Source organism: Pseudomonas fluorescens, from assembly GCF_902497625.1.
GTDB lineage: Bacteria > Pseudomonadota > Gammaproteobacteria > Pseudomonadales > Pseudomonadaceae > Aquipseudomonas > Aquipseudomonas fluorescens_BQ.
In genome coordinates this window covers 56,899-114,416 of sequence record NZ_CABVGX010000010.1, presented here as the reverse complement: position 1 = coordinate 114,416, position 57,518 = coordinate 56,899, and the positions used below count along the sequence as shown (strand labels likewise).

51 protein-coding genes and 1 pseudogene (2 of these 52 only partly in view) are annotated in these 57,518 nt (G+C 59.3%); 26 read left to right on the top strand and 26 right to left on the bottom strand.

Annotation, left to right across the window (positions count from 1 at the left end):
• The 6 genes from F8N12_RS08980 to F8N12_RS08950 form a co-directional block, all read right to left on the bottom strand.
• Positions 1-152, bottom strand: partial view of an ABC transporter permease gene (locus F8N12_RS08980; RefSeq protein ID WP_150580143.1) — the start only. Its footprint begins 658 nt before the window's first position; 152 of the gene's 810 nt are visible here — the first part of the coding sequence; it begins with the start codon at positions 150-152; the stop codon falls past the left edge of the window.
• On the bottom strand, positions 142-1,089 hold the full coding sequence (locus F8N12_RS08975) for an ABC transporter permease (RefSeq protein ID WP_150580142.1): 948 nt from the start codon (positions 1,087-1,089) through the stop codon (positions 142-144). Before F8N12_RS08975 ends, F8N12_RS08980 begins: the two co-directional genes overlap by 11 nt.
• A 1-nt stretch (position 1,090) precedes the next feature.
• Positions 1,091-2,128, bottom strand: a complete 1,038-nt coding sequence (locus tag F8N12_RS08970) for an ABC transporter ATP-binding protein (RefSeq protein ID WP_150580141.1) — start codon at positions 2,126-2,128, stop codon at positions 1,091-1,093.
• A 714-nt stretch (positions 2,129-2,842) separates the two neighbouring features.
• Positions 2,843-3,994 (bottom strand): putative ABC transporter substrate-binding protein YdcS, encoded by a 1,152-nt coding sequence (ydcS, locus tag F8N12_RS08960; RefSeq protein ID WP_150580139.1) that lies wholly within the window; start codon positions 3,992-3,994, stop codon positions 2,843-2,845.
• A 116-nt stretch (positions 3,995-4,110) separates the two neighbouring features.
• Complete coding sequence (locus F8N12_RS08955; RefSeq protein WP_150580174.1) at positions 4,111-5,568, bottom strand: gamma-aminobutyraldehyde dehydrogenase; 1,458 nt, start codon at positions 5,566-5,568, stop codon at positions 4,111-4,113.
• A gap of 132 nt (positions 5,569-5,700) precedes the next feature.
• A complete protein-coding gene (locus F8N12_RS08950; RefSeq protein ID WP_150580138.1) occupies positions 5,701-6,615 on the bottom strand; it encodes a LysR family transcriptional regulator in 915 nt (304 codons plus the stop codon).
• A gap of 192 nt (positions 6,616-6,807) precedes the next feature.
• On the opposite strand from F8N12_RS08950, the gene F8N12_RS08945 reads away from it, so the two are divergent.
• Positions 6,808-7,530 (top strand): tellurite resistance TerB family protein, encoded by a 723-nt coding sequence (locus F8N12_RS08945; protein WP_150580137.1) that lies wholly within the window; start codon positions 6,808-6,810, stop codon positions 7,528-7,530.
• A gap of 68 nt (positions 7,531-7,598) precedes the next feature.
• On the opposite strand, the gene F8N12_RS27585 is transcribed toward F8N12_RS08945, so the two are convergent.
• Positions 7,599-7,769, bottom strand: coding sequence for a hypothetical protein (locus F8N12_RS27585; RefSeq protein WP_191623134.1), 171 nt, complete (start codon positions 7,767-7,769; stop codon positions 7,599-7,601).
• Positions 7,770-7,879: 110 nt separating this feature from the next.
• Between F8N12_RS27585 and F8N12_RS27800 the strand changes: the two are divergent.
• From F8N12_RS27800 to F8N12_RS08900, 9 genes and pseudogenes are all read left to right on the top strand, one after another.
• Positions 7,880-8,223: pseudogene (locus tag F8N12_RS27800) on the top strand (hybrid sensor histidine kinase/response regulator); the annotation flags it as partial.
• A gap of 136 nt (positions 8,224-8,359) precedes the next feature.
• Positions 8,360-9,361 (top strand): diguanylate cyclase, encoded by a 1,002-nt coding sequence (locus tag F8N12_RS08935; protein WP_150580135.1) that lies wholly within the window; start codon positions 8,360-8,362, stop codon positions 9,359-9,361.
• A gap of 466 nt (positions 9,362-9,827) precedes the next feature.
• Positions 9,828-10,923, top strand: a protein-coding gene (gene prfB, locus F8N12_RS08930; RefSeq protein ID WP_150580134.1) for a peptide chain release factor 2 whose coding sequence is annotated in 2 segments (ribosomal slippage) — positions 9,828-9,899 and positions 9,901-10,923 — 1,095 coding nt in all. Because the reading frame shifts where the segments join, the coding sequence is not laid out codon by codon here.
• Positions 10,924-11,022: 99 nt separating this feature from the next.
• Positions 11,023-12,525 carry a lysine--tRNA ligase gene (gene lysS / locus F8N12_RS08925; protein WP_150580133.1) on the top strand — a complete coding sequence of 501 codons (1,503 nt, stop codon included), beginning with the start codon at positions 11,023-11,025 and terminating at the stop codon, positions 12,523-12,525.
• Between the two features lie 107 nt (positions 12,526-12,632).
• Positions 12,633-13,334 (top strand): TetR/AcrR family transcriptional regulator, encoded by a 702-nt coding sequence (locus F8N12_RS08920; protein WP_191623133.1) that lies wholly within the window; start codon positions 12,633-12,635, stop codon positions 13,332-13,334.
• 181 nt (positions 13,335-13,515) lie between these two features.
• Positions 13,516-14,070: a hypothetical protein gene (locus tag F8N12_RS08915; protein ID WP_150580132.1), complete on the top strand. Its 555-nt coding sequence runs from the start codon at positions 13,516-13,518 to the stop codon at positions 14,068-14,070.
• A 23-nt stretch (positions 14,071-14,093) separates the two neighbouring features.
• Positions 14,094-15,371 (top strand): flavohemoglobin expression-modulating QEGLA motif protein, encoded by a 1,278-nt coding sequence (locus F8N12_RS08910; protein WP_150580131.1) that lies wholly within the window; start codon positions 14,094-14,096, stop codon positions 15,369-15,371.
• Between the two features lie 146 nt (positions 15,372-15,517).
• Entirely contained in the window at positions 15,518-16,432 is a 915-nt protein-coding gene (locus F8N12_RS08905) for an alpha/beta hydrolase (RefSeq protein ID WP_150580130.1), read from the top strand.
• Complete coding sequence (locus F8N12_RS08900) at positions 16,429-16,758, top strand: hypothetical protein (protein ID WP_150580129.1); 330 nt, start codon at positions 16,429-16,431, stop codon at positions 16,756-16,758. Before F8N12_RS08905 ends, F8N12_RS08900 begins: the two co-directional genes overlap by 4 nt.
• 75 nt (positions 16,759-16,833) lie before the next feature.
• Here F8N12_RS08900 and F8N12_RS08895 read toward each other — a convergent pair whose 3' ends face one another.
• From F8N12_RS08895 to F8N12_RS08880, 4 genes are all read right to left on the bottom strand, one after another.
• Entirely contained in the window at positions 16,834-18,255 is a 1,422-nt protein-coding gene (locus F8N12_RS08895; RefSeq protein ID WP_150580128.1) for a transposase, read from the bottom strand.
• Positions 18,256-18,399: 144 nt separating this feature from the next.
• Entirely contained in the window at positions 18,400-19,188 is a 789-nt protein-coding gene (locus F8N12_RS08890; RefSeq protein ID WP_150580127.1) for an OmpA family protein, read from the bottom strand.
• A gap of 48 nt (positions 19,189-19,236) precedes the next feature.
• Positions 19,237-19,650, bottom strand: coding sequence for a DUF4398 domain-containing protein (locus F8N12_RS08885; protein WP_150580126.1), 414 nt, complete (start codon positions 19,648-19,650; stop codon positions 19,237-19,239).
• Between the two features lie 372 nt (positions 19,651-20,022).
• The gene (locus F8N12_RS08880) at positions 20,023-20,367 is read right to left on the bottom strand and encodes a pilin assembly protein (RefSeq protein ID WP_150580125.1); all 345 of its coding nucleotides are present in this window, start codon (positions 20,365-20,367) and stop codon (positions 20,023-20,025) included.
• A 202-nt stretch (positions 20,368-20,569) separates the two neighbouring features.
• On the opposite strand from F8N12_RS08880, the gene ppc reads away from it, so the two are divergent.
• From ppc to F8N12_RS08845, 7 genes are all read left to right on the top strand, one after another.
• Positions 20,570-23,200 (top strand): phosphoenolpyruvate carboxylase, encoded by a 2,631-nt coding sequence (gene ppc / locus F8N12_RS08875; RefSeq protein WP_150580124.1) that lies wholly within the window; start codon positions 20,570-20,572, stop codon positions 23,198-23,200.
• A gap of 290 nt (positions 23,201-23,490) precedes the next feature.
• Positions 23,491-24,141, top strand: a complete 651-nt coding sequence (gene adk, locus F8N12_RS08870; RefSeq protein ID WP_150580123.1) for an adenylate kinase — start codon at positions 23,491-23,493, stop codon at positions 24,139-24,141.
• 87 nt (positions 24,142-24,228) lie between these two features.
• Positions 24,229-24,903 carry a tRNA (adenosine(37)-N6)-threonylcarbamoyltransferase complex dimerization subunit type 1 TsaB gene (gene tsaB / locus F8N12_RS08865; protein ID WP_150580122.1) on the top strand — a complete coding sequence of 225 codons (675 nt, stop codon included), beginning with the start codon at positions 24,229-24,231 and terminating at the stop codon, positions 24,901-24,903.
• Positions 24,904-25,215: 312 nt separating this feature from the next.
• Complete coding sequence (locus F8N12_RS08860; protein ID WP_028622582.1) at positions 25,216-25,521, top strand: hypothetical protein; 306 nt, start codon at positions 25,216-25,218, stop codon at positions 25,519-25,521.
• 2 nt (positions 25,522-25,523) lie between these two features.
• Positions 25,524-26,381, top strand: a complete 858-nt coding sequence (locus F8N12_RS08855; protein ID WP_150580121.1) for a DUF72 domain-containing protein — start codon at positions 25,524-25,526, stop codon at positions 26,379-26,381.
• 32 nt (positions 26,382-26,413) lie between these two features.
• Complete coding sequence (locus F8N12_RS08850; RefSeq protein WP_150580120.1) at positions 26,414-27,235, top strand: isocitrate lyase/PEP mutase family protein; 822 nt, start codon at positions 26,414-26,416, stop codon at positions 27,233-27,235.
• A gap of 2 nt (positions 27,236-27,237) precedes the next feature.
• Positions 27,238-27,933 carry an extensin family protein gene (locus F8N12_RS08845; protein WP_150580119.1) on the top strand — a complete coding sequence of 232 codons (696 nt, stop codon included), beginning with the start codon at positions 27,238-27,240 and terminating at the stop codon, positions 27,931-27,933.
• A 3-nt stretch (positions 27,934-27,936) separates the two neighbouring features.
• On the opposite strand, the gene F8N12_RS08840 is transcribed toward F8N12_RS08845, so the two are convergent.
• Positions 27,937-28,557, bottom strand: a complete 621-nt coding sequence (locus F8N12_RS08840) for an energy transducer TonB (protein WP_150580118.1) — start codon at positions 28,555-28,557, stop codon at positions 27,937-27,939.
• A 93-nt stretch (positions 28,558-28,650) separates the two neighbouring features.
• On the opposite strand from F8N12_RS08840, the gene F8N12_RS08835 reads away from it, so the two are divergent.
• Complete coding sequence (locus tag F8N12_RS08835) at positions 28,651-29,433, top strand: class I SAM-dependent methyltransferase (protein WP_150580117.1); 783 nt, start codon at positions 28,651-28,653, stop codon at positions 29,431-29,433.
• 130 nt (positions 29,434-29,563) lie between these two features.
• Here F8N12_RS08835 and F8N12_RS08830 read toward each other — a convergent pair whose 3' ends face one another.
• Complete coding sequence (locus F8N12_RS08830) at positions 29,564-30,208, bottom strand: TetR/AcrR family transcriptional regulator (protein WP_150580116.1); 645 nt, start codon at positions 30,206-30,208, stop codon at positions 29,564-29,566.
• 94 nt (positions 30,209-30,302) lie between these two features.
• Between F8N12_RS08830 and F8N12_RS08825 the strand changes: the two genes are divergently transcribed.
• On the top strand, positions 30,303-31,403 hold the full coding sequence (locus F8N12_RS08825; protein WP_150580115.1) for an efflux RND transporter periplasmic adaptor subunit: 1,101 nt from the start codon (positions 30,303-30,305) through the stop codon (positions 31,401-31,403).
• A 5-nt stretch (positions 31,404-31,408) separates the two neighbouring features.
• The gene (locus F8N12_RS08820; RefSeq protein ID WP_150580114.1) at positions 31,409-34,480 is read left to right on the top strand and encodes an efflux RND transporter permease subunit; all 3,072 of its coding nucleotides are present in this window, start codon (positions 31,409-31,411) and stop codon (positions 34,478-34,480) included.
• A gap of 139 nt (positions 34,481-34,619) precedes the next feature.
• On the opposite strand, the gene F8N12_RS08815 is transcribed toward F8N12_RS08820, so the two are convergent.
• Positions 34,620-35,309 (bottom strand): DUF4197 domain-containing protein, encoded by a 690-nt coding sequence (locus F8N12_RS08815; protein ID WP_150580113.1) that lies wholly within the window; start codon positions 35,307-35,309, stop codon positions 34,620-34,622.
• A gap of 60 nt (positions 35,310-35,369) precedes the next feature.
• Positions 35,370-37,871, bottom strand: a complete 2,502-nt coding sequence (gene plsB, locus F8N12_RS08810; RefSeq protein WP_150580112.1) for a glycerol-3-phosphate 1-O-acyltransferase PlsB — start codon at positions 37,869-37,871, stop codon at positions 35,370-35,372.
• Positions 37,872-38,037: 166 nt separating this feature from the next.
• Here plsB and F8N12_RS08805 point away from each other — a divergent pair, with 166 nt between their 5' ends.
• Entirely contained in the window at positions 38,038-38,247 is a 210-nt protein-coding gene (locus F8N12_RS08805) for a cold-shock protein (protein WP_150580111.1), read from the top strand.
• Positions 38,248-38,374: 127 nt separating this feature from the next.
• Here F8N12_RS08805 and F8N12_RS08800 read toward each other — a convergent pair whose 3' ends face one another.
• The 4 genes from F8N12_RS08800 to F8N12_RS08785 all read right to left on the bottom strand — a co-directional run bounded on the left by F8N12_RS08800 (position 38,375) and on the right by F8N12_RS08785 (position 43,612).
• Positions 38,375-38,752, bottom strand: coding sequence for a hypothetical protein (locus tag F8N12_RS08800; RefSeq protein WP_150580110.1), 378 nt, complete (start codon positions 38,750-38,752; stop codon positions 38,375-38,377).
• A 75-nt stretch (positions 38,753-38,827) separates the two neighbouring features.
• Positions 38,828-39,637, bottom strand: a complete 810-nt coding sequence (locus F8N12_RS08795) for a putative RNA methyltransferase (RefSeq protein ID WP_150580109.1) — start codon at positions 39,635-39,637, stop codon at positions 38,828-38,830.
• Positions 39,637-40,788, bottom strand: coding sequence for a succinyl-diaminopimelate desuccinylase (gene dapE / locus F8N12_RS08790; RefSeq protein ID WP_150580108.1), 1,152 nt, complete (start codon positions 40,786-40,788; stop codon positions 39,637-39,639). Before dapE ends, F8N12_RS08795 begins: the two co-directional genes overlap by 1 nt.
• A gap of 232 nt (positions 40,789-41,020) precedes the next feature.
• Positions 41,021-43,612 (bottom strand): glycosyltransferase, encoded by a 2,592-nt coding sequence (locus F8N12_RS08785; RefSeq protein ID WP_150580107.1) that lies wholly within the window; start codon positions 43,610-43,612, stop codon positions 41,021-41,023.
• A gap of 270 nt (positions 43,613-43,882) precedes the next feature.
• On the opposite strand from F8N12_RS08785, the gene tcdA reads away from it, so the two are divergent.
• The gene (gene tcdA, locus F8N12_RS08780) at positions 43,883-44,701 is read left to right on the top strand and encodes a tRNA cyclic N6-threonylcarbamoyladenosine(37) synthase TcdA (RefSeq protein WP_150580106.1); all 819 of its coding nucleotides are present in this window, start codon (positions 43,883-43,885) and stop codon (positions 44,699-44,701) included.
• Positions 44,702-44,807: 106 nt separating this feature from the next.
• On the opposite strand, the gene F8N12_RS08775 is transcribed toward tcdA, so the two are convergent.
• The 4 genes from F8N12_RS08775 to F8N12_RS08760 form a co-directional block, all read right to left on the bottom strand.
• Positions 44,808-45,212 carry a SufE family protein gene (locus F8N12_RS08775; protein WP_150580105.1) on the bottom strand — a complete coding sequence of 135 codons (405 nt, stop codon included), beginning with the start codon at positions 45,210-45,212 and terminating at the stop codon, positions 44,808-44,810.
• Entirely contained in the window at positions 45,209-46,414 is a 1,206-nt protein-coding gene (locus F8N12_RS08770; protein WP_150580104.1) for an aminotransferase class V-fold PLP-dependent enzyme, read from the bottom strand. Before F8N12_RS08770 ends, F8N12_RS08775 begins: the two co-directional genes overlap by 4 nt.
• Before the next feature lie 143 nt (positions 46,415-46,557).
• Complete coding sequence (dapD, locus tag F8N12_RS08765) at positions 46,558-47,592, bottom strand: 2,3,4,5-tetrahydropyridine-2,6-dicarboxylate N-succinyltransferase (protein ID WP_150580103.1); 1,035 nt, start codon at positions 47,590-47,592, stop codon at positions 46,558-46,560.
• A 31-nt stretch (positions 47,593-47,623) separates the two neighbouring features.
• Positions 47,624-47,932 carry an arsenate reductase gene (locus F8N12_RS08760; RefSeq protein WP_412072137.1) on the bottom strand — a complete coding sequence of 103 codons (309 nt, stop codon included), beginning with the start codon at positions 47,930-47,932 and terminating at the stop codon, positions 47,624-47,626.
• Between the two features lie 317 nt (positions 47,933-48,249).
• Here F8N12_RS08760 and F8N12_RS08755 point away from each other — a divergent pair, with 317 nt between their 5' ends.
• Positions 48,250-49,881: a Na+/H+ antiporter gene (locus tag F8N12_RS08755; protein ID WP_150580101.1), complete on the top strand. Its 1,632-nt coding sequence runs from the start codon at positions 48,250-48,252 to the stop codon at positions 49,879-49,881.
• A gap of 21 nt (positions 49,882-49,902) precedes the next feature.
• On the opposite strand, the gene dapC is transcribed toward F8N12_RS08755, so the two are convergent.
• From dapC to map, 3 genes are all read right to left on the bottom strand, one after another.
• The gene (dapC, locus tag F8N12_RS08750) at positions 49,903-51,102 is read right to left on the bottom strand and encodes a succinyldiaminopimelate transaminase (protein WP_150580100.1); all 1,200 of its coding nucleotides are present in this window, start codon (positions 51,100-51,102) and stop codon (positions 49,903-49,905) included.
• Between the two features lie 229 nt (positions 51,103-51,331).
• Entirely contained in the window at positions 51,332-54,034 is a 2,703-nt protein-coding gene (locus F8N12_RS08740; RefSeq protein WP_150580099.1) for a [protein-PII] uridylyltransferase, read from the bottom strand.
• A 44-nt stretch (positions 54,035-54,078) separates the two neighbouring features.
• Positions 54,079-54,861: a type I methionyl aminopeptidase gene (gene map / locus F8N12_RS08735; RefSeq protein WP_150580098.1), complete on the bottom strand. Its 783-nt coding sequence runs from the start codon at positions 54,859-54,861 to the stop codon at positions 54,079-54,081.
• Between the two features lie 373 nt (positions 54,862-55,234).
• On the opposite strand from map, the gene rpsB reads away from it, so the two are divergent.
• The 3 genes from rpsB to pyrH form a co-directional block, all read left to right on the top strand.
• On the top strand, positions 55,235-55,972 hold the full coding sequence (rpsB, locus tag F8N12_RS08730; protein ID WP_008028964.1) for a 30S ribosomal protein S2: 738 nt from the start codon (positions 55,235-55,237) through the stop codon (positions 55,970-55,972).
• A 192-nt stretch (positions 55,973-56,164) separates the two neighbouring features.
• Entirely contained in the window at positions 56,165-57,028 is an 864-nt protein-coding gene (tsf, locus tag F8N12_RS08725; RefSeq protein WP_028622556.1) for a translation elongation factor Ts, read from the top strand.
• A gap of 208 nt (positions 57,029-57,236) precedes the next feature.
• A protein-coding gene (gene pyrH, locus F8N12_RS08720) for a UMP kinase (RefSeq protein WP_003172271.1) crosses the window boundary here: on the top strand, positions 57,237-57,518 show its beginning. The gene runs 462 nt beyond the window's last position; only the first 282 of its 744 coding nucleotides appear in the window; the start codon lies at positions 57,237-57,239; its stop codon lies off the right edge, out of view.

The window sequence follows — 57,518 nt, the reverse complement described above, 5'->3', positions numbered from 1 at the left end:
CACTTCAGGGTGAAGCCCTTCGGCGGAAAGCTGAACGCTGCGTCTTCGGTGTTGAAGGCGTACATGAAAATGATCAGGATCGGAAAGTGCAGAAACACCAGTCCGCCCCATGCTGCGATTTTCAAGCCAAAAGAAGCTTTCTCAGAGTGCATCGAAGGCCCCCAGGCGTTTGACGATGGACAGGTAAATGGCGATCAGCACAATCGGCACCAGGGTGAAGGCTGCGGCCATCGGCATGTTGCCGATCGCACCTTGCTGGGCGTAGACCATGCTGCCGACGAAGTAGCCCGGCGGACCCACCAGTTGCGGAACGATAAAATCGCCCAGGGTCAGGGAAAAGGTGAAGATCGAACCGGCCGCGATGCCCGGAATCGACAACGGCAAAATCACTTGCATGAATGTCTGGCGCGGCTTGGCGCCGAGGTCGGCAGAGGCTTGCAGCAATGACGGCGGCAAACGTTCCAGCGACGCCTGGATCGGCAGGATCATGAACGGCAGCCAGATGTAGACGAACACCATGAAACGGCCCAGGTGCGAGGTCGACAAGGTGCTGCCGCCGACGCCCGGAATGCCTAGAACAAACTGCAGCACCGGCTCCAGCCCCAGGTGCTGAACGAACCACTGCGCCACCCCGCCCTTGGCCAAAAGCAAGGTCCAGGCGTAGGCCTTGACGATGTAACTGGCCCACATCGGCATCATCACCGCGATATAGAAGAACGCCTTGGTCTTGCCGGTGGTGTAGCGCGCCATGTAGTACGCGATCGGGAACGCGACGATGGCGCTGGCGATCGACACGACAATCGCCATGCCCAAGGTGCGCAGGATGATGTCGAAATTGGACGGCTGGAACAGCGCCGCGAAGTTCGCCAGGGTCAGGTCCGGTGTGACCGCCATGGTGAAGTCATCAAAGGTGTAGAAACCTTGCCACAACAGCATCAGCAGCGAGCCAAGATAAATCGCGCCGAACCAGATCAGCGGCGGTACCAGCAGCATCGACAGGTACAGATTGGGCCGGCGATACAGCAGGTTGGAAAACCTGCGCAACGGCGAGCCACCGGATGGAGTTTGGGTAATAGCCACGGTGTTCATCTCACACCCCGCCGGCAACGGTGTCGTGCAGCGGGATCATCGCTTCCCGTGCCCAGCGCGCGCTGATGCGCTGGCCGGTCTGGTGCTGCGCGCTGACGTCCAGCCACTGGTTATTGGCCTGGCTGATGTTCAACGTCTGGCCGTTTTCCAGTTTCAGTTCATAACGCGTGGCGCTGCCCTGGTACTGAATGTCATGCAGCAGGCCGCTGACTTCAATTTCGTGGCTGGCCAGCGGCCCTTCGGCAAACCGCACGTGTTCCGGGCGAATCGAAAACGGCTGCGGCTGACCGCTGATCTGCAGTGCCAGGTCACCGCGAATCACGTTCGAGGTGCCGACAAATTCAGCGACGAAAGTGGTGGCCGGTTTCATGTACAGGTTGCGCGGCGTGTCGACCTGCTCGATACGGCCCTTGTTGAACACGGCAACGCGGTCAGACATCGACAAGGCTTCAGTCTGGTCGTGGGTAACGAAGATGAAGGTGATGCCGAGCTGGCGTTGCAGCTTCTTCAATTCGCTCTGCATTTGTTCGCGCAGCTTCAGGTCAAGTGCACCCAGTGGCTCATCGAGCAGCAGCACGCGCGGGCGATTGACCAGAGCGCGGGCGAGGGCTACGCGTTGACGCTGGCCGCCGGACAACTGCACCGGTTTGCGCTCGCCGTATCCGCCGAGGGCGACCATGTCGAGCGCTTCTTCGGCACGTTCCAAGCGTTCGGCCTTGCCGACGCCCTTGACCTTCAAACCGTAGGCGACGTTGTCGCGCACGTTCATATGCGGGAACAGCGCGTAATCCTGAAAGACGGTGTTGACGTCACGCTGGTAGGGCGGCAAACCGGCCGCTTCTTCACCGTGGATACGAATGGAGCCTGCGCTCGGTTGTTCGAAACCGGCGATCAGGCGCAGACAGGTGGTTTTGCCCGAGCCGGAAGGGCCCAGCATGGAGAAAAACTCGCCGTCCTGGATGTCGATGGAAACCCGATCTACGGCTTTCACTTCGCCGAATAGACGGGAAACGTTGGTGAATTGGACTGCAAGCGTCATGGTGCGGTGCTCCAAAAAAGGCGAAGGCCGTCGCAGCGGCCCTGCCTGGACTTCTGAAAATACTGAATCATTGATGACCTTCTGTGGCTCAAGTGCTCATCGGGGCGAGGGGGCCTGCCCTGTGGTGAGCCGGCTTGCCCTGTGGTGGGCCGGCTTGCCCGTCGTGAGCGGGCTTACCCTGTAGCGAGCGGGGCTTTCCCTGTGGCGAGCGGGCTTGCCTGTGGTGAAGGGGCTTGCCTGTGGTGAGGGGCTTGCCTGTGGCGAGGGGCTTGCCTGTGGTGAGCGGGCTTGCCTGTGGTGAGGGGGCTTGCCTGTGGTGAGGGGCTTGCCTGTGGTGAGGGGCTTGCCTGTGGTGAGGGGGCTTGCCCCCGTTGGGCGGCGAAGCCGCCCCAAAACCAGCCGACGCGGTTTAGCAGGTAAACCGGGTTCTCCCTCACAGGACTGCTACGCAGTCCAACGGGGGCAAGCCCCCTCGCCACAAAAGCCCCTTGCCACAGGCAAGCCCCTCTCCACAAAAGCCCCTTGCTACAGGCAAGCCCCTCTCCACAAAAGCCCCTTGCTACAGGCAAGCCCCTCTCCACAAAAGCCCCTTGCTACAGGCAAGCCCCTCTCCACAAAAGCCCCTCGCTACAGGCAAGCTCCCTCGCCACAAAAGCCCCTCGCTACAGGCAAGCTCCCTCGCCACAAAAGCTCCCTCGCCATAAAGCGGCGGTATTAGCGGCCGCCCATGATCGCGATGTAATCCTGGGTCCAGCGGCTGTACGGCACGAACTTGCCCCCTTCAGCTTGCGGGGTTTTCCAGAACGCGATCTTCTCGAACTGGTCGAACCCGTTGGTCTTGCAACCTTCCGCGCCCAGCAGTTCACTGCCCTGGCATGCTGCCGGTACTGCCGGCAACGAGCCGAACCAGGCGGCGACGTCACCCTGGACCTTCGGTTGCAGTGACCAGTCCATCCACTTGTACGCACAGTTCGGATGCTTGGCCTCGGTGTGCAACATGGTGGTATCGGCCCAGCCAGTGGCGCCTTCTTTCGGAATGGTAGAGGCGATCGGCTGCTTCTCGTTCATCAGCCCGTTGACCTGATACGGCCATGCGCTGGACGCCACCACGCCTTCGTTTTTGAAATCGCTCATTTGCACAGTGGTGTCGTGCCAGTAACGGTGGATCAACGGTTGCTGACTGCGGAGCAACTCAAGCACCGCCTTGTACTGAGCTTCAGTCAGCTGGTAGGGGTCGCTGATGCCCAGCTCAGGCTTGGCGGTCTTCAGATACAGCGCCGCATCAGCAATGTAGATCGGCCCGTCATAGGCCTGCACACGTCCCTTGTTGGGCTTGCCATCAGCCAGATCCTGCGCGTCGAACAACACGTTCCAGCTGTCAGGCGCGGTCTTGAACACGTTGGTGTTGTACATCAACACGTTCGGCCCCCACTGATACGGCGTACCGAAGGTCTGCTTGTTGACCACATACCAGGGCGCGTCTTTCAATCGCGGATCAATATTCTTCCAGTTCGGAATCAGATCGGTGTTGATCGGCTGCACACGCTTACCAACGATCAACCGCAACGAAGCATCGCCCGACGCGGTGACCAAATCGTAGCCACCCTTGGCCATCAAACTGACCATTTCATCTGAGGTGGCGGCGGTCTTGACATTGACCTTGCAGCCGGTTTCCTTCTCGAAACCTGTGACCCAGTCGTAAGCCTTGTCGCTTTCACCGCGCTCGATGTAGCCAGGCCAGGCGACGATATCCAGTTGACCTTCGCCGGCACCCACGGCTTTGAGCGGTTCGGCGGCCTGAATACTGGCACTGGCCAGCAGCGCGGTGGTGATTGCACTGAGCAGTGCGGTCTTGTGCGCAAACATGGGAACCTCTCTTTTGTTTATTAGTAATTGGATGAGAGTAGCTGCAAGCTTCAAGCTTCAAGCCGCAAGTGACAGCGAACCGCGCATGGCTTTGGCTTTAGCTTGTCGCTTGCCACTTAAAGCTGCTGTCCGTGGCGGGCCATGATGTGCCGCACCACGCTGTAATCCTGTAATGAATCGCTGGATAAATCCTTGCCGTAACCGGAGCGTTTCAGGCCGCCGTGAGGCATCTCGCTGACCAGCATGAAGTGGCTGTTGATCCAGGTGCAGCCATACTGCAAGCGCGCCGCAACCTGCATCGCCTTGTCCAGATTTTGCGTCCATACCGAGGAGGCCAGGCCGTATTCCGAGTCGTTGGCCCAGTCCACTGCCTGTACGAGTTCATCGAAGCGGGTCACGGTGACCACCGGCCCGAACACTTCACGCTGGACGATTTCATCGCCCTGCTTGCAGCCGGCCAACAAGGTCGGCTGGTAATAGAAGCCGGCGCCGGAATGCACGGCCGCACCGGTGACGCGTTCAATGTGCGGCTGGCCCAGGGCGCGCTCGACGAAACTGGCCACGCGATCGCGCTGACGTGTGCTGATCAGCGGCCCGATCTCGTTGTCGGCATCGCGCTTGCCGGCAAACCGCAGGCTGCTGACCGCCGCGCCGAGTTCAGCCACCAGTCGGTCATGAATGCCGGCCTGTGCGTAAATCCGGCAAGCAGCAGTGCAATCCTGACCAGCGTTGTAATAACCGTAAGTGCGCACCCCCTCGACCACAGCCTGAATGTCGGCATCGTTGCAAACGATCACCGGCGCTTTGCCGCCGAGTTCCAGGTGCGTGCGTTTCAGGGTTTTCGCTGCCGCCTGAAGAATCTTTTGCCCGGTCACGATATCGCCGGTCAGGGAAACCATGCGCACTTTCGGGTGGCTGACCAAGTGGCTGCCGACGCCTTCACCGCCGCCACAAATAATGTTGATCACGCCGGGCGGGAGGATTTCTGCCAGCGCCGGCGCCAGCGCCAGAATTGACAGCGGGGTGTGTTCGGAGGGTTTGAACACCAGCGTGTTGCCTGCCGCCAGCGCCGGGGCAATTTTCCACGCGGCCATCATGATCGGGTAGTTCCACGGCGCGATCGACGCCACCACGCCAATCGGATCGCGGCGCACCATGCTGGTGTAGCCCGGCAGATACTCGCCGCTGAGCTGCCCGGTCTGGCACCGTACTGCGCCGGCGAAGAAGCGGAACACGTCGACGGTCGCGCTCAGGTCGTCCTGGCGAGCCAGATGCAAGGGTTTGCCGCAGTTCATTGACTCGAGGCGGGCGAGCAGGTCGGCATTTTTTTCAATGGCGCTAGCGATGTCCAGCAACAGGTTCGAGCGCTGCTGCGGCGTGGTTCGTGACCAACCGGCGAAGGCGCGGTGGGCGGCAAGAATAGCGGCCTCGACTTGCTCGGTGCTGGCCTCGGCAATGTGCGTCAGCACTTCGCCCGTGGCGGGGTTGAGGATCGGCTCGACGAAGCCTTGACCCGCGACCAGTTCGCCATCGATCAGCAACGCGGTGAATAGCGGGGTCTGCGCGCCAGCCATTTTTCGGGTTCTCTTTTCTTGTGTGGCCATGGTGCTCCCAGTGACTGAGGCCCGGCCGTCTTATATAGATGTAACAAGACTAGTCTGAGGGCCCGAGGTCTACAAATACTAAATACTGAAGGTGGCGTTCGTTTAAATAGATGGCTTACGCCCACCGTGCGGCTGCTCTCGCGCTACTGTCAGGAATGGGTCGACCAGCGCCGGGCGCGCCGTACCGCGTCGCCACGCAAGCCCCACATCAAGCGTCTGGCTGAGGTCGGCGATCGACCGCGCCTCGATGATGTCTCCTTCCAGGGACCACGGCCGGTAAGTCATGTCCGGCTGAATCGACACTCCCAATCCCGCAGCAACGAGGCTCCGCACCGCTTCGGTGGACGCTGTTTTCAAGGTAATGCGCGGTTGCAGCGCTGCGGCCGACCACATGCGCTGGGCATTGCGGTCCATCTCGTCGACGTTGAGCTGGATCAGCGGCTCGCTGGCCACGTCCGCAAGGTTGATGCTGTCGCGTTCCAGCAATGGGTGCTGGGCCGGCAACCATAGGCGATGGGGTGAGTGAGTCAGCACCTCGGTCTGCAGGGCATGGCGGTCTTCGAGGTTGGACAGAATCAACACGCCGACATCAATTTCGCCGCTGACCAGCAAATGCTCGATGTAGGGGCGTTCATCCTCCATCACACGGATGTCGACGTTGGGGTACGCACGCTGAAAACGGGTGAGCAGGTCAGCCAGGTAATAACCGGCCACCAAGCTGGTCACACCGACGATCAACTGGCCGGCGACCTGATCGGTGCTCTGTTGCAGGCTGCGCTTGGCATTGTCCACCGTCGCCAGAATCACGTGCGCCTGACGCAGGAACTGATGCCCCTGATGCGTCAGGGTCATGCCTTTGGCGTGGCGGTTGAACAGGCTGACGCCGATTTCCTGCTCCAGTTGCTGAATGGCCAGGGTCAACGTTGATTGGGAGATGAATGCCGTTTGCGCGGCGGCGGAGATGGAGCCGGTCTCGGCCACCGCGATGAAGTGGCGGATCTGACGCAAGGTCATCATTGGAATATACCCGGTGGGCGGTTTTTATAGATTCCCTCAAGTGTATATCTTTTTATTCGAATGGCTGGTTCCCCCTTTATTGGCCTTAATGGGGCGAGCAACATCTGGAAGCACACTCGCCGGCAGCGTTACGGCACTTCGCACTAGGCTGGTGGCCTGATGATCCAGTTAACCTTTCGTGGAGACAGCAAAATGAATACGCGTGGCTTGCTCGATCAACTGCTTAAATCCGGCCAGGACCTGCTGCAGAACAAGGCCGGCGGCTCACACAACAAATCTTCCAGCGGCGGCCTCGGCGGCTTGCTCGGCGGCGCAGGCAAATCCGGCGGCTTGGGCGGGCTGCTTTCCGGCGCAGGTGGAGGTGCGTTGTCAGCGGGCGCTATCGGTTTGCTACTGGGCAACAAAAAGGCGCGCAAAATGGGCGGCAAGGTCGCCATCTACGGCGGCCTCGCTGCGTTGGGCGTTATCGCTTACAAGGCTTACGGAAACTGGCAGGCTCAACAAGGCAATGTGTCGAAGATCGAGCCGCAAACCGTCGACCGCCTGCCACCGGCCCAGGTTGAAGAGCACAGTCAGGCGATTCTCAAAGCGCTGGTCGCAGCGGCCAAGGCCGATGGTCACGTCGACGAGCGCGAGCGCGAATTGATTGAAGGCGAGTTCACCAAACTCGATAACGACCAGGAACTCAAGCACTGGCTGCACGCCGAACTCAACAAACCGCTCGACCCCACCGACGTCGCTCGCGCCGCCAGCACCCCGGAAATGGCCGCCGAAATGTACATCGCCAGCGTGATGCTGGTGGACGAAGAGAACTTCATGGAGAAGTCTTACCTGGACGAGCTGGCGCGCCAGTTGAAGCTCGAGCCCGGACTGAAGGCCGAGCTGGAGAAGCAGGTTCGTCAGGCTTCTATGTAGGTCTTGAGAGCGCTAACGCGAGCAACCTTTGCTTCAGTTTTGGCTCGATCAAGAATGCCGTGATCGACCTAGACCTTGCAGGCGCCGAGGTTGCTCGCGATGGCCTGATCACTCACGAGGTCTTCCTTGGCTGGGACCTGGTGGCAATAAGTGGTGATCGGAGTAACGGTGTCCTTAATCGAGCCGCCGATTGCCGCGCCGGTCGCCCCCGTCGATCCGCCGGGTAGAACCAGACGCACCTGAGTCCAGGTTGATCGCAACGTCTTCGAAAAGCCCTTAGCGCCGCTCAGGCACCTGCTGCGCAACGCAGTGGGCATCACGGCATCGAATCTTCTTTACAACGGCTGCTGGCCGGCAGCACTTGTGGTGCGAAGGCCGACATCTTTGTCATGCTGGTCTGTCAGCCGCGAGCCAGTTGCTACATCCGGCGCGCCAGCACCGCCAGCCCGGGCTCGAGGTGGTGGTGATCCGCGAGCGCGACGCGGTTACGGCATTGCGCTCGAGTCTTCATTGCGAATGCACGCGGGTGGTCTTGCCGTTGGACGAGCGTCTGGGCAAAGTGCAGCACATTTGCGCGCGTTGCTGGATGACGTCTCGGTGGTGTTCATGGTCGATGTCGAAGAACTGTTGCGTCCGGGCCAAAAGCTGCCCAAAACCGGCCGCCTGGAACGTATTGCCCGTCACAGCAGTCAAGTAAAGCGGCTGCGCCTACCACGTCGCCATGGTGATTCGTCCACTGAACAAGATCGCACCACGATTGCTGGAGATTCTCGGCCAATGACTACTCTCGACAGCAATCCCGGTCCAGGCACCACTCAGGTGATCGCACATGAATGATCTGCAATTGGATGGCATCAAGATTGACGAAAACGCCGCCGTGGTGTTGGTAGTGAACGATCAGGCCATGATCGGCGAAGCGGTGCGCCGCGGGTTGGCGAGTGAAGCCAATATAGACTTCCATTTTTGCGCTGATCCACACCAGGCGGTGGCGCAGGCCATTCGCATCAAGCCCACGGTGATTCTGCAGGACCTGAAGATGCCTGGTTTCGATGGTCTGAGCCTGATACGCGAGTATCGCAGTCACCCGGCTACCCGAGACATTCCGATCATTGTCCTGTCCACCAAGGAAGACCCGCTGATCAAGAGCGCAGCGTTCTCGGCCGGAGCGAACGATTATCTGGTCAAACTGCCGGACACCATCGAGCTGGTGGCGCGCATCCGTTATCACTCGCGTTCCTACATGACCCTGCTGCAACGGGATGCGGCTTACCGCGCGCTGCGGGTCAGCCAGCAGCAGTTGCTCGACACCAACCTGGTCGTGCAACAGCTGATGAATTCCGATGGCCTGACCGGCCTGTCGAACCGTCGGCACTTCGACGAATATCTGGAGCTGGAGTGGCGCCGCTCGTTGCGCGACCAGACGCAGTTGTCGCTGCTGATGATCGACGTCGATTATTTCAAATCCTACAACGACAGTTTTGGGCATCTGGAGGGCGACGAGGCGTTGCGTAAAGTGGCAGCGGCCATTCGCGACGCCAGCGCGCGACCGTCCGACCTGCCGGCGCGGTATGGCGGTGAAGAGTTTGCGCTGGTGTTGCCCAATACCTCCCCGGGCGGCGCGAGACTGGTCGCGGAAAAGCTGCGCCAGTCGGTGGCTGCTATGAAGATTGCGCATATTTCGCCGATTGAAGGGTCAAGTCTGAGCATCAGCATCGGCCTCTCGACCATGGTCCCTCAGCAGGGCAGCAATTGCCGAGAGCTGATCCTGGCGGCTGACAAGGGCCTTTACCTGGCCAAGCATAATGGGCGCAATCAGGTGGGCATCGCGTAAGGCACTTGTGAATGTGCCCTTGTGAGTGTCCCTCTGGTGAATGCGCACTTATGTAGCCGCTGCCGGGCTTGCGAGGCTGCGTTTGAGGACGCAGTCCTCGCCAATTCTGTGCGCGCGGTTTGCCTGGGAGATCGTAGTGTCTGGTTTTGCGACTGCTTCGCAGCCGGACGCAGCCTCGCAGGCTCGGCAGCTGCTACAGATTGAACGCAGCCTCGCAGGCTCGGCAGCTGCTACAGATTGGACGCAGCCTTGCGGGCTTGGCAGCTGCTACGGGTTGGACGCAGCCTTGCGGGCTTGGCAGCTGCCACGGGGGCGGACGCGGCCTTGCGGGCTTGGTAGCTGCTACGGGGGGAGCGTCGCTCGGTTAAATCCATTCGATGCTAAAGCCGCCGGGCGGGCTGCCGTGACAGCCTGATTACGGTATACTCGCCGGCTTTCAAAAGTTCGCCAACGAGTGCTGCCCGCCATGGAAATCAACCCGATCCTTAACAGTATCAAGGACCTGTCCGAGCGCTCCGAAACTATTCGGGGGTATCTTTGACTACGATCAAAAGCATGAGCGTCTGACCGAAGTCAATCGCGAGCTTGAAGATCCGGCTGTCTGGAACAACCCGTCGTACGCTCAGGAACTGGGCCGCGAGCGGTCACTGCTGGCACAGATCGTCGATACCCTCGACGAAATGCACAGCGGTCTGGCCGACGCCAAAGATTTGCTGCTGATGTCCGCCGAAGAAGAAGACCAGGCCGCCGTCGATGACGTCGCTGCTGAAGTCGAACGTCTGCGCGAGTCGCTGGAAAAACTTGAATTCCGGCGGATGTTCAGTGGCGAAATGGACGCCAACAACGCCTACCTGGACATCCAGGCCGGCTCTGGTGGTACCGAGGCCCAGGACTGGGCCAACATCCTGTTGCGCATGTATTTGCGCTGGGCTGACAAGCGCGGTTTCGACGCGACCATCATGGAACTGTCAGCCGGTGAAGTCGCCGGTATTAAAGGCGCCACCGTGCACATCAAAGGCGAATATGCCTTTGGCTGGTTGCGTACCGAAATCGGCGTGCACCGTCTGGTGCGCAAGAGTCCGTTCGACTCCGGCAACCGCCGTCACACCTCGTTCTCGGCGGTGTTCGTATCGCCGGAAATCGATGACAACATCGAAATCGACATCAACCCGTCGGACCTGCGCATCGACACCTACCGTTCCTCCGGTGCCGGTGGTCAGCACGTAAACACCACCGACTCGGCCGTACGTATTACCCACGTACCGACCAACACCGTGGTCAGCTGCCAGAACGAACGTTCACAGCATGCCAACAAAGATACCGCGATGAAAATGTTGCGGGCGCGCTTGTACGAGCAGGAAGTGCAGAAGCGCAACGCCGCCTCGCAGGCCCTGGAAGACACCAAGTCGGACATCGGCTGGGGTCACCAGATTCGCTCCTACGTGCTCGATGCGTCGCGGATCAAGGATCTGCGCACCAACATTGAACGCAGCGACTGCGACAAGGTGCTCGACGGCGATATCGACGAATACCTGGTAGCGAGCCTGAAACAAGGCCTGTAACACCGCCCCCCTGTAGGAGCTCGGGGGGACGCCTAGTCCTTGCTGAGCGATCCCCGGCCACAGGCCGGGGACAATGAACCTGATGGAATACTTAAAGACATGAGCGACCAAGAACTCGACCCGCAAGCCCTGCAACAGGAAGAAAACTCCCTGATCGCCCTTCGCAAGGAAAAGCTTGCTGCCGAGCGCGCCAAGGGCAATGCCTTCCCCAACGACTTCCGCCGCGACAACTACTGCGATGCGTTGCAGAAACAGTACGCGGACAAGACCAAGGAAGAGCTGGCGGAGGCTGCAGTCCCGGTCAAGGTTGCCGGTCGCATCATGCTCAACCGTGGCTCGTTCATGGTGATCCAGGACATGACCGGTCGCATTCAGGTCTACGTCAACCGCAAGACCCTGTCCGAAGAAACCCTGGCCGCGGTGAAAACCTGGGACATGGGCGACATCATTGCTGCCGAAGGCACCCTGGCCCGTTCCGGCAAAGGCGACCTGTACGTTGAAATGACCACCGTGCGTCTGCTGACCAAGTCGCTGCGCCCGCTGCCGGACAAGCACCACGGCCTGACCGACACCGAACAACGCTACCGTCAGCGCTACGTTGACCTGATCGTCAATGAAGAAGTGCGCCAGACGTTCCGCGTACGTTCGCAAGTGATTGCGCACATCCGCAGCTTCCTGATGCAGCGCGACTTCCTCGAAGTCGAAACGCCAATGCTGCAAACCATTCCCGGCGGCGCTGCGGCCAAGCCGTTCGAAACCCACCACAACGCGCTGGACATGGAAATGTTCCTGCGTATCGCGCCTGAGTTGTACCTCAAGCGTCTGGTGGTTGGCGGTTTTGAGAAGGTTTTCGAGATCAACCGCAACTTCCGTAACGAAGGTGTTTCGACGCGTCACAACCCCGAATTCACCATGTTGGAGTTCTATCAGGCTTACGCCGATTACGAAGACAACATGGACCTGACCGAAGAACTGTTCCGTGAGCTGGCGCAGCTGGTTCTGGGCAGCACCGATGTGCCGTACGGCGACAAGGTGTTCCACTTCGGTGAGCCGTTCGTGCGCTTGTCGGTGTTCGACTCGATCCTCAAGTACAACCCTGAGCTGACCGCCGATGATCTGAACGACATCGACAAGGCTCGCGCCATCGCCAAGAAGGCCGGGGCCAAAGTGCTGGGCTTCGAAGGTCTGGGCAAGTTGCAGGTGATGATTTTCGAAGAACTGGTCGAGCACAAACTCGAGCAGCCGCACTTCATCACCCAGTACCCGTTCGAAGTGTCGCCACTGGCGCGCCGCAACGACGAGAACCCGAACGTCACTGACCGTTTCGAACTGTTCATCGGCGGCCGTGAAATCGCCAACGCCTATTCCGAGTTGAACGACGCGGAAGACCAGGCCGAGCGCTTCATGGCGCAGGTGGCCGACAAGGACGCCGGCGACGACGAAGCCATGCACTACGACGCCGACTTCGTTCGTGCGCTGGAGTACGGCATGCCGCCAACCGCCGGTGAAGGGATTGGCATCGACCGACTGGTGATGCTGCTGACCAACTCCCCGTCGATCCGCGACGTGATCCTGTTCCCGCACATGCGGCCGCAAGCGTAAATGGAAGCCGCCCTTAAACAAGGCGGCTTTTTTCTGGATAGGGAGCGGCGGCAGCTGCAAGCTGCAAGCCGACTCCCCGCTTTCACTTGCAGCTTGGAGCTTATAACTTGCAGCTTCTTTCCTCTAACATCGCCGCCGCGGTCGCTGAAAGTGTTCAGTACCAGGGCCGCAAGGCCAGCCGGGAGGGCAGCGAGCAGCGGCGCCAGGATATTCTCGATGCGGCCATGCGCATCGTTGTGCGTGATGGCGTGCGCGCCGTGCGCCACCGTGCGGTAGCCGCCGAGGCCGCTGTGCCGCTGTCGGCGACGACTTACTATTTCAAGGATATCGATGATTTGCTCACCGATACCTTCGCTCAATACGTTGAGCGCAGCGCGGCTTTCATGGCCAAGTTGTGGGTGAACAACGAAGGTCTGCTGCGCGAGATGGTCGTCAGCGGCGATGGCAGCCCCGAGTCACGCTCGCGGTTGGCGGACGACATTGCGCGGCTGATGGCCGACTATGTGCATCGGCAGTTGATCAACCGGCGCGAGCACTTGATGGCCGAGCAGGCTTTTCGTCAGGAAGCGCTGCTTAACCCGCGGCTGGCGAAACTGGTGCGCTCCCATCAGCAGATTCTGCTGCAGGGAAGCTGCCAGCTTTTCCAGGTATTGGGTTCGCGTGAGCCACAACAGGATGCCAAGGTGTTGACGGCGATAATCGGTCGGATGGAATATCAGGGCCTGCTCAACGACGCCGAACCTGAGGCCGAAGCGGAAATGCTCGGCATACTCACGCGTTATATGCACCTGGTGCTGGCGTCGGTATAAATCGAGCGAGATCCATGTAGCAGCTGCCGAAGGCTGAGTTCGGCCGCGCAGCGGTCGTATTTTCTGAACAGTGGATCAACGAGCGCGGACGCAGGTTTACGACGCCTTCGTCGCCGAACGCAGCCTTCGGCAGCTGCTACAGGTTGGTGTGAATGGGCGTTGTGTTCATAGGGAGTAAAGAATGAAAACCTGGCGTGTCGCCGTGATCGCCTTGGCATTCCTGCTGCTCAGTGGCTGTCTGGTGACCTTTCGGGAGCCGCTGCCCGCCAGCGATCCCGCGCCCAAAGGTTTGCTAGGCAAATGGACCAGCACCAATGCCTGGGGCGAGCCGATGAACCTCGAACTGACGCGTACCAGCGACAATCGCTACCAGGCGGTCAGTTACTTCAAGGCCAAACCCAAAGAGCGCGAAGCCTATCCTTTCACCGTGTCGCGCCACGGCAATCGCTGGTATCTGTCGGCGAAAGTCCCGGCGCAGTTCGGCGGACATTTCACGATTGCCGGTTTCGAACTCACCGACAAGCAGGAACTGGTGGTCTACAACCTCGACCTCGAGCAGATCAAACAGGCCATGGGGCAGAAAGTCCTCAGTGGCGAAGGCTTTCAGACCGACGACGGCGACGGCGTGCTTGTCAACACCGCAATGGATCAGGTGTTTGCGTACCTCGACAACCCGGCCAATTCCGACGTGTTCGTTGAAGCCGTGCGCTATCAGCGCCAGACCAAAGCCAAATAACGGTTTTTCTACAGGAGTTTCGGGTGGACGATTACCAGCAGACGATACGCATTTTGTCCGATCGCATTGTGCTGGCACAGACGCCGATACGCGTCCTCGACGCGGTCAAATGGGATGACAGCATTCGCAAGGGTTTCCTCAAGGCCAAGGGCAAGGAAATGCCCGCCGTCGACCGTGATTACTACCTCAACCGTCCACTGGCGTTCGACTCCAGCAAGGTCAAACTGGAGTTCCAGAACATCGAACGCGACATTACCCGTCAGCTCGGCCAGTTCAATCCGGTCGGCCAGATCATGCGGCGTATGTGCAAGGAATACCGGATGGTGGTGCGCATGCTCGAAGCGCGCGGTACCGAGGATTTTGGTCTGATCTCGCAAGAGCTGTATGGCGCTGCCTCTGACGCGTTTCATGCCGGCGATCCGACGCTGTCTGATCTGGGCTTGATGCTTTCCGATTACCTCAACAACATCGACGGTCGCGGCGATCTGAAGGACGAGCCGAAAATCCTCACCGCCAAGGACGCCGTGAACATGTTGCAGACCCGCTTGAGCCGGGTGTTCGGTGAGGCTGAAGAAACTATTCGCGTGTTCGAATCCGACGGTATCGTCGCCGACGCGGCGGCCGGTGCCGACTACATCAAGATTCGCACCGACGCGATGTTCAACGAGCGCGACGTGCGCGCCCTCGAAGTGCACGAAGGGCTGGTGCATGTCGGCACGACATTGAATGGATTGAATCAGCCGATCTGCACCTTTCTGTCCAAAGGTCCACCGTCGTCGACGGTGACCCAGGAAGGCCTGGCGATCCTGATGGAAATCATCACTTTCGCCTCGTACCCGAGTCGCCTGCGCAAACTCACCAACCGCACCCGCGCCATTCACATGGTCGAGGAGGGCGCGGATTTCCTGCAGATCTTCGAATTTTTTCGCGAGCAGGGTTTCGAAATGGCGGAAAGTTATGGCAACGCCAGTCGGGTTTTCCGCGGCTCGGTGCCGACCGGCCTGCCATTCACCAAAGACTTGTCCTACCTCAAGGGCTTTATCATGGTTTACAACTACATTCAGTTGGCCGTGCGTAAGGGCAAGCTGGAGCAGGTGCCGCTGCTGTTCTGCGGCAAGACCACGCTGGAAGACATGCGCACGTTGCGTCAGTTGGTCGATGAAGGTCTGGTGGTGCCGCCCAAGTATTTGCCGGAACAATTCCGCGACATGAATGCGCTGTCGGCGTGGATGTGCTTCTCCAACTTCCTCAATCACCTGAGCCTGGACCGGATCGAAGCGGATTACTCCAATATTTTGTAAAACACTGATCCCCCTGTAGGAGCGAGCCTGCTCGCGATAGCGGACCGAAATTCAGTATTGATGTTGCCTGATACTCCGCTATCGCGAGCAGGCTCGCGCCTACAGGGAGTTGTATTTCAATCCCGCTTTTTGCGAGGTTTCACCGGATGAGAATCCTCGGCATCTTCTGCCTGCTTCTGACCTTGAACGGTTGCAGCTCCTTGCTCTTCTATCCCGAGCCCGGCCAGCTGTTCACCCCGGAAAAAGCCAAGCTCGAATACCGCGAGGTGACCGTCACCACCGCTGATGGCCTCAGGCTGAACGCTTGGTGGCTGCCGGCGAAAAAAGGTGTCGAGGTCAAAGGCACGGTGCTGCATCTGCACGGCAACGGCGGCAATCTGCCGATGCATCTGGGTGGCAGTTGGTGGTTGCCGGAGGAAGGCTATCAAGTGTTGCTGATCGACTATCGCGGATACGGTTTGTCCGAAGGTAAACCGAGTCTGCCGGCGATCTATCAAGACATCGACGCTGCGTTCAAATGGCTCGACCAGGCCCCGGAAGTCAAAGGCAAGCCGCTGATCCTGCTCGGCCAGAGCCTCGGCGGTTCGATGGCCGTGCACTACCTGGTACAGCACCCGGAACGGCAAAAGCAACTCAAGGCGTTCGTGCTCGACGGCGTCCCGGCCAGTTACCGCAGCATCGGTCGTTTCGCCTTGAGCAATTCCTGGCTGACCTGGCCGCTGCAAGTCCCGCTGTCCTGGCTGGTGCCGGACGGTGACAGCGCAATTAATTCCATGACGCAACTCAACGGGGTGCCGAAACTGATCTACCACAGCATCGACGACCCGATCGTGCCCCTTTCCAACGGCATCCGACTATATCAAGCTGCGCCGCCGCCGCGCGTGCTACAGCTGACCCGAGGCGGTCACGTACAAACGTTCGCCGACCCGGTGTGGCGAAAGGTCATGCTGCGTTATCTCGACGACCCGCAGCATTTCGACGGTTTGCGCCGACTGGGTGAAATCCCCAATTACCCGGCACCACCGAATCCTGTCAACGAATCACCAGAGAGTCCGCAATGAGTGAAGAACGCAACGCCATTCCGCTGATCATCACCGGTATCTGCAGCATCCTCGGCACTGTCGGTGCCTTGTGGTTCTACGGTTACCTGCACTTCGCCAAGCCTGAAGATGCCTTGTTGCTCAGCGACTTCACCATGCTCAAGACTGTGCCGGGCGAAGACTACAAGGTTTCCCTGGAGCCGGCGGCACAGGTGGCGCAGTGCATCGATGGCGTGCTGGTGATGTTCGATACCGAACAGAAAGGGCTGAGCGGCGTGTTGATCAACAACAAGAAAAAAGCGGTGCGCTGCATGGGCGAAGAAACTCCGCAGCAGCTCGCACCGTAAAATCGCTCCAACAGTCAAGCCTGCCTATTGACCCTGGCTTGACTGTGCGGCGCGGGCTCCAAAAGATTAATTGGCTTACTCCCAACGAACATGGAAGCTTTGAGGCTCGCTCCATTTAGTGGGCTGCCCGTTAAGCGCTTGACCTACCTGAATCCACTTTGTACCGCCTTTCAGTTCTTTTGAACGGACAGACCAGTTGCCCTTGTCGTCTGATTTGGTGGTAGCGAGTACATCGGAGGGATTACCGGCGGTAATCACCACAACGGTACTGCCAAGAAGTGCAGTGCCTCCGGAAAATATGGGCGCAGGACCGGTAACCGCGCTTTCGCGGGGGGTGCTGAGGTAGGGGACATCACAGCTGGGCGCCGACTCTCCGCTTACGCCTACGGCGATGGTCGCCTCTTTGTCGGATGCACTACATACTGCAACAGTGATTCCAGCGGGTTCATCTTTCAAAATCTTTCCCGGAAGGAGTGCTGGATCGGCCGTCGTAGCCGTTTCAGGTGTGCCATCAAGTTGAGTATTCATAATAAAATTGTTGTAGTAAACAATCGTGCTGAATCGTGCCCATACTCCGTTAACTCTATTGTCGGTTTCTTCGAAGTCGTCGAAAATTGTCGGTTTTCGGTACTCTAAAGACAAGTAGTTTACTGTTCTTGCTCCATCGCCAGGACGCTCGATCAGATACAGCTGAGGGCCTGAACCTCCGAGGACCCCAAGACGGTAAAGCCCCGTCGATTTAATGGTTGCTGCTTGTTTATCATCCAGCCAACCGGAATACCACCGATTGAAGGCAGGATACAAGGTTCCTCCGCCCGAAACGGAATCGCCTGTGTCCCCGTACCCCACCATTGAGCATCCTGTGGGTGCGTTGACGATGTCCCCCGATCTTGGGCATCGGGTGTAAGTACTGCCATGTGCATAACCCAAGTTATGCCCGAACTCATGTTTGTAGACATGTGGGCCGCCAGCCATGCCGTAAACCCCCATTGTATTTCCAGGCATCCACGCTGAGGCTCCGCCGTGACAGTCAATTACGTTGATCCAGTAATCCACGCTTTTAGGGTCAATACCATTTGCTGCGGCAGCTTTTAGTCCCTCAGCAGTTGCCAGAGATATTTGGTTCACTTGGCCTGACGGCTTACAGCCCTGCGGGCGCGGGCCGGAGGTATAGGACACGACTCGCCCGTTAAGAGTAAGCTTTCCTTTTGATGCCGCCGTAATATAACTGCGTAACGAATCAACATCCGTTGAGAGTGTATGTTTTTCAATTTTTGTTTTGTCCAGCGTGTTTTCGCCCTGCCAGTTCGTTACTGTCACCAGGACATTTTTTTCACCTAACTGCGGACGACCATTCACCGCTGGATCGGGTAAAGACATAGTGCCCGGCAGGGCGTCATGCTCGTCATACCGAAAGTTATCGACAGATTGGAGGCCCTCGGCTTGAGCACCACTCGATAGGACCAGAGCGGCCCCCATCATCACTTTTGTAAGCATTATGTAGACTCCTTTTACATTAAAATTAATGCTGGAACTACGTTAATGCCGGTGATGTGCCCTGCCTACTATCAGAACTAACAGCTATTAAAAAGCCCCGCCTGATCAACTCAGGCGGGGCTTTTGTGTTTAAGCAAGCGAAGCTTAGTTCGAGCTCACAGACGAACGTGGCATCACAGGCTGATTGTCGTTGGAAATGGTTACTTCCACACGACGATTCATCGCACGACCCGAAACGCTGCTGTTTTCTGCGACTGGGTATTCCTTGCCGTAGCCTTGAGCAACGATGCGCGCTGGGTCAACGCCCATTTTCACCAGCGCCATGCGCACGGAGTTGGCCCGACGCTCAGACAGTGACTGATTGTACGAAGCCGCGCCGGTGCTGTCGGTGTAGCCTTCGACAATCACTTTACGATCAGGGTTTTCCTGAAGGAATTGCGCCAGCTTGTTGATGTTTACCAGACCGCTGGATTTCAGGTCAGCCTTGTTGGTGGCGAACAGCACGTCGCCGAAAGTTACCAGGGTACCGCGATCGGTCTGCTTGGCGTTCAGGCTGTCCTGGAGCTGCTTGATCTGCTGATCACGAGCATCCAGACGCGCTTGGGCACGTTGTGCTGCAGCGTTCTTCAGATTGGCTTCCGCGGTGCGCAGAGCGATGGTTTGCTTAGCCACTTCCACGCGCTGATTGGTCAGATAAGCCAGTTGGTCGACTTTGTACTCGTCTTCCTTGTTCAGATAAGCCTTGTCGGCCTTGTCCAGATAATCGCTGGCTTCTTTGGTTTCCAGCGCCGCGACTTTGCTCGCCTGAGGATTGGCTTGCAGGCCGCTGTAGTTGGTGCGGGCCTGTTCCAGGTTCTGGTTAGGCGGTGTAGAGCAGGCAGCCAGTGCAACGCTTGCGGCCAGCAGGGCAGGGATCATCAATTGTTTACGCATAATGGTTTCGTCCTTTTGAGTCGAGTAAGAAATACGTCGTAGCGGCGCTTATTGCACGGTGCGCTGGCTTTCCTGACGCAGTTCCTGAACACCCTTCTGAGCGTCCTTCACGGCCTGTTCGGCTTTCATCGCCTGGGCTTTGCGCTCGGCAACACGAGCGTCCCACTCAGCCTGCTCAGCCAGAATGCGCGCTTGTTCGTAGTTCTTGTCGTGCATGGCCATCTCGGCTTGCTTGAGTTTGTCCTGAGCGGATTTCATTTCCACTGCTGCAAACTCGGTACCGCCAGCGCTGACTGCGCTGTTGACTGCCGACTGGGTGACCGCGTATTGCTCGCTCGGTGGGTTACCGGCGCAACCGGCCAATACGAACGTGCTGCCGATTGCCAAAGCTGCCAGCTTCAGGCCGCGCAGTGAAGTAAACGAGGATTTGGCAGTTGGGGTCTTCATGGTTTTCAACTCCATTGGGATAACTCCTGAAAAACAATAATTCCATCCTGGGTGTGGAGCCGCGACCGTTAATTTCCGGGGTATTTGAAACGGTCGTCCCAGGCGTGGTTAATGGGTGTGACCCGAGGCGTTTTTCAAAAGTTCAGCGGGTATGGCCAATCGCCCGAAAAAACAATGACCAAACGAACAAGGCTCTAACTCGGGAACTTTTGCGCAGCTGCGCAGGTATCCGCGGTTTTTTTCAACCACCGCAGACGCGCAATTTTGGAGGTGACATGAAAACTTTGTGGGAGTGGGATTGCCCGGCGAACGCGTCGTATCAGCCCATCGGTGGATCACTGGAAGATGGCTTTCGCGAGCAAGTCCGACCCCACAAGAGGAGATTAATCAGTGCTTTTGATCGTCATTCCCCGAAGCCAGATCATGCAAATGTCTACGCGACAACGCGAGAAAGCGCGGGGTTGGCCCAACGTCTTCGTACAACGGATCGCCTTCTTCGTCGGTCGCGACGACGGTCGAACCCTTCACGTAGGGAAAGCTTTTTTCCAGCTCTTCCAGCGCAGCGCCTATCAGTTCGCCGAGCAATTCCTCAGGGTGGCGCTTGGGATACATCTCGGTAATAGCCGCCAGCCGCGCCGCTGCTTCCATGTCCAGATGAATTTTATACCCGGTATCGGTCAGGCGACCCTTGGCGTTTTCTTCCCAATGTTGGGCAAGCTCGCGGATTTTCATAATGACCTCATGGCGCACCTGCTCGTGGCAGGCCGTGTGAATGTCCGGCGTCTGGCCGGCTAAAGCCGTTGTGTGGCTTACTCTTCAGACTAGCTTTATCGCCAAGGGTTTAAAGTCCCTTCGTCGTTTGCTTGTAAGAAGTAGTCCGGGGCGGCACTCTTCGAGGTCTTGGCTGACCGGATTTTTCGCTGGAGAACTGCTGATGACCGATATTGATGCACGCTTGCGCGAGGACGTTCACCTGCTGGGTGAGCTGTTGGGCACCACCATTCGTGAACAGTACGGGGAGGGCTTTCTCGACAAGATCGAGCAGATCCGCAAAGGCGCCAAGGCGGATCGCCGCGGGTCGATGGACGCTGAGCTGAGTGCCAGCCTCAATCAACTGAGCGAAGAGGAATTGCTGCCGGTCGCGCGCGCCTTCAACCAGTTCCTCAACCTGGCCAATATCGCCGAGCAATATCAATTGATTCACCGCCGCGAAGAATCGCAGCCGGCGCCGTTCGAAACGCGCGTGTTGCCCGAGCTGCTCGCACGTCTGCTGGCAGAGGGGCATAAACCCGAGTCACTGGCCCGGCAATTGGGGCGTCTGGAAATCGACCTGGTGCTGACGGCGCACCCGACTGAAGTGGCCCGTCGCACGCTGATCCAGAAATATGACGCCATCGCCGCGCAACTGGCCGCGCAGGATCACCGCGACCTCACCAGCGCCGAGCGCGAGCAGATCCAGACAAAGCTGCAGCGCTTGATTGCTGAAGCGTGGCACACCGAAGAAATCCGCCGCACCCGGCCGACCCCGGTCGATGAAGCCAAATGGGGCTTTGCGGTGATCGAACATTCGCTGTGGCAAGCCATCCCCAATTATCTGCGCAAGGCCGACAAGGCCTTGCACGACGCTACCGGTCTGCACCTGCCCATGGAGGCGGCGCCGATCCGCTTTGCCTCGTGGATGGGCGGCGACCGTGACGGCAACCCGAACGTAACCGCAGCGGTCACCCGCGAAGTCTTGTTGCTGGCGCGCTGGATGGCCGCCGATCTTTTCGTGCGTGATGTTGATCATCTGGCCGCCGAGTTGTCGATGCAGCAGGCCAGCGACGCCCTGAAAGCCAAAGCCCCGGACAGCGCCGAACCCTACCGTTCGGTACTTAAACAGTTGCGTGAACGACTGCGCGCGACCCGTGCCTGGGCGCACGCCTCTTTAAGCAAAGCCACGCCGGTCAGTGCCGATGTGCTGCAAGACAATCGCGACCTGCTCGATCCACTCGAGCTGTGTTACCAGTCGCTGCACGAATGCGGGATGGGCGTGATCGCCGACGGACCGCTGCTCGATTGCCTGCGTCGGGCCGTGACCTTTGGCTTGTTCCTGGTGCGCCTCGATGTGCGCCAGGATTCGACCCGGCATTGCGCCGCCATGACCGAGATCACTGACTATCTGGGTCTCGGTCGCTACGAAGACTGGAGCGAAGAGCAGCGCATCGATTTCCTCTCCCGGGAGCTGGATAACCGTCGGCCCTTGCTGCCCGCCTATTTCAAACCGTCTGCAGACACTGCTGAAGTGCTCGCCACCTGCCGGGAAATTGCAGCGGCGCCGGCAGCGTCGTTGGGTTCCTACGTGATTTCCATGGCCGGTGCCGCGTCCGATGTGCTCGCCGTGCAACTGCTGCTCAAAGAGTCCGGTGTGTTGCGGCCAATGCGCGTGGTGCCGCTGTTTGAAACCCTCGCTGACCTCGATAACGCCGGCCCGGTGATCGAGCAACTGTTGCTGCTGCCCGGTTACCGCGCACGCCTGCACGGCCCGCAGGAAGTGATGATCGGTTACTCCGATTCAGCCAAGGACGCTGGCACAACTGCGGCAGCCTGGGCCCAGTACCGTGCACAGGAACGCTTGGTCGACATCTGCCGCGAGCAGCAAGTCGAACTGTTGTTGTTCCACGGTCGCGGTGGCACTGTCGGCCGTGGCGGCGGTCCTGCACACGCAGCGATTTTGTCGCAGCCACCGGGTTCGGTCGCAGGACGTTTCCGCACCACCGAACAGGGGGAAATGATTCGTTTCAAATTCGGCCTGCCGGACATCGCCGAACAAAACCTGAATCTGTACCTGGCCGCAGTCCTCGAAGCGACGCTGTTGCCGCCGCCGCCACCTGAACCTGAATGGCGCCACCTGATGGACGAATTGGCGGCAGACGGTGTCTGCGCTTACCGTGCCGTGGTGCGTGAAAATCCGCAATTCGTCGAGTATTTCCGCCAGTCAACGCCTGAGCAGGAGTTGGGCCGCTTACCACTCGGTAGCCGCCCGGCGAAGCGCCGTGCGGGGGGCATCGAAAGCTTGCGGGCGATTCCGTGGATTTTCGGCTGGACTCAAACCCGCCTGATGCTGCCGGCCTGGCTTGGTTGGGAGGCCGCGTTGAGCAAGGCACTGGAACGTGGCGAGGGCGAACTGCTGGGGCAGATGCGCGAGCAGTGGCCGTTCTTCCGTACGCGTATCGATATGCTGGAAATGGTCCTGGCCAAGGCCGATGCCGACATCGCGCAGTCCTACGATGAGCGCCTGGTCGAGCCGCAACTGCTGCCTTTAGGTGCGCATTTACGCGACCTATTGTCGCAGGCTTGCGCCGTTGTACTCGGCCTGACCGGCCAGTCCCAGTTGCTTGCGCACAGTCCCGACACCCTGGAATTCATCCGGCTGCGTAACACTTACCTCGACCCGCTTCATCTATTGCAGGCGGAGTTGCTGGCGCGGTCGCGGCAGCAGGAAGTGGCGCAGGGCAGCCCGGTGGAACAAGCGTTGCTGGTGTCTGTAGCGGGGATTGCCGCCGGGTTGCGAAACACCGGCTAACATTTTGCGGGAGGCATCCGTCACTCGGAGTCGGCTTCGAGTGGCGGTTTTTTTTGCCGCGAAAACTATTGCCAAGCGACAGATATTGATGGGGTTGCGACTTGGCGAACCTCCTCGCAGGGGCACGCCAGTCGCGGGTTTCTCCGACTTTCGGCGGCTTGTGTGCTCAGGGCCTGCTGTGTATCTTGATCAGCCTTTGGCCGTTTGGGCGGTCACGACCCTGTTTTTTTGAGATTGGCCCCACGAGGCGAATCCGTTGTTTTCTATATAAAAATTTGAGGAGCACATCGATGCGCGTCATTCTGCTGGGAGCTCCCGGGGCCGGAAAAGGTACTCAGGCGAAGTTCATCACCGAAAAGTTCGGCATCCCGCAAATTTCCACCGGCGACATGCTGCGTGCCGCTGTGAAGGCCGGCACCGAACTGGGCATCAAGGCCAAGAGCATCATGGACGCCGGTGGCCTGGTCTCCGATGACCTGATCATCGCACTGGTCAAGGACCGTATCGCTCAGCCCGACTGTGCCAACGGTTTCCTCTTCGACGGTTTCCCGCGCACCATTCCGCAGGCCGAAGCGCTGGTTGATGCCGGTGTGGAACTGGACCATGTGGTCGAAATCGCTGTCGATGACGAAGAGATCGTTCAGCGCATCGCCGGTCGTCGTGTGCATGAAGCCAGCGGTCGCGTTTATCACACCGTTTACAATCCGCCGAAACTGGCCGGCAAGGACGACATCACGGGTGAGGCACTCGTGCAGCGCAAGGACGACACTGAAGAAACCGTGCGTCATCGCCTGTCGGTCTATCACTCGCAGACCAAGCCGTTGGTTGAGTTCTATCAGAAGCTCTCCGCTGCAACCGATGGCAAGCCAAAGTACAGCCACATTGCTGGCGTTGGTTCGGTTGAAGCCATCACCGGCAAAGTGCTTGAAGCATTGAGCTGATTACCGCTTGATCTTCTACGGCCCGCTTGCGGGCCGTAGTTGTTTATACTGGCGCACTTTTTTCTGACCTTTCTTGTGGAAACATCGATGAGCACCTTGCTGGCCCTGGACACCGCGACTGAAGCTTGCTCCGTTGCCTTGCTGCATGACGGCAAGGTTACGAGTCATTACGAGGTGATCCCGCGCCTGCATGCGCAGAAGTTGTTGCCAATGATCCAGCAACTGCTCGCCGACGCTGGCACCACGTTGCAAGCGGTGGATGCGATTGCATTCGGCCGTGGACCGGGCGCGTTTACCGGGGTGCGCATTGCCGTTGGCGTGGTGCAAGGGCTGGCGTTCGCGCTGGACCGTCCCGTACTGCCGGTATCGAACCTCGCCGTGCTGGCGCAACGGGCTTACCGCGAGCATGGCGTCAGTCAGGTCGCGGCAGCCATCGATGCGCGCATGGATGAAGTGTATTGGGGTTGCTACCGCGAAACGGCCGGGGAAATGCGTCTGGTCGGCAACGAAGCAGTGTTGCCGCCGGAAGCGGCAGGGCTACCGGCCGATGCCAGCGGCGAATGGTTCGGCGCGGGCACCGGTTGGGGATATGCCGAACGTATAGCCGTCAATCTGACCGGCCAGGATGCGGGTATGTTGCCGCATGCCGAAGACCTGCTGAGCCTTGCGCGATTTGCTTGGGAGCGCGGGGAGGCGATCGTCGCCGATGACGCTCAGCCGGTTTATCTGCGCGATAAAGTGGCCACCCCGAAAGCGCGCTAATCGACTCAATCCCCTTTGGCCCGTTTCCCTGTGGCGAGGGGACTTGTCTCCGTCCGGCTGCGTAGCAGTCGTAAGACCTGCGACCCGGTCTATCTGATGAACTCCAAAGTCGCTTCGCCACCTGGCGCGGGCAGGACGACGCCACAGCAAGCCCCCAAGCCACAAAAAAATACGTTCATTTCCAGCCAATCGTCAGTTTTTCCCCACGTTTTAAAACCTTTTCGTATTTCTGTGTTCTAGTTATCACTCGGCTGTTTGCGAAGTGTGCTGTGTGCCACTAAACTGCCATCACTGATACCGAGCCATGACGTTATGCGTATAGACGGCCTTTCCTCACAGTCCTACCCCATCAAGCGCAAGCCTGCCAGAGGCCGCGTGGTCGAGGACGACTCCATCGATATTGATGGAGAACTGGAATTCCCCTCCGAAGAGCAAATGGCCGCTCGCGCTGCCAAAGCTTCCGCGCAACGCCTGAGCAACCTGCCGGCCCGTCAGCAAGACATGCTTTACCACCGCGCCATGAGCAAAAGTGTGGCGATGGCACTGGCCAGCTACCTCAGCACCGCCGGTTTTGTCGATTGGGATGCGGATGTGCTGGGTCTCGACCTGTACATCTGACGGTGCTGCCTTACTTCCTCGGCTGCCCGTCGTGGAGTGAAAGCGCCTGGCGCGATTACCTTTATCCGCCTGATGCAAAGCCTGCAGAATTCCTCAATTTCTATTCTCGAATATTTAATGCCGTGGAAGGTAATACGACTTTCTACGCGAGCCCGGCTGCATCCACGGTACAGCGTTGGGCCGAGGTCATGCCGGAGCATTTTCGTTTCACCGCCAAGTTTCCCCGCGACATCAGCCACGGTGGTGACCTGCGCGAACAACTGACTGGCGCCGAGACGTTCCTGCAATTGCTCAGGCCGTTGGGCGTTCGCGTATCGCCGCTGTGGTTGCAGTTATCAAAAAGCTTCACGCCGCAGCGCTTGCCCGAATTGGCCGCGTTCATCGAAGCCGTCGACCGACCCTTGGCCGTCGAAGTGCGCCACGATGAGTTTTTCGCCAAGGGTGAAGCCGAGCGCGCGCTCAATCGGCTGTTGCTTGAGCGTGGCGTCGAACGCATTTGCCTGGATCCGCGCGCACTGTTCAGCTGCACATCGACCGACCCCGCCGTGCTGCACGCGCAGTCACACAAACCCCGAGTTCCGCCACGGCCGGCCGCGTTCACGCAGTCTCCGCAAGTGCGCTTCATCGGCCATCCGCAGCTGGAAGCCAATGATCCATTCCTCGAACCCTGGGTGCAGAAATTCGCCGAGTGGATTGAAGAGGGGCGCACGCCCTACATCTTCCTGCACACTTCCGACAATCTGTTCGCAGCGAAACTCGCGCAACGTTTCCACGCACAACTGATGCTGCGTTTGCCTGGCCTGCCGCCGCTGCCTGAGTTATACAGAGAGCCCGCCGCCGAACAACTTGGTTTGCTCTGAGGCGTCCTCGTCCCTTCTTCAGGAGCCTGCCAATGGATGCGCAAACCCTTCGAGCCCAAGCGTTCAAAGCCCTGCACGAGCGCGACGGGGCGTTTGTCATTCCCAACCCGTGGGACGCCGGCTCGGCAAAAATGCTCGCCAGCCTTGGCTTCGAGGCATTGGCGACGACCAGCGCTGGCTACGCTTTTTCTCAAGGCCGAGCGGATGGCGGCCTGACGCTGGACGATACGTTGGCGAATGTTCGGGCCATCGTTGACGCAACTGATCTGCCGGTCGCGGTCGATCTGGAAAACGGCTTTGCCGATGACCCGGCGCCATGCGCACAGAGTATTTTGCGCGTCGCGGCTGCGGGGGCCGTCGGCGCTTCAATCGAGGACGCCACGGGCCGCGAGCACGCACCGATTTACTGTTTCGAGCACGCCGTTGCGCGCATCGAAGCCGCCGTCTCCGCCGCGCGCAGCTTGCCTTTCCCCTTTACGCTAACGGCGCGGGCCGAGAATTTCCTGCATGGCAATCCTGACCTGGACGACACCATTCGCCGCTTGCAGGCATTTGCCGGAGCTGGCGCCGATGTGTTGTACGCGCCGGGGCTGCGCAGTGCTGAAGATGTTTTGGCGGTGGTGCGTGCCGTAGCGCCGAAGCCAGTCAATGTGCTGATGTCCGGCGGGCTCAAACTTACGGTCGAGCAACTGAGTGCAATGGGCGTCAAACGAATCAGTGTCGGGTCTGCGTTTGCGCTGGCCGCGTATGGCGAGTTCTTTCGCGCCGCACAAGAGGTCAAGACGTCAGGCACCTTCAGCTTTACCTCGCGCTCAATGCCTTACGCGCAAGCCAATCAATTGTTCAAGGGCTGACGATGCGGTTTCGTTGGGGCCTGTGGCTGATGCTGGTGATCATTGGCGGCGCAACATTGAGCGTCTGGCGCGGTTGGGTCACGCTGCCGCCGCAGTGGAATCCGTGGGCACCGCTGGACGTCAGGGCTGATCCCAATTATCTGACGCGCTACAAACTGATGCGGCTGCGCGATGACCCACAACTGTGCGATCAGGCCCTGAGCACTTCCGGGCTGCGCGTGGCCCGTCAGGCCGACAGCCCCGACGCGAAGTGCCCGTTGACCAACACGTTGCGCGTCCAAGGGGGGGAGGTGGCGCTGAGCAGCAGCTTCCTCGCCAGTTGCCGCCTGGCGGTGTCGTTTGCGCTGTTCGAACGCCACGCCCTGCAACCGGCGGCTCAGTCGGTATATGGCCAGGCCGTGAGGCGCGTCGATCATCTGGGCAGCTTCGCCTGCCGCAACGTTTACGGTCGCGAGGACGGCCGGCGCAGCCAGCATGCCAGCGCCGATGCATTGGATATCTCCGGATTTCGTCTGGCCGACGGCCGCGCCATCAACGTGCTGAAGGACTGGCCAAAGGATAATCAGGACGCACGTTTTCTACGTCAGGTTCGCGACGGCGCCTGTGACATGTTCAGTGTGGTGCTGAGCCCGGATTACAACGCCGCCCATCGAAATCACTTTCATCTCGATGTCGGGCCGTGGTCGGTCTGTCGCTGAGGGTCAGGCGGCGATGCGCAGGTTCTGCAGTACGATCGGGCGCGCCCAGCCGATGTCGAAATCGAAGTTCTTCTGCTGTTCCACCAGCTCTTCGGACGAGAACGGCGGGAAAGGTTTGTCGAGCAGGTCCAGCTCGAATTCAGCAATCGGCAGGTGCAGTGGACGGGGTTGCGGTGCTGCACCGGATATCGACATCAGCTGGCCGTGAGTCAGCACGATAGGGCGTACCCAACTGCTTTCGAAATCCTGCTGCTTCTGTTGAGCAACGAGCTCGTCGGCCGGGAACGGTGGGAAAGGCTTGTCGCCCAAGTCCATCTCGAACTCGGCAATCGGTAAAAACAGCGGCTCAGGCGGTTTGACCTGGGTGTCCGTGACATCGCATTCGCGTTGCGAAACGATGTGCGCGAGCAACTCGCTGCCGACGGTGGGCTCTTGCGGACTTTCGACATCGACAGGCGGAAAATTCAACGATTTGGGCAGCACATCCCCCGACTGCTCGGCCAGCGCCCGGGCAAAGAAATCCTGCCATAGGTGACTGACACCGCTCAGTGCCTGGGTATTTCGCAGGCTGTAATCGCCGTAGGGCGAAATGAAGCCTGTGAATGTAGGTTGAATGTCTGACATTTTTCTCGGTCGACGCTCGGCTCTGGCAAAATGCTCGTTAGTTTTGTTATCGGCCGTTTTCGCCGATCATTAATTTTTTGAGCGTGTTTTCCCATGATTGAGCAACCTGCGGCTTGCCGCATCCATGTAGAAGCCCTGAGCGCGGCATTTCAGGCCCAGGCCGAGCAGTGGGCCGAGCGGCTGGATCTGCCGCTGCAGGTCGCCGATGGCGAATTTGCCTTGCAGGTGGGTGAACACGGGTTGCAACTGCAGCAATTGGGAGCGGACGCCCCGGGGCCGGTTCGGGTGGACTTCGTCGAGGGGGGCGCGGCGCATCGCCGCTTGTTCGGTGGCGGCACGGGGCAGATGATCGCCAAAGCTGTCGGCATCGCCCAGGGCGTGCGACCGAGGGTGCTGGATGCTACGGCGGGGCTGGGCAAAGATGCGTTTGTGCTGGCCAGTCTTGGTTGCGAGATGAGCCTGATCGAGCGTCAGCCGTTGATTGGTGCGCTGCTGGAGGACGGATTAGCGCGCGGCGCGGAAGATTTCGATGTGGCGTCGATCGTGGCGCGGATGCGTTTGCTCAAGGGCAATTCGATCGAGGTGATGCGCAACTGGCAAGGGGAGCCGCCGCAGGTGATCTACCTCGACCCGATGTTCCCGCACCGTGAGAAAACCGCGCTGGTGAAGAAGGAAATGCGCCTGTTTCGGCCGCTGGTGGGCGATGACCCGGACGCGCCGGCCTTGCTCGAAGCCGCGCTGGCGCTGGCCAGCCACCGTGTGGTGGTCAAGCGACCGCGTAAGGCGCCGTGCATTGCCGGGCCAAAACCGAGCCATGCGCTGGATGGCAAGTCCAGCCGGTATGATATTTATCCCAAGAAAGCGCTGAAGCCCTGAGACCGCGTCGTGCCCATCGCGAGCAGGCTCGCTCCCACACTGGATGTGTGTCGAGTGAAGATCAAATGTGGGGGCGAGCTTGCTCCGGGCGGCGTTCCGGCGAAGGGCCAGCCCAGACGACCGAAAGTCGTCAGGCTGACGCTGGTCGATAAGCCCGCATAAACAACCCCACCACTTCCTGTACATGGCTCTCGGCCGCCGCGCCGGTCAACGGTTCGCCGCAGCCATACAACAAGCGAAAATTCGCCGCACCCTTGAGCAGGCAAAAGAAATGTTCGGCGGCGTTGCGCGGTTTATCGATGCTCAGCGCGCCAATCTGGTCAACCTTGCTCAGCAGCCGCTCCATGCCCTGCAGCATGCGCTGCGGGCCTGCCTCGAAAAAAATCTGCGACAGCTTCGGATCCTGGCTACCCAGGGCCATCATCAACCGATGCAGATTTACAGATTCGTCGCTGTTGATCAGATGGTGGAAGCCTCGTGCGATGTTGATCAGCACCGCTTCCACGCTGATCCCGTCGGGCAATTCGAAGAACAGCTTCGGCAATTGTTCTTCGCATTTGGCGACAACAGCAGCCGAGAACAAAGTTTCCTTGTCGTTGAAATGGCTATAGACGGTCAGTTTGGACACGCCCGCCTCGGCAGCTACGGCATCCATGCTGGTGCTCGCATAACCCTTGCTCAGAAAGAGAACTTTTGCCGCATCGAGGATCGCCTGGCGTTTGGCCAGATCCTTGGGGCGTCCCGGACCGTTTGAGGTTGGAGGATTGTTCGACATTATTCGCTTTTAATACTGGACTGGTAAGTTTGCTATTAATAACATACTGGCCAGTATAATTATTCCAAGCACCATTAGCGAAAGGTCCTTCACCATGTTCCGCTATGCCTCGCCCCTCGCGTTGCCAGTCGGTCTGGCTTTTTTGTTGTCTGCGTGCGGGCATGAGGAGGCGCCCCAGGTCAGCGTCCGGCCGGCGATGGTGGTGCAACCGGAGCCTTCGGCCCAGTCGATGAAAAGTTTCCCTGGTGAAGTGCGAGCGCGCTATGAGCCGGAACTGGCCTTCCGAATCGGCGGCAAAGTCAGCCGACGACTGGTGGAAGAGGGGCAACGGGTCAAGGCGGATCAGCCGTTGGCCGAACTCGATCCGCAGGATGTACGCCTGCAGCTGGAAGCGACCCGTGCGCAGGTCGCTGCTGCCGAAGCCAACCTGAGCCTGGTCCGGGCCGAGCGCGACCGTTATAAAACGCTGATGGACCGTCAGATGGTCAGTCGTTCGCTCTACGACAATTCCGAAAACCTTTACCGCTCGGGTGAAGCGCGTCTCAAGCAAATCAGAGCTGAATTCAATGTCTCGACCAACCAGGCCAGTTACGCCGTGCTACGTGCGCCTCAGGACGGCGTGGTGGCCAAACGTGCGGTTGAGGTCGGGCAGGTGGTGGCCGCCGGGCAAACGGTGTTTACCCTGGCCACTGACGGCGAGCGCGAAGTGCTGATCAGTTTGCCGGAGCAGAGTTTCGGTCGCTTCAAGGTCGGCCAGGCAGTCACCGTGGAATTGTGGACTCAACCGGATCAGCGCTTCGCCGGGCGCATCCGCGAGTTGTCGCCGGCGGCCGATCCGAAATCGCGGACTTTCGCCGCGCGTATCGCCTTCACCGCTGGCAAGGTGCCCGCCGAACTGGGTCAGAGCGCACGGGTTTTCATCCAGACCGCCGACGTCATTTCACTGTCGGTTCCGCTGTCCGCCGTCACCGCCGAAAACGGTGCCACCTATGTCTGGGTGCTCGGCGCCAACAATACGTTGAAGAAAGTGCCGGTTCGGGTCGGTGCCTTCGGCGATAAAACCGTGCCGGTGCTCGAAGGCCTGAACGCCAGTGACTGGGTGGTGGCCGCCGGGGTTCATGTGCTTCTCGAAGGACAACAGGTGCGACCGGTGGATCGCTCCAACCGAGTGGTCAATCTGGCGGACAAGGAGTAAGTCCGATGAGTTTCAATCTTTCCGAATGGGCGCTGCGCAATCGCCAGATCGTACTGTTCCTGATGATCTTGCTCGCGGTTGTCGGTGCACTTTCCTACAGCAAACTGGGGCAAAGCGAAGATCCCCCGTTCACCTTCAAAGCCATGGTCGTGCGCACGATCTGGCCGGGGGCGACGGCGCAAGAAGTCTCGCGGCAGGTTACTGAACGCATCGAAAAGAAGCTGATGGAAACCGGCGAGTACGAACGCATCGTGTCGTTCTCGCGCCCGGGTGAATCCCAGGTAACCTTTATTGCCCGCGATTCCATGCACTCGGTGGACATCCCCGAGCTCTGGTATCAGGTCCGCAAGAAGGTCAGCGACATCCGTCACACCCTGCCGCCGGGTGTTCAGGGGCCGTTTTTCAACGATGAATTCGGTACCACCTTCGGCAATATCTACGCGTTGACCGGCGACGGTTTCGACTACGCCGTGCTCAAGGACTACGCCGATCGGGTGCAGATCCAGCTGCAACGGGTCAAGGATGTCGGCAAGGTCGATCTGCTCGGGCTGCAGGACGAGAAAATCTGGGTCGAGTTGTCCAACGTCAAACTCGCCACCCTTGGTTTGCCACTGGCGGCAGTGCAGCAGGCGCTGCAGGAGCAGAATGCGGTCTCGACGGCGGGGTTTTTCGAAACCACCAGCGAACGATTGCAGCTACGGGTGTCGGGAAATTTTCAGACAGTTGAAGAGATAAAGAACTTCCCTATCCGCGTCGGTGATCGTACGTTTCGTATCTCCGATGTCGCCAACGTGCGACGTGGTTTCAACGATCCCCCTGCGCCGCGCATGCGTTTTATGGCCGAAGATGCAATAGGTCTGGCCGTGGCCATGAAGGACGGTGGTGACATTCTGGTACTGGGCAAGGCGCTGGAAGTCGAATTCGCGCGAATCCAGAGAAACCTGCCGGCGGGCATGCAATTGCGCAAGGTCTCCGACCAGCCGGCTGCGGTGAAAACCGGAGTCGGGGAATTCGTTCAGGTGCTGGTGGAAGCCTTGGCGATTGTGTTGCTGGTTAGTTTCTTCTCGCTCGGTGTGCGCACTGGCATGGTGGTGGCGCTGGCGATTCCGCTGGTGTTGGCGATGACCTTTGCCTGCATGTATTACCTTGGCATCGGCCTGCACAAGATTTCCCTCGGTGCGCTGGTACTGGCGTTGGGACTGTTGGTGGACGACGCGATCATCGCTGTGGAAATGATGGCGATAAAAATGGAGCAGGGCTTCGACCGGGTGAAGGCCGCGAGTTACGCCTGGACCAGCACGGCGTTCCCGATGCTCACCGGTACGCTGATCACCGCCGCCGGTTTCCTGCCGATCGCTACCGCCCAGTCGGGCACCGGTGAATACACCCGCTCGATCTTCCAGGTGGTGACCATCGCGCTGCTGGCATCGTGGGTGGCGGCGGTGGTTTTTGTGCCGTATCTGGGGGAAAAACTGCTGCCAGATCTGGCGAAAATTCATGCCGCCAGACATGGCACTGCGAACGGCGAGTTCGACCCTTATGGCACGCCGTTTTATCAGCGCGTCAGGCGACTGGTTGAGTGGTGCGTGCGACGCCGAAAAACCGTGATCGTGCTGACCGTTGCGTTGTTCGTGGCGTCTGTCGTGCTGTTTCGATTTGTCCCACAACAGTTCTTCCCGGCATCCGGTCGCCTGGAATTGATGGTTGACTTGAAACTGGCGGAGGGCGCGTCCCTCAGCAACACCGCCGACGAGGTCAAGCGCCTGGAAGCACTGCTCAAGGACCATGCGGGCATCGACAACTATGTGGCTTATGTCGGCACCGGTTCTCCGCGATTTTATCTGCCACTCGATCAGCAACTTCCTGCGGCAAGCTTCGCCCAGTTTGTCGTACTCGCCAAAACCATTGAAGAGCGTGAGACGCTGCGTCTGTGGCTGATCGAAACGCTCAATGAACAATTCCCGACCCTGCGCTCGCGGGTCACGCGACTGGAGAACGGCCCGCCCGTGGGGTATCCGGTGCAGTTTCGGGTGACCGGTGAGCACATCGAGGAAGTCCGTGACCTGGCAAGAAAAGTGGCGGCCAAGGTTCGCGAGAATCCGCATGTGGTCAATGTCCATCTCGATTGGGAAGAACCGAGCAAGGTCGTATACCTCAATGTCGATCAGGACCGCGCGCGGGCCCTCGGCGTGAGCACGGCGAACCTGGCGAAATTTCTGCAGAGCTCGCTGACCGGTTCCAGCGTCAGTCAATACCGCGAAGACAATGAGTTGATCGAGATTCTTCTGCGCGGCACCTTGCATGAGCGCACCGAACTGTCGTTGCTGCCGAGCCTTGCGGTGCCAACCGACAACGGTCGCAGCGTGGCCTTGTCACAGATCGCCACGCTCGAATACGGTTTCGAAGAAGGCATCATCTGGCATCGCAATCGGCTGCCTAACGTGACGGTCCGCGCCGATATTTATGGCAAGCAGCAACCGGCGACGCTGGTGCAGCAGATCATGCCGACGCTCGATCCGATTCGCGCGCAGTTGCCGGATGGTTATTTACTGGACGTGGGCGGCACGGTTGAGGATTCGGCACGCGGGCAGAACTCGGTGAAGGCCGGTGTGCCGCTGTTTATCGTGGTGGTGCTGACGTTGCTGATGCTGCAACTGCGCAGTTTCTCACGCACGGTGATGGTGTTTCTGACGGCGCCGCTGGGGCTTATCGGGGTGACGCTGTTTCTGATGGTGTTCCGTCAGCCCTTCGGCTTTGTGGCGATGCTGGGGACGATTGCGCTGTCGGGAATGATCATGCGCAATTCCGTGATTTTGGTGGATCAGATCGAGCAGGATATCGCGGCGGGTCTGAAGCCCTGGCAGGCGATTATCGAGGCGACAGTGCGACGCTTTCGGCCAATTGTGCTGACCGCACTGGCAGCGGTGCTGGCGATGATTCCGCTGTCACGCAGTGTGTTTTTCGGGCCGATGGCGGTGGCGATCATGGGCGGGTTGATCGTGGCCACGGCGTTGACGTTATTGTTTTTGCCGGCGCTGTATGCAGCCTGGTTCAGGATCAAGAACGACCCGGCCTGATCCGGGCGCTAAATGCAGCATCTGCGGCTGGTGCAAAATCTGTAGGACCCGGGCTTGCCCGCGATGGCGGTGTCATTTAACTCTGACAGTGACTGATCCACCGTCATCGCGAGCAAGCTTTGCTTCTACGGGAAAATAATCAGAGGGTCCCGAACACTTTCTTCGCCAGGCTGGTCGCCGCAGCCGCCGGGTTCTGGCGGATGGTTTCTTCCTGTTTGCCGATCATTTCAAACAGTCCATTCAACGCTTGTTCCGTCACATAACTTTCAATGTTGGCGCTCTTCGCATCAAGCACGCCCAAGGTTGCCGCCTGACCGGCAAACGAGTTGTACTGCTTGGCCAGACCTACCTGATCGGTGGCTTGCTTGACGATCGGCAGAAATTTCGTCCGGATCTGCTCGCGACTGGTTTTGCTCAGGTATTGGGTGGCCGAATCGTTGCCTCCGCTGAGGATGCCTTTGGCATCGTCCACGGTCATTTTTTTTACCGCTTCGACCAGGATTGGCCGGGCCTGAACCACGGCGGTTTCGGCGGCCTTGTTCATGCTGGTTTCCAGTTGATCGACTTGAGCGCCCATGCCGAACGCTTTCATCTTGCTGGCGACTTTGCCCAGTTTGCCCGGCAGTTCGATTTTCACTTCAGGATTGTTGCTGAAGCCGCCCGGTGCGCCGAGTTGTTTTACGGCCAACTGTGCACCTTGGGTCAGTGCATCTTTCAAGCCGCCGGTGGCGTCCTTTTGCGACAGGTCATTGAGCGACAGCGCAAGCGCGCTGGCAGAAATCATCAGGCCTGCGCACAGGCCGGCAAAGCGTAGGGTAGGGCGGAGCATGCTGGCTTCCTCTCAACAAAAAACGCGTGGAGCAGCGATTGTGCACCGCTGCTTTGTGAGTCATGCCTCAGGCTGTACCGCGACCAGGTCCGCGGCATCTTCACTGCGATGCAGCGCAACCTGACGGATCGACAACCGGATCTCCGCCGGCAATACCCGTTTGGCCGCGCCTTCAGCGAGCTCGCCGAGCAAGGGGTGGTAGCTGAGCTTGCCCGCTTCGTCGCGCCGCAGCACGTCGAGGTCAAGCATTGTCTGGATGAAGTGGCGGAACAGGCTCTTGTCGAAAAATTCCGGCGCGTTCAGACCATGCAGAATCGACAGGCGCTGAGCCATGACCGTGCACAAGTCCTCCAGCTCTTCGGCGCTGAGACTGTTCTGCCCGCTGTTGAGCAGCAGCGAGACGGTCATGTAAAACCGCTGCAAGGTTTGCGCGATGCTCTTCGACAGCAGCGTCAGCAGCACGAAATGCCGCGAGCTTGGCGCTGGACGCAAGTACACATCGTTCTCGAAACGCAGCAGGCCTTGTTCGACGAATGCTTCAAGCCACTGATCGACCACCGCATCCAGCTCGTCCAGTGACCAGCGAATGAACAGTTCCGATTGCAGGTAGGGATACAGCGCCCGGGTGTAGCGCAGAATCTGCTCGCGGCTCATGCGCGACGTGCTCTGGAAGAAGCTCGCCAGCAACGACGGCAAGGCAAAAATATGCAGGACGTTGTTGCGGTAGTACGTCATCAGCACCGCATTCTGCTCATTGAGATACAGAATCTTGCCCAGGGCATCGTTCTGCTCGGACAACAGATCCATGTCCTTCACGTGCTCGATCAACGCTCGGCCGTCGCCCGCCGGCAACGTGGTGTGCGGCGAGTACGGAACCTTGCGCAGCAGCGCCAGATAAAGATCGAGCACCCGCGCCATGGCGCGATCATCCAGGGCCAGACGCGTGGTGGACAACAGCGCCAGCGCGACCAGATTGACCGGGTTGATCGCCGCCGCTTCGTTCAGATGCTGCGCGACTTTTTCGCCCAGGCGGTTGGTAGTTTCGTTGAGCCAGGCCGGTTTGAACTGCGGGCCGTGTTCCTGCTGGCGCCAGTCGGGCTGTTCGCTGTCGAGGAATTCCGCCAGCTTGATCGGCTCGCCGAAGTTCACTGCGACTTGACCAAAACGCTGCTTCAGCGCACCGATGACTTTGAAGATGTCGAAGATCGATTCTTTCTTCTTGGTTGCGCCGCGCAGTTCGCCCAGATAAGTCCGGCCTTCGAGCACGCGTTCATAGCCGATATACACAGGGATGAACACTATCGGCATGCGCGAGGAGCGCAAGAAACTGCGCAGGGTGATCGCCAGCATTCCGGTCTTCGGTTGCAGCATGCGTCCGGTGCGCGAACGGCCACCCTCGACGAAATATTCGACCGGAAAACCTTTGGTGAACAGGGTATGCAGGTATTCGTTGAACACCGAGGTGTACAGCGGATTGCCCTTGAAGGTGCGACGCATGAAGAACGCACCGCCGCGCCGCAGCAGGCTGCCGATCACCGGCATGTTGAGGTTGATCCCGGCGGCGATGTGCGGCGGCGTCAGGCCGTTGCGGAACAACAGATACGAGAGCAGCAGGTAATCGATGTGACTGCGGTGACACGGCACATAGATGACTTCGTGGCCCTGGGCGACCTTCTGCACGCCTTCAATGTGGTTGACCTTGATCCCGTCGTAAATCTTGTTCCAGAACCAACTCAGCACCACTTCCAGAAAGCGGATCGCGGTGTAGGTGTAGTCCGAAGCGATCTCGTTGCCATAGCGCAGCGCCTGGACCTTGGCTTTTTCGGGGGAAATGTTCTCCCGCTCGGCCTCATCAAGGATCGCTTGCTTGACCAGCGGTTGATTGAGCAGACCTTTGACCAGGTTGCGACGGTGAGAAATGTCGGGGCCGATCACGGCGGCTTTGAGGTTGCGGAAGTGTACGCGCAGGATGCGCTGGGCCATGCGCACGGTGCGCTCGTGGCCCTTGTTATGATCGATCAGTTCGCGCAGGTGTATCGGCGCGGAGAACTGCACGCGGGTCTTGCGCCCCAGCACGATGATGCTGAGCAATCGGCGCAACCGGCCGGTGACCGCCCAGCTGTCGGCGAAGAGCAGTTTCCACGGGCTCGATTCGCTGTCCGGCGACTGCCCCCAGAACACGCTGACCGGAATGATCTGCGCGTCTTCGGCAGCGTTCTGGCTCAGGGCGCTGACCAGACGTGTCAGGGTCGGCGGTGCACCGCGTTTGTCCTGACGGCCGAGCCAGTCGGGCTCTGGTGTCAGGTAGAAAAACGCAGCGGGTTCGATCAACGTCCCTACCGACACCGGCAATACCGGCCTGGGCAGGCCGGCCTTGCTGCATTCGGTATCGACCACGGCGAGGTCGGTCAGCGAAGGATTTTGCAGGACGTAGAACACCGGGCGGCTGCGGTCGAGGTTGAGGGTGAACGACGACTGATTGATCGTCTCCGAGCGAACCCAGAGGTACAACAGCCGGCGCAGGGTGCCAAACACAAGACGACGGAACGGGGAGCGGGTCATACGGCTTCTGCGTGAGTGAATAAAACCGAGCCTTTGCCCGGGGCTCGACAGTGTGCCGTATTAGCCGAAAATCGGCAAAAAAGCGCGGGAAGTAAAGTTGAGTTGAGAGATCGCGCGGCTGACCTATACTCGCCCGCTCAACAATAAAAACAAGGGGCAGCAACTTATCGCTACGCGCGTAACCGGCAATGTGAAGTGGTTCAACGATGCCAAGGGCTACGGCTTCATTCAGCGCGAGGACGGGGTGGATGTGTTCGTTCATTACCGCGCGATTCGCGGTGAGGGCCACCGTTCTCTGGCTGAAGGTCAGCAGGTTGAATATGCCGTGGTGACCGGCGACAAGGGTTTGCAAGCTGAGGATGTGGTGGGGCTGTAATCCGTATCGTACGCATCACCCAAAATCACTGTGGGAGCGAGCCTGCTCGCGATGAGGCCCTTCCAGCCAACATCAATGTTGACTGTCAGTCCGCTATCGCGAGCAGGCTCGCTCCCACAGGTTTTGCTTAAGCGGTTTTCCAGGTGATCTCTTCTTCACCATCGGCGCTGATGCGCATCCAGCGATCCGCCGTTTCCTCACCTTCTTCTTCAACCCAGCTACCCGGCGCGCAACGCACTTCCACATTCAGCGCGGCAAATGCGGCACGGGCGCAGGCGATGTCGTCTTCCCACGGCGTCTGGTCGCTTTCCAGGTACAGGCTGTTCCATTTTCCTACCGCTTTGGGCAGCCAGGTCACCGGCACGTTACCGGCCTTGCACTTGTACGTCTGACCTTTCTGCACCCAGTCGGTGCACGGGCCCAACGCGGTGCCGAGCCAGGCTGCGACGGCTTTGTAGTCGGCGTCGGCGTCTTTCAGGTAAATCTCGATATCGGGTTGGCGCATGGATGTCCTCACTGCGGGTCTGAAAAATCCATTCGCGGATTTAGCCGGCTTCGAGCTGTCGCTCAAGGCCAAAAATTATTGAAGTACGAAGTAATCGTAACGCATCGACACGGTGACCTCGAACGGATCCGCCTGATCGACGACTTCCGCCCGTCGTTCAGCACTGGCGCGCCAGCCGTGAGGCGTCATCGCCAGCAGGTTGGCGCGATCCTGGCCGCTTGCAAGGGTCAGTTTGAATTCGAGGTTTTCGCTGTGCTGCAGCGCCATGCCCTCCGGTACCAGCGCCAAATGCTTGTCGTCCGTGTACTCACGCACTTCGTCGTAAAGACGCTCACGCAATTCCATCAGATGGCCGCTGGTGGGACCGACTTTCATCAGGCCGCCCCCGGGGCTGAGCAGACGTTTGGCTTCTGCCCAGTCCAGTGGACTGAAGACGCTGGCGAGAAACTGGCAACTGCCGGACGCCAGCGGCACGCGCGCCATGCTGGCGATCAACCAGGTCAGCTGCGGATCACGTTTGCAGGCGCGTTTGACCGCTTCCCGCGAGATGTCCAGCGCGTAGCCATCGGCATCGGGCAAGGCTTGGGCGATTTGCGCCGTGTAGTAACCCTCGCCACAACCGATGTCCAGCCAGCGTTGCGGTGCGTATCCGCCAGCCAGTTCGGCGAGACGTTTGGCCACCGGTGCGTAATGCCCGGCGTTCAAAAAGTCGCGACGGGCTTCGACCATCGCCAGGTTATCCCCTGGGTCGCGGCTGTTTTTATGCTGCACCGGCAGCAGGTTCAGATAACCCTGACGCGCACGGTCGAAACGATGCCCGGCGGGGCAGGCCACGCCGTTGTCCACCGGGTTGAGCGGCTCACTGCAGATCGGGCAGGCGAGCATCAGGCGAGCAACTTGATCAGGGTCTGGTAGTAGATTTCGGTCAGCACATCAAGGTCGGCGGCGAGCACGCGCTCGTTGACCTGATGGATCGTCGCGTTGACCGGGCCGAGCTCGACCACTTGCGTGCCCATGGTCGCGATGAAACGTCCGTCAGACGTGCCGCCGCTGGTGGATGCGCGGGTTTCCCGCCCGGTGATGTCCTTGATGCTTGACGCTACGGCGTCCAGCAAGGCGCCCGGTTCGGTCAGAAACGGCAGACCCGACAGCGCCCAGTCGATGTGCCAGTCCAGACCATGTTTGTCGAGAATGTCGGCGACGCGTTTCTGCAGACCTTCCACCGTGGATTCAGTGGAGAAGCGGAAGTTGAACACCGCCACCAGGTCGCCCGGGATCACGTTGGTCGCGCCGGTGCCGGAATTGACGTTGGAGATCTGGAAACTGGTCGGCGGGAAGAAATCGTTGCCGTGGTCCCAGTGTTCGGCAGCCAGTTCGGCCAGCGCCGGGGCGGCGAGGTGGATCGGGTTTTTCGCCAGGTGCGGATAGGCCACATGGCCCTGGATACCGCGTACAGTCAGTTTGGCCCCGAGCGATCCGCGGCGGCCGTTCTTGACCACATCGCCGACCAGGGTGGTGCTTGACGGCTCGCCGACGATGCACCAGTCCAGACGTTCCTTGCGCGCGGCGAGACGTTCGATCACCGCTTTGGTGCCGTGGTGCGCCGGGCCTTCTTCGTCGCTGGTGATCAGGAAAGCGACCTTGCCCTTGTGGTCCGGGTAGTCGGCGACGAAACGTTCGGCGGCCACGGTCATCGACGCGAGACTGCCTTTCATGTCTGCCGCGCCACGGCCGCAGAGCATGCCGTGTTCGTCGATGACCGCGTCGAACGGGTCGATTTGCCAAGCCGTAACGGGTCCGGTCGGAACCACATCCGTGTGACCGGCGAAGCACAGCACCGGACCGTCGTGTTTGCCGTGGGTCGCCCAGAAGTTATCCACATCTTCGATACGCATCGGTTCCAGCTGAAAACCGGCATCGCCCAGGCGCTGCATCATCTGCTTCTGGCAATCGGCGTCGACCGGCGTCACGGAGGGACGACGGATCAGGTCGATGGCGAGTTGAAGGGTCGGCGAAAGGTCGGCGTGGGCCGTCATGGAAAACTCCGGAGATCATGAATGTGGGCGCGGACTAATTGTGGGAGCCAGCCTGCTGGCGATGGCGATGGCGATGGCGGTGAGGCAGTCAACATAAACCGGGATTGTTACATTGCCATCGCGAGCAGGCTCGCTCCCACAGGGATGGATATCACGCCAAGCCCTGCAAAATGGCGGTTATCTTAAAGCAAAACGGCGACCATTGGCCGCCGTTTAGTGCATCTGCAAAGATTTAGACTGCCGGGGCCGTCTGCGCTTCCAGCGCCGGTTTCGGCAGTGAAGACAGGAACGCCATGATCAACGCTGCCAGATAAGGCAGCGACTGCACCAGCAACATGATCACCCAGAAGCGCATGTCGTTGCTCGGCATGCCGTTCACCAGGTAAATCCCTATCGCCGCGCCCCATAGCAGCAGCATGATGAACACTTCCTCGCGAGCCTCCGAAATCGCCACCCAGAAGCCATGGTTATCGGCGTTTTTGGGTGTGCGGAAGAATGGAATGCTCGTGGTGAAGAAGCCATAAAGCACCGCTTTGGCGATGGTGTGTGACAACGCCAGGCCAGCGAGTGCGGCGCAGAATGCATCTTTCAGATTGACGCCGACCGCGCGACGGTACAGGAAGATGATCTTGCCAACCTTGAACACAAACAGCGCCAAAGGTGGGATTGCGAAGATCAGCAACGGCGGATCGACCCGTTGCGGCACGATGATCATCGCCGCCGACCATAACAGTGCGCCGACAGTGAAGAAGATGTTCATGCCATCGGCGACCCACGGCAACCAGCCCGCGAGGAAGTGGTAGCGCTGGCCACGGGTGAGCTCGGAACCCTTGCCACGCAACAGGCTCGCAGTGTGGCGCTTGATGATCTGAATCGCCCCATAGGCCCAACGGAATCGCTGTTTCTTGAAGTCGATGAACGTATCGGGCATCAAGCCTTTGCCATAGCTGGTGTGGTAGTACGCCGCCGACAAGCCTTTCTCGAACACACGCAAACCCAATTCGGCATCTTCACAGATGCACCAGTCAGCCCAGCCGAGCTCCTCGAGCACCGAGCGACGGGTCATGGTCATGGTGCCGTGCTGAATGATCGCGTCGCGGTCGTTGCGGGTCACCATGCCGATATGGAAGAAGCCTTTGTACTCGGCGTAGCAAAGCTTTTTGAACGTGCTTTCGTCCTGGTCGCGATAATCCTGCGGCGACTGCACCACGGCGATTTTCGGATCGGCGAAGTGCGGCACCATGTGCTTCAGCCAGTTTGGATCGACGCAGTAGTCCGAGTCGATCACGGCAATGACTTCGGCATCCTTGGCGGTATGCGGGATCAGGTAATTCAACGCGCCGCCCTTGAAGCCGGCCAGCGGTGCAACGTGGAAGAACTTGAAGCGCGGGCCGAGTGTTTCGCAATAATCGCGCACCGGTTCCCAGACCGCAGGGTCCTTGGTGTTGTTATCGATGATCAGGACTTCGAAGTCCGGATAGTCGAGATTAGCCAGGGCGTTGAGGGTTTGTTTTACCATCTCCGGCGGCTCGTTGTAGCAAGGCACGTGAATCGAGACTTTCGGTCTGTAGTCCGAATCTCCTACCACCGGCAGGAATTCTCGACGCCGCTTGTGTGTCCAGACTGCTTCGGCCAGTTCATGCGCCTCGGTCAGCAGTACGATAAATACCCCGAGTGCGCCGAGGGCCAGCAGTATTCCTACGGTCAGGCTGAACCACGTGCTGTATTGCAGGCTGTAGTCATAACCGATCCACACCAGGACCGAACCGCACAGAAACGCGATAAAGGTCAGGAAGGTGCGGCCACGTTGACGCAGGGCAGAGCCGTCGATCATCAGCAGGGTCAGCGACAGCAGCGCCAGAACCACTGAGCCGACGGCCAATACGCGCCATTGCGGGATGGCCACGACCGGCCCTTCGAAATTGAATTTCTGCTGGCGTGCGGCATTGAACACGCCCCAGTAAGCGCCCACAGAACCCTCGTCGCTGGCCTTCCACGGCTGGTCAAACGCTTCGATCACGAAGTAGTTGAAGCCCTGGCGGTTAAGCTTGTTGACCAGCGTGCGCAGGTAGATCGCCTGATCGGCCGGCGACGCATCCGCACCACCGCGCATCCGGCCGTTGCTCGGCCAGCCGACTTCCGACAGCAGCAGGGGCTTTTTCGGGAACATCTTCTTCAGGTCGCGAGCGCGATCGAGGACAAATTGCCCCGATTGCTCCATCGGCACGTGTTCCCAATAGGGCAGAACGTGGGCAGCGATCAGGTCAACGTGCTTGGCCAGGCTGGGGTTTTCTTCCCAGATGTGCCACTGCTCGGACGTCGTCACCGGCACCTTCACGGCAGCGCGAACGCGGTCGAGAATGATGCTGAGCTCGGCAGCGGTAATTTCCTTGCGGAAAATCGCCTCGTTGCCTACAACCACGCGAACCACGCTGCGTGAGCTGTTGGCAATTTCGATGGCCTTGAGGATTTCTCGCTCGTTGCGCTCTTCGTCCGGGCTGATCCAGATACCCAGTGTTACCCGCAGGCCGAATTCTTCAGCCAGTTTGGGGATATTGCCCAATGGCCCGTCCACCGAGTAAGTCCGGATGTTATCCGTGAGCTTGCTCATGATCTCCAGGTCGCGACGCATTTCATCGTCGCTCGGGTATTGAGCTTTTTGCGGGTATTGGCCCTGTTGGAAAGGCGAATAGGAAAAGCCGGAGATTTGTTCAGGCCAATTGGGGGCGGTAACCGGGCGATTGATCAGCGCCCAGAAGCCGGTAAACAAGGCGGCGATGGCGAGCACCACGACCAGGTTGAGTCCAAATTTACGCGATGACATAGCTTTTTCGGGTTCCAGGGGCTGCTGAACGAAGGAACGGTCGGCGGCTGACTGCCTAGGGGCATGGGGCGCGCATCCTACACTGGGCGTTCACTGACCGTACAGCGGACAGGGAAAAGCCCGACGTTGGGCAGTCGAACTTGCCGTAAGTTCTTGGATTGGACCTTGTAGGACAATTCTTGGTTCTGTCTTGCCTGAATAAAGCCGTTCATAGAGCAAAGATGCTCTTGGCCGCCGACGGCCCTATAATGCGCGCCGGTTTTTCAGGTAATGGTCATGAGCACAGAAGATCCGCGGTTTGCAGGTATCGCCCGTTTGTACGGCATCGAAGGCCTTGAACGCTTGCGCGCCGCGCACGTGGCGATCGTCGGCGTTGGCGGGGTTGGTTCCTGGGCGGCGGAAGCCATCGCACGGTGTGGCGTGGGCGAAATTTCGTTGTTCGATCTGGACGATGTCTGCGTCAGTAACGCCAACCGTCAGTTGCACGCGCTGGACAGCACCGTCGGCAAGCCCAAGGTCGAAGTGATGGCCGAGCGCCTGCGCGGCATCAATCCGGACTGCGTGGTGCACGCCGTGGCGGATTTCGTCACGCGCGAGACCATGGCCGAGTACATCACGCCGAACATTGATTGCGTGATCGACTGCATCGACAGCGTCAACGCCAAAGCGGCGCTGATCGCCTGGTGCAAACGTCGCAAGATTCAGATCATCACCACCGGCGGCGCGGGCGGCCAGATTGATCCGACGCTGATCCAGGTCTGCGATTTGAACCGCACGTTCAACGACCCGCTGGCGTCGAAAGTACGCTCCACGTTGCGCCGCGATTACAATTTCTCCCGCACCGTGACTCGCCACTACAGCGTGCCTTGCGTATTTTCTACCGAACAACTGCGCTACCCGAAACCGGATGGCAGCATTTGTTTGCAGAAGAGCTTTGTCGGCGATGGCGTGAAGCTTGACTGCGCCGGCGGCTTTGGCGCGGTGATGATGGTGACGGCAACCTTCGGCATGGTCGCCGCCACCAAGGCTGTGGACAAGATTGTGGCAGGCGTGCGGCGGCTGGCAGATCGGGTGAAGCCGGCGGTTTGATGGTTGCGGCAGAAGATGCCATCGCGAGCAGGCTCACTCCCACGTTGGGCCGGGTTCTCTCCGCGGACCCGATCAACTGTGGGAGCGAGCCTGCTCGCGATGGCGATCAACCCGCCAACTCATTCATCCGCTGAAGCACCGCGTTGAGGCCATTACTGCGCGAAGGTGACAGTTGTCGCGACAAGCCGAGTTGCGCAAACCACTCCGGCAAATCCACCGCCCGCAACTCACTGGCCGACAACCCGTTGACCCGCGCCAGCAGCAACGCCACCAATCCGCGTATCAATCGTGCATCGCTGTTCGCGGCGAATTGCCAATGACCGTTCACTAACGCTCCGACCAACCACACCTGACTTTCACAGCCATGCACGCGATTGGCTTCAATCTTGTCGGCGTCGCTTAACGCCGGCAGCCGATCACCCCATTGCATCAGCAGGCGCGCGCGTTGTTCCCAACCCGCTGCATTCTGAAATACATCCAGCGCAGCGACCGCCTCGGCAGGCAAACTCATCGCAACAGCTCCAGGGCCTGATCCAGCGCTTCAAAAAATCGTTCGAGGTCTTGCGAGTCGTTATACAACGCCAGCGACACCCGAATCGCCCCCGCCAGTTCGAAGCTTTTCAGCAACGGCATGGCGCAGTGATGACCGGCGCGCACAGCGATGCCTTGTTCGGTCAGCAAATGCGCGAGATCGGAGTTATGCACACCCTCGACGACAAAACTGGCTAACGCCAGTTGCGGCTTGCCGAGCAAGCGTATGCCGTTGCGTGCCTCAAGACCTTTGATCAAATAATCATGCAGCGCTGCTTCATGGGCAGACACGGCGTCCTGATCCAGTCCGGCCAGATAATCCAGCGTCGCGCCGAGCCCGATCACACTGGCGATTGGCGGCGTGCCGGCTTCGAATCCCAACGGGGCCGGGCGAAAGCGCGCGCTTTGATAATCCGCGTCCAGCACCATTTCGCCGCCGAACTGCCAATGACGCACTCGAGGCAGCGCATCATTGCGAGCGAACACCACGCCCAGCCCATCCGGCCCATACAACTTGTGGCTGGAAAACACGTAGAAGTCGCACCCCAACGCCTGCACGTCGTGCCGGCCGTGGACCACACCTTGCGCGCCATCGATCACGCTCAGTGCGTCATGGGCTTTGGCCATCGTCAGCAGCGCAGGCAGAGGCTGCCACGCACCGAGCACGTTGGACAGCTGACTGACCGCCAGTAAACGAGTGCGCGGCCCGATCAACGCTGCGGCAGCATCAAGGTCGATCAAGCCGTTGTGATCCAGCGGCAGAATCACCAGTTTCGCGCCGCGACGGTGGGCCAGTTGCTGCCATGGCAGCAGGTTGGCGTGATGCTCCAGGGCGCTGATGGCGATTTCATCGCCCGGATTGAATACATGCTCCAGTCCATAAGCGAGGAGATTCAGTGCAGAGGTCGCGCCGTGGGTAAAGATGATCTGCCCGCTGTCGCCTGCATTCAACCATTGTGCGACTTTGCTCCGGCTGTTCTCGAACGCTTGAGTCGCATGGGCGCCGGGCAAGTGCTGCGCACGGTGCACGTTAGCCGCGCCATTAGCGTAGTAGTGCGTGAGCGCATCTATCAGGGCTTGCGGTTTTTGCGTGGTGGCGGCGTTGTCCAGATAGGTCTGGTCCTGCCGCTGCAGCGCGGCAATGGCCGGAAAGTCGGCGCGCCAAGGGGAGGGAATCATCATGGAATGCGGCCCTGGTGAACATGGGCAGGTAGGCCAAACCTTGTAGGAGCAAAAAGTTTGCTCGCGATGGCGTCTTTGAAGCCATCCAAAGCTCCGCGAGCAAGCTTCGCTCCTACAGGTCAGGGCATCGTTCGACGCTGCGCTTAGTTGTGAGCGTGCAGCGCTTCGTTCAATTCGATAGCCGATTTGTGGGTTTTGCATTCCACCGCACCGGTCTCCGAATTGCGCCGGAACAGCAGGTCCGGCTGGCCGGCCAGCTCACGCGCCTTGACCACTTTGACCAGCGCATTGTTTTCGTCCAGCAGCGCGACTTTGGTGCCCGCGGTGACGTACAGGCCCGACTCGACGGTGTTGCGGTCGCCCAATGGAATGCCGATACCGGCGTTGGCGCCGATCAGGCAGCCTTCGCCGACCTTGATCACAATGTTGCCGCCGCCCGACAGGGTGCCCATGGTCGAGCAGCCGCCGCCCAGGTCCGAACCCTTGCCGACGAACACGCCCGCAGACACGCGGCCTTCGATCATGCCAGGGCCTTCGGTGCCGGCGTTGAAGTTGACGAACCCTTCGTGCATCACAGTGGTGCCTTCACCCACGTAAGCGCCCAGGCGCAGACGGGCAGCATCGGCGATACGCACGCCGGCCGGGACCACGTAGTCGGTCATTTTCGGGAATTTGTCGACCGAGAACACTTCCAGCAGATCGCCACGCAGACGCGCTTCCAGTTGACGCTCGGCCACTTCGGCCAGGTCGATCGCACCCTGGCTGGTCCAGGCCACGTTCGGCAGCAACGGGAAAATCCCGGCGAGGTTCAGGCCGTGCGGCTTGACCAGGCGATGGGACAGCAGGTGCAGTTTGAGGTAAGCCTCTGGCGTCGACGACAATTGTGCGTCGTCAGCCAGCAAGGTCGCGACCAGTGGCTTGTGGCTTTCGGCCAGACGGGTCAGCAGCGCGGCTTGAACGGCGTCAATGCCTTTGAGCGCGTCGGCCATTTGCGAAGCCTGGGTGGTGGTGAAGGTGATGGCCTGGTTGCCTTCGCTATAACCCAGCACTGGCGCTACGGCCGCAACCACGTCGGCTGGCGGATTCAGCAGCGGCTGCGCGTAAAACACTTCCAGCCATGCGCCTTGACGGTTTTGCGTGCCGACACCAAAGGCCAGGCTGAACAGGGTAGTGGACATGTAAATACCTCTAACAAATTGATCGGGCTGCTTACTTGATGGCAGCCGCGTAGATATCTGGCTTGAAGCCAATCAGGGTTCGGTCACCGAGATCAAGCACCGGGCGCTTGATCATCGAGGGTTGGGCGAGCATCAACTCGATGGCTTTCGACTGGTCGAGATCGGCTTTGCGTTCGTCTTCGAGCTTGCGAAAGGTCGTGCCTGCACGGTTCAACACCACTTGCCAGCCGTGCTCGTCGCACCATTGGGTCAAGTGTTGACGGTCGATTCCGGCCGTTTTGTAATCATGAAATTCATAGCTGACAGCGTGTTCATCGAGCCAGGTGCGCGCCTTTTTCATGGTGTCGCAGGCTTTGATGCCGAAAAGGTGCAACGTTTTGCTTGAAACGGTCAAGGAATTGCCCCCTTTACAGGTGCTGAAAAAAAAGGTGAAGGATTATGCCATGACCCGTCGGTTAGCGGATAAAACCTGTGGCAGCCAGTTTGCTCTCGGAAGCGGGGATTCGATCATCATGGGCGTTGGGTGGTACATCATCTTCGCGAGCAGGCTCGCTCCCACCGGGGTCTTGGCGGCGTGCGACATTGGTGTAACGGCAGGTGACCAGTGTAAGCGGCTAATATGGCACTTCATGTTGCCGACAGTCGGAACCCCGCTTTATGCAAACTGCCTACACCGTCCTGATCCTGTTGATGCTGGTCAGCGTCTCGCGCTTGGTTGGACGTGTGATTCCGTTACCGTTGCCCTTGGTGCAGATCGCTGCTGGCGCCTTGCTCGCCTGGCCGACGCTTGGGCTGCATGTTGCCCTCGATCCGGAATTGTTCCTTTTCCTGTTCCTGCCACCGCTGCTGTTTTCCGATGGCTGGCGCATGCCCAAGCGCGAATTGTGGCGTCTGCGCGGGCCGATCCTGACCCTGGCGGTCGGGTTGGTCCTGTTCACGGTGGTCGGCGCCGGTTATTTCATTCACTGGCTGATTCCGAGCATTCCGTTGCCGGTGGCGTTTGCTCTCGCGGCGGTGTTGTCGCCGACGGATGCCGTGGCTGTCTCGGCTATTTCGCAAAACCGTCTGCCAACGCCGCTGATGCACATGTTGCAGGGCGAGGCCTTGATGAACGATGCCTCTGGCCTGGTGACTTTCAAATTTGCCTTGGCGGCAGCGGTCACTGGAGTGTTCTCCCTGGCCAACGCCAGCGTGACGTTCGTGTTGGTGGCCGTTGGTGGCCTGACAGTCGGTGTAGCCTTGAGCTGGCTGGTCGGGCGCTTGCGCTCGTGGATGGTTGCGCGCGGCTGGGACGATCCGGCGACCCATGTGGTGTTCATGTTGCTGTTGCCGTTTGCTGCCTACGTGCTGGCCGAACGCCTCGGCGCCTCGGGGATTCTTTCAGCCGTCGCCGCCGGCATGATGCAAAGCTGGCTCGATTTGCTGCCGCGTCAAACCAGCACGCGGTTACTTAATCGCAGCGTCTGGTCGCTGCTGGAATTCGCCTTCAACGGCCTGATCTTCCTCCTGCTGGGCCTGCAATTACCGGACATCATCAAAGCGGTGGTCAGCCACGAAACGTCCCTGTGGCCGACATTGCTCTACCGCTGCCTGGATGTGGTAGCGATTTTCCTGGTGCTGCTGGTGTTGCGATTCGTCTGGGTGCAAAGCATCTGGCGCCTCTCGGGTCTGCTGCGCCGCCTGCGCGGAAAGGGGCACATGACGCAGGTGCCGACTGCGCGCTCGTGCTGGTTGCTGACGATGGGGGGCGTGCGCGGAGCGGTGACGTTGGCCGGCGTGTTGTCGGTGCCGATGCTAATGGGCGGCGCTGCGTTTCCCGAACGCGATTTACTGATTTTCATCGCGGCCGGGGTGATTCTGCTGTCATTGATCGCAGCGTGTATCGCGTTGCCGATGTTGTTGCGTGGCATCCAAAAAAGCCCGGACGACCAGCGCCGCGGCGAAGTGCGCGATGCCTGGCGCAAGACTGCCGAAGCTGCGATTCATGCACTGGAAGCCGAGGAGGCCAAACCCCAGGATGCCGCCGAGGCCGCGTTGGCCACTGAACTCAAGGGTCGGATCATGTCCGAATATCGCCATCAGCTGGAAGTATTCAACGATTCGGCTGAAGCCCAGGCGCTGGCATTCCAGATGGATTTGCTGGAACGGCGCCTGCGACTCAAGGCGCTGCGAGCGCAACGCCTGGAGTTATACAAACTCAGTCGACTTCACCAGATCGGTGATGACGTGCTCAGGGAAGTCCTTGCGGATCTGGACCTGAGCGAAGCCAACCTGGGACAGGTGAAGTGACTCTGGTGACCGCAATGAGGGTTACTTGCGGCGCTGAACGAAGTCCCGAATGCGCTCGGCGGCCTCAACACATTCCGCCAACGGTGCAACCAGCGCCAGGCGCACGCGGCCGGCACCGGGGTTAAAACCGTCAACTTCGCGGGACAGGTAAGACCCCGGCACCACGGTCACGTGCTGTTGAACAAACAGATCACGGCAGAACGCTTCGTCATCGCCATTTACATTCGGCCACAGATAGAAGCCACCGTCCGGTCGCTGCACGTCCATGACCGGGCCGAGAATTTCCAGAACAGCATCGTATTTTTCACGGTACAGGTCGCGGTTGGCGCGCACGTGAGCTTCGTCATTCCACGCGGCCACGCTGGCCAGTTGCGTCTGCACCGGCATCGCACAGCCATGGTAAGTGCGGTAAAGCAGGAAGCCTTTGAGAATATCGGCATCGCCGGCGACGAACCCCGAGCGCAGGCCCGGCAGATTGGAACGCTTGGACAGGCTGTGAAAAACCACGCAACGCTTGAAGTCTTTGCGACCCAGTTCCACGCAGGCGCTGAGCAGACCCGGCGGCGGCGTTTGTTCGTCGAAGTACAGCTCGCTATAGCATTCGTCAGCGGCGATCACGAAGTCGAACTCATCAGCCAGCGCGATGAGTTTTTTCAGGGTTTCGACCGGAATCAGCGCGCCTGTCGGGTTGCCGGGCGAGCAGAGGAACAGGATCTGGCAACGCTTCCAGATGTCTGGCGAAACGGCGTCGAAATCCGGGTTGAAGCCGTTTTCATCCAGGCACGGCAGGTAGTGCGGTTTGGCCCCGGCAAGGAAGGCCGCACCTTCGTAGATCTGATAGAAGGGATTGGGGCTGACCACCAGCGCGTCATCGCCCCGGTTGACCACGGTTTGAGTGAAGGCGAACAGCGCTTCACGCGTGCCGTTGACCGGCAGCACATTGCGCGCCGGATCGAGCCAGCCAGTGGGTACATCGAAACGACGTTCGCACCAGGCGGCAATGGCTTCGCGCAAAGCCGGAACGCCGAGGGTGGTCGGGTAGACGGCCATCTGATCCAGATTGCTCGCCAACGCTTCGGCGACGAAGCCTGGCGAACGGTGCTTCGGCTCGCCGATGGACAGTGCGATCGGGCGCTTGTCCGGGTTAGGCGTGACACTGCCGAGCAGGGCGCGGAGCTTCTCGAACGGGTAGGGCTGCAACTGGTTCAGAGCATTGTTCATCGGTGCGGGGTCTCTTTGAATGTGGGAGTAACAGGCGGTTCCACGGCTTTTGTGGCGAGGGGGCTTGCCCCCGTTGGGCTGCGAAGCGGCCCCTAAACCTGAGAGCGCGGTCTTACAGGCCTACCGCGTGCAATGGTTTACGACTGCTTCGCAGCCGAACGGGGGCGAGCCCCCTCGCCACAATAAGCTCGCCTCGCCAAGTCCGTTCCCACAGGAAAAGTGGTTTGGTTCAAATACTGATACGCGACAAATTGATCTCGGGTTCCTGGCTCACTGTCAGCTGTTCGACGATTGCATCCTGCAAACGGCTGCACAACAATGGGTCGGACAGTTGCTGATTGTTGGCATCGGTAATGAAGAACACGTCTTCCACGCGCTCGCCCAACGTGGCGATCTTGGCATTTTGCAGCGACAGGTCGAACTCGAGGAAAATCGTTCCGATCCGCGCTAGCAGTCCCGGGCGATCCGGCGCGCTGAGTTCCAGCACGGTCACCGGGCGCTGGGCGTCGTTGTGGATGGTTACCTGCGGCGCAAACGCGAAATGTTTGAGCTGGCGCGGCACCCGACGCTGGATGATCGTCGGATAATCGTCCGGGTTACGCAGGGCCTCAGTCAGGCCTTCGCGGATCTGTTTGACTCGCGTCGGATTGTCGCCGATCGAATCGCCGTCCGTGTCGAGCACAATGTAGGTGTCGAGGGTGAACTGGCTGCTCGAGGTGATGACTCGCGCGTCGTGAATGTTCAGGTTGAGCTGATCCATGGCAGCCACCGTCACGGCGAAGAAGTCGTGCTGGTCCGGTGCATAGATGAAGATCTGCGTGCCGCCTTCGAATTCGCGCTGAGTGGTCTCCTTGATCAGCACCAGCGGGCCGCCATCGGCCGGCTGCTGGAGGATGGCGTCGGTGTGCCAGGCAACATCGCCGGCCGTGTGCCGCAGGAAATAGTCATCGCCCAGTTGCGACCACAACTGTTCGACGTCGTCCGGGTCCGTCCCGCCGCGCACCAGAATGTCCAGCGCTGCGCTCTGCGTCTGGCGGATCTGCATTTCACGATCCACCGGGTTTTCCAGGCCGCGGCGCAAGGCCCGCTTGGTCTCGGTGTACAGCTGACGCAACAGGCTCGCGCGCCAGGAATTCCACAGCGTCGGGTTGGTTGCATTGATGTCGGCGACGGTCAGTACATACAGGTAATCCAGGTGCGTTTCGTCGCCGACGATCTGTGCGAAGTCGTGGATCACCTGCGGGTCAGACAGGTCCTTGCGCTGAGCGGTGGTCGACATCACCAGATGGTTTTGCACCAGCCAGACAATCAGGCGACTGTCCCACACAGGCAGTTGATGGCGCTGGCAGAAAGCCTCGGCATCCACCGCGCCGATCTCCGAGTGATCGCCATGCCGTCCCTTGCCAATGTCGTGGTACAGGCCGGCGAGGTATATCAGTTCGGGCTTGGGCAGCTTGGCCATGAGCTTGCTGGCCAGCGGGAATTTTTCTGACACCTGGGTGTACTGCAACTTACGCAAGTGCTTGATCAAGTTGAGCGTGTGCGCATCGACGGTATAAATGTGGAACAGGTCATGCTGCATCTGGCCGACGATAAAACCGAATTCCGGCAGATAACGTCCGAGGATGCCGTAGCGGTTCATCCTGCGCAGGTTGCGGTGGATGCCGATTTTGCACTTGAACAGTTCGATGAACAGGCTGGTGTTGCGAATGTCGTTGCGGAAATCATCGTCAATCAGATGGCGATTTTCCCGTAGCAGGCGAATGGTGTCGGCACGCACGCCTTTGATTTCCGGCTGCTGGGCCATCAGCACGAAGATTTCGAGCATGGCAAACGGCGTGCGGCGGAACACGTTGTCGTTGCGCGCTTCGATGTAGCCATCGTGAAGCTGGAACCGCGAATTGATGGGCGTCGGCGGCGCTTCGTCCTCGGGGGCGAGGATCACTTCTTCGAAGTGCTGGATGATCAGGTCACTGAGCTGGGCGATGCTCATGACCACTCGATAATACTGTTGCATGAAGTTTTCGATGGCTTGTTTGGCGTCATCGCCTTCGAACCCCAGCAGCCCGGCGATGGAACGCTGATGATCGAACAGCAAGCGGTCTTCGGAGCGACCGGCGAGCATGTGCAGAGCGTAACGCACTTTCCACAGGAACTCCTGGGACGAGGCCAGCAGAGTGTTTTCGCTCTCGACCAGAAAACCTTCGCCAGCCAGCGCCCGGAGGTTGAGGGTGCCGTATTGGCGACGCGCCACCCACAGAATCGTCTGGATATCGCGCAGGCCCCCGGGTGAGCCTTTGACGTTGGGTTCCAGGTTGTATTCAGTGTCGTTGTACTTGTGGTGACGGGCTTTCTGCTCGGCGCGTTTGGCCAGGAAGAATTCCTTGCTCGGCCACATCCGCGCGGTGCTGGTGACATCCAGCATGCGCTGACGCAAGCGCTCGGGCCCGGCAATGGTGCGGCTTTCCATCAGGTTGGTGATCACTGTCAGGTCGGCGCGGGCTTCAATTGCGCATTCGTCCACCGAGCGAACGCTCTGACCGACTTCCAGGCCGATGTCCCACAGCAGGGTCAGAAAACGCTCGATGGAATCACGAAAAATCTCGTGGTCGGCGCTGTCCAGCAGAATCAGCAAGTCGATATCGGAGTAAGGGTGCAGCTCGCCGCGGCCGTAGCCGCCGACCGCGACCAGCGCGATGTCGGCGTCCTCGCTCCAGTCAAACTGCTCCCAGGCCTTTTGCAGGATGTTGTCGACGAACCAGGCACGGTCCTCGATCAGCCGGCGAATCTCCCGGCCGCTGCGAAAGCGCCCGTCGAGCACCTCGCGGGCCTGGCGGATCGCTTTCTTGAAAGCGGCGATCGGGCTGGCCTTCAGGGCCAGTTCAGCCTGAAACTGGCCACGGTCGAAGAGTTCGGGATCCACCTGCGGCATCGATTGGCATTCCTGTCTATAAGGCTAGGGGTAGTAGGACTGGATCAGGCCGAGATGCGCGCGATGGTGTCGTCGGCCCGCAAGGTGAAAATCTCGTAACCGGTTTCGGTGACCAGCAGGGTGTGTTCCCACTGCGCCGACAGCTTGCGATCCTTGGTGATCGCGGTCCAGCCGTCGCCCAATACCTTGGTGTCGGCCTTGCCCTGGTTGATCATTGGCTCGATGGTGAACGTCATGCCGGCTTGCAGTTCCATGCCGGTACCCGCGCGGCCGTAGTGCAGGATCTGCGGTTCCTCGTGAAACACCTTGCCGATGCCGTGTCCGCAGAATTCGCGGACCACCGAAAAGCCATTTTTTTCCGCGTGCTTCTGGATGACTTCACCGATATCGCCCAGGCGGCAGCCGGGTTTGACCAGTTCGATCGCCTTGTACATGCATTCCTGTGTCACTTGAGAAAGACGCTCTGCCCAGACCGGAACCGTACCGACGTGGAACATGCGGCTGGTGTCGCCGTGGTAACCATCCTTGATCACGGTGACGTCAATGTTCAGCGTGTCGCCGTCTTTCAACGGCTTCTCGTTGGGTATGCCGTGGCAAACCACGTGGTTGATCGAGGTGCAGATCGACTTCGGGTAGCCCTTGTAGTTGAGCGGGGCAGGGATGGCTTTTTGCTCGTTGACGATGTAGTCATGGCAAATGCGGTCCAGCTCTTCCGTGGTGACGCCGGGTTTGACATGTTCGGCAATCATTTCCAGCACATCGGCGGCCAGTTTGCCGGCGACACGCATTTTTGCGATGTCCTCCGGTGTTTTGAAGGTGACGGTCATACAGGCTCTCTCTGCGCTCGAGGGCGCTTGCTAAAACGAAACGGGCAAAGTGCGATTGCATCCTCGCCGCCCGAAAAACGCGATTCTAACAGACGACAAGGGCAAATCTGAGCCTCTATACGTCGCTTCTCCTTATAGATAGGCGCATTGGTGAGTGATTCCAAGCGCGCCTGCGAACGCGCGCATCAGGAATCGAGAATCCGGGTTCCGTTTTTTACAGGCTTGTGATATAAAATGCGCCGCTTTCCGGGGATACCTCGGAAGGCTTAAATCCACACACGTGTCGACACGATGACCTGGGTGCCTTCAGCTGATGCTGCTGGTTGGTCATTGGGATACGTGGAGGCCAAACCCGACTTATTAAGGAACTATCATGTCCCAAGTCAACATGCGCGATATGCTGAAGGCCGGTGTGCACTTCGGCCACCAGACCCGTTACTGGAACCCGAAAATGGGCAAGTACATTTTCGGCGCGCGTAACAAGATCCACATTATCAACCTTGAAAAAACCCTGCCAATGTTCAACGAAGCTTTGACTTTCGTAGAGCGTCTGGCCCAGGGCAAAAACAAGATTCTGTTCGTCGGCACCAAGCGTTCCGCTGGCAAGATCGTTGCTGAAGAAGCAGCACGTTGCGGTTCGCCGTACGTCGATCACCGCTGGTTGGGCGGCATGCTGACCAACTTCAAAACCATCCGTGCTTCCATCAAGCGTCTGCGTGACCTTGAAGTGCAAGCCGAAGACGGTACGTTCGCCAAGCTGACCAAGAAAGAAGCGCTGATGCGCTCCCGCGATCTTGAGAAGCTCGATCGTTCCCTGGGTGGTATCAAGGACATGGGCGGTCTGCCAGACGCACTGTTCGTTATCGACGTTGATCACGAGCGCATCGCGATCACCGAAGCCAACAAGCTGGGCATCCCGGTTATTGGCGTCGTCGATACCAACAGCAGCCCGGAAGGCGTTGACTACATCATCCCGGGCAACGATGACGCAATCCGCGCTATCCAGTTGTACATGGGTTCGATGGCTGACGCAGTTATCCGCGGTCGCAACCACGTTGCTGGCGGCACCGAGCAGTTCGTTGAAGAAGCTCCGGCAGCTGCAGCTGAGTAATTGACGCCCTGGCGTTGACTCAGTAAGCAAAAAGGGGGCTTGGCCCCCTTTTTGCCACCTCGAAAACCATTTGTCCGGTGGCGCATTTACAGTATTTGTAATTTGCAGCTGCTAACAGGGGTGGTTGGGGAAGAATTGATCGCCCGATCGATCGGGTGGAATGGTTGAAAACCTATCCAAGAGGATTTTGAAATGGCAGAGATTACTGCAGCGTTGGTCAAAGAACTGCGCGAGCGTACTGGCGAAGGCATGATGGACTGCAAAAAGGCCTTGACCAAGGCTGGCGGCGACATCGAAAAAGCCATTGATGACATGCGTGCTTCGGGCGCCATCAAGGCTGCCAAGAAAGCAGGCAACGTTGCTGCTGAAGGCGCAATCGCTCTTAAAGAAGACGGCAAGTCCGCTGTTCTGCTGGAAGTGAACTCGCAGACCGACTTCCTGGCTTTGCAGGACGACTTCAAGGCATTCGTCGCTTCCAGCGTTGAAAAAGCCTTCGCTGACAAGCTGACTGACGTCGCTCCGCTGATCGAAGCTCAAGAAGCTGATCGCCTGGTACTGGTCGGCAAGGTTGGCGAAAACGTCAACATCCGTCGCCTGGCTCGCGTGGAAGGTGATGTTGTTGGTGGTTACCTGCACGGCAACAAGATCGGTGTTGCAGTTGTTCTGAAGGGCGGCGACGTTGAGCTGGCCAAAGACATCGCCATGCACGTAGCGGCTACCAACCCGGAATTCCTGCTGCCATCGGAAGTTTCCGCTGAAGCGGTAGAGCGCGAGAAAGGCGTATTCCTGACCCTCAACGCTGACAAAATCGCTGGCAAGCCAGAGAACATCGTTGAAAACATGGTCAAAGGCCGCATCAGCAAGTTCCTGGCTGAAGCAAGCCTGGTTGAGCAGGCGTTCGTCAAGAACCCTGAAATCAAGGTTGGCGAACTGGCCAAGAAAGCCGGTGCTGAAATCGTTTCTTTCACCTACTTCAAAGTAGGCGAAGGCATCGAGAAGCCGGTCGACAACTTCGCTGAAGAAGTTGCTGCCCAGCTGGCTGCCGCCAAGCAATAAGACAGTTTTCAACTGTCGCCCTGAAGAGGCTGCCCGCTAACGCGCGCAGCCTCTTTTCAGATGGGGTACCAATTTTTGTTGGTTTCCTTGAGGAACTGGCTTACAAAGCCATGTTCCGATGGCGCTGAAGCAGCGCCAAGCTAGAGTGAACGCCAGCTGTAAACAGCTAGCAAAGAATTTTTAAAATACGCCGCAGGAGAGATTCGCAATGGCTCAGCAGGGCAGTGGTTATCAGGCTCGCTATAAACGCATTCTACTCAAGCTTAGCGGCGAGGCCCTGATGGGCTCGGAAGAGTTCGGGATCGATCCGAAAGTCCTGGATCGCATGGCGCTGGAAGTTGGCCAATTGGTCGGCATCGGCGTTCAGGTCGGACTGGTGATCGGCGGCGGCAACCTGTTCCGCGGTGCCGCGCTGAGCGCGGCCGGCATGGATCGGGTTACCGGAGATCACATGGGCATGCTGGCCACTGTGATGAACGCCCTGGCCATG

Coding starts and splice junctions, on each gene's coding strand:
- tsf (WP_028622556.1), top strand. CDS start 56,165: ATGGCAGAGATTACTGCAGCGTTGGTCAAAGAACTGCGCGAGCGTACT.
- dapC (WP_150580100.1), bottom strand. CDS start 51,102: ATGAACAATGCTCTGAACCAGTTGCAGCCCTACCCGTTCGAGAAGCTC.
- F8N12_RS08970 (WP_150580141.1), bottom strand. CDS start 2,128: ATGACGCTTGCAGTCCAATTCACCAACGTTTCCCGTCTATTCGGCGAA.
- dapD (WP_150580103.1), bottom strand. CDS start 47,592: ATGTCCACTACCCTGTTCAGCCTGGCCTTTGGTGTCGGCACGCAAAAC.
- plsB (WP_150580112.1), bottom strand. CDS start 37,871: ATGACCCGCTCCCCGTTCCGTCGTCTTGTGTTTGGCACCCTGCGCCGG.
- F8N12_RS08770 (WP_150580104.1), bottom strand. CDS start 46,414: ATGATGATTCCCTCCCCTTGGCGCGCCGACTTTCCGGCCATTGCCGCG.
- F8N12_RS08915 (WP_150580132.1), top strand. CDS start 13,516: ATGAAAACCTGGCGTGTCGCCGTGATCGCCTTGGCATTCCTGCTGCTC.
- F8N12_RS08815 (WP_150580113.1), bottom strand. CDS start 35,309: ATGCTCCGCCCTACCCTACGCTTTGCCGGCCTGTGCGCAGGCCTGATG.
- F8N12_RS08885 (WP_150580126.1), bottom strand. CDS start 19,650: ATGGAGTTGAAAACCATGAAGACCCCAACTGCCAAATCCTCGTTTACT.
- F8N12_RS08755 (WP_150580101.1), top strand. CDS start 48,250: ATGCAAACTGCCTACACCGTCCTGATCCTGTTGATGCTGGTCAGCGTC.
- F8N12_RS08795 (WP_150580109.1), bottom strand. CDS start 39,637: ATGCTCGCCTGCCCGATCTGCAGTGAGCCGCTCAACCCGGTGGACAAC.
- ydcS (WP_150580139.1), bottom strand. CDS start 3,994: ATGTTTGCGCACAAGACCGCACTGCTCAGTGCAATCACCACCGCGCTG.
- F8N12_RS08955 (WP_150580174.1), bottom strand. CDS start 5,568: ATGGCTGGCGCGCAGACCCCGCTATTCACCGCGTTGCTGATCGATGGC.
- F8N12_RS08895 (WP_150580128.1), bottom strand. CDS start 18,255: ATGCTTACAAAAGTGATGATGGGGGCCGCTCTGGTCCTATCGAGTGGT.
- F8N12_RS08935 (WP_150580135.1), top strand. CDS start 8,360: ATGAATGATCTGCAATTGGATGGCATCAAGATTGACGAAAACGCCGCC.
- F8N12_RS08740 (WP_150580099.1), bottom strand. CDS start 54,034: ATGCCGCAGGTGGATCCCGAACTCTTCGACCGTGGCCAGTTTCAGGCT.
- F8N12_RS08785 (WP_150580107.1), bottom strand. CDS start 43,612: ATGTCATCGCGTAAATTTGGACTCAACCTGGTCGTGGTGCTCGCCATC.
- F8N12_RS08800 (WP_150580110.1), bottom strand. CDS start 38,752: ATGCGCCAACCCGATATCGAGATTTACCTGAAAGACGCCGACGCCGAC.
- adk (WP_150580123.1), top strand. CDS start 23,491: ATGCGCGTCATTCTGCTGGGAGCTCCCGGGGCCGGAAAAGGTACTCAG.
- F8N12_RS08975 (WP_150580142.1), bottom strand. CDS start 1,089: ATGAACACCGTGGCTATTACCCAAACTCCATCCGGTGGCTCGCCGTTG.
- F8N12_RS08880 (WP_150580125.1), bottom strand. CDS start 20,367: ATGAAAATCCGCGAGCTTGCCCAACATTGGGAAGAAAACGCCAAGGGT.
- F8N12_RS08830 (WP_150580116.1), bottom strand. CDS start 30,208: ATGTCGAACAATCCTCCAACCTCAAACGGTCCGGGACGCCCCAAGGAT.
- lysS (WP_150580133.1), top strand. CDS start 11,023: ATGAGCGACCAAGAACTCGACCCGCAAGCCCTGCAACAGGAAGAAAAC.
- F8N12_RS08850 (WP_150580120.1), top strand. CDS start 26,414: ATGGATGCGCAAACCCTTCGAGCCCAAGCGTTCAAAGCCCTGCACGAG.
- tsaB (WP_150580122.1), top strand. CDS start 24,229: ATGAGCACCTTGCTGGCCCTGGACACCGCGACTGAAGCTTGCTCCGTT.
- map (WP_150580098.1), bottom strand. CDS start 54,861: ATGACCGTCACCTTCAAAACACCGGAGGACATCGCAAAAATGCGTGTC.
- F8N12_RS08950 (WP_150580138.1), bottom strand. CDS start 6,615: ATGATGACCTTGCGTCAGATCCGCCACTTCATCGCGGTGGCCGAGACC.
- tcdA (WP_150580106.1), top strand. CDS start 43,883: ATGGTCATGAGCACAGAAGATCCGCGGTTTGCAGGTATCGCCCGTTTG.
- F8N12_RS08945 (WP_150580137.1), top strand. CDS start 6,808: ATGAATACGCGTGGCTTGCTCGATCAACTGCTTAAATCCGGCCAGGAC.
- F8N12_RS08890 (WP_150580127.1), bottom strand. CDS start 19,188: ATGCGTAAACAATTGATGATCCCTGCCCTGCTGGCCGCAAGCGTTGCA.
- F8N12_RS08760 (WP_412072137.1), bottom strand. CDS start 47,932: ATGAAAAAGGCGCGCACCTGGCTCGATGAACACGCTGTCAGCTATGAA.
- F8N12_RS08775 (WP_150580105.1), bottom strand. CDS start 45,212: ATGAGTTTGCCTGCCGAGGCGGTCGCTGCGCTGGATGTATTTCAGAAT.
- dapE (WP_150580108.1), bottom strand. CDS start 40,788: ATGACGGCCCACGCCGACCTTTCGCCGACCCTTCAACTCGCCATCGAC.
- ppc (WP_150580124.1), top strand. CDS start 20,570: ATGACCGATATTGATGCACGCTTGCGCGAGGACGTTCACCTGCTGGGT.
- rpsB (WP_008028964.1), top strand. CDS start 55,235: ATGTCCCAAGTCAACATGCGCGATATGCTGAAGGCCGGTGTGCACTTC.
- F8N12_RS08835 (WP_150580117.1), top strand. CDS start 28,651: ATGATTGAGCAACCTGCGGCTTGCCGCATCCATGTAGAAGCCCTGAGC.
- F8N12_RS08840 (WP_150580118.1), bottom strand. CDS start 28,557: ATGTCAGACATTCAACCTACATTCACAGGCTTCATTTCGCCCTACGGC.
- F8N12_RS08860 (WP_028622582.1), top strand. CDS start 25,216: ATGCGTATAGACGGCCTTTCCTCACAGTCCTACCCCATCAAGCGCAAG.
- F8N12_RS08900 (WP_150580129.1), top strand. CDS start 16,429: ATGAGTGAAGAACGCAACGCCATTCCGCTGATCATCACCGGTATCTGC.
- F8N12_RS08905 (WP_150580130.1), top strand. CDS start 15,518: ATGAGAATCCTCGGCATCTTCTGCCTGCTTCTGACCTTGAACGGTTGC.
- F8N12_RS08825 (WP_150580115.1), top strand. CDS start 30,303: ATGTTCCGCTATGCCTCGCCCCTCGCGTTGCCAGTCGGTCTGGCTTTT.
- F8N12_RS08820 (WP_150580114.1), top strand. CDS start 31,409: ATGAGTTTCAATCTTTCCGAATGGGCGCTGCGCAATCGCCAGATCGTA.
- F8N12_RS08845 (WP_150580119.1), top strand. CDS start 27,238: ATGCGGTTTCGTTGGGGCCTGTGGCTGATGCTGGTGATCATTGGCGGC.